Source organism: Marinobacter shengliensis, assembly GCF_003007715.1.
In the GTDB taxonomy this organism is placed as follows: domain Bacteria; phylum Pseudomonadota; class Gammaproteobacteria; order Pseudomonadales; family Oleiphilaceae; genus Marinobacter; species Marinobacter shengliensis.
On sequence record NZ_PXNO01000008.1, the window covers coordinates 57,672 to 100,073 of the forward strand.

Below are 42,402 nucleotides of genomic sequence, written 5' to 3' on the forward strand. Positions count from 1 at the left end.
TTATCGAGGCCAAACCGAACCAGAGTCCGGCCAGCCAGGTAACGATGCGCAAGGACGCTCTGAGTGTCTTCATCCGGAGCCTCTTTCACTGTATGTGTTTGCGACAGTGTAGCTTTTCAAAAGCCCGAGGGGGATGACAATCTGTTCAGCTGGCGGGTAAGCGCATGGGTTGTGACAGGGGGGCGCCATCAAAGAGCACGCCGTCACTCGCCAGTTGAATCCGGCCTTCACAGAACCAGCGAACCACGATCGGGTATAGCACGTGCTCCTGTTGCTGAACCCGCTCCGCCAGTGAGTCAGGCGTATCGTTTTCCTGCACGGCTACCTCGGCCTGGGCAATCACCGGCCCGCCGTCCAGTTCTTCCGTCACAAAGTGGATGGACACGCCATGCACTTTGTCGCCAGCTTCCAGTACTCTCTGGTGCGTGTTCAGGCCGGTATAAGCTGGCAGCAGGGACGGGTGAATGTTCAGCATCTTGCCGCGGAAGGCCCGAACAAAGTCTTCGGTCAGAATCCGCATGAAGCCTGCCAGCACAATCAGATCCGGGTTGTGGCGGCGGATCTCGGCCATCAGGGCGCCGTCGAATTCCTCACGGCTGCCATAGTCCTTGTGATTGATCACAAAGGTTTTGATATTCGCCTGGGCTGCCCGTTCCAGGGCAAAGGCACCGGGTTTGTTGCAGCCTACGGCCACAATGTCGCCCGGGAAGTCCCGGTCCCGCGAGGCGTCAATCAACGCCTGCAGGTTGGTGCCGCTGCCGGAGGCCAGTACCAGGATGGTCGGGAGTGGCGCGGGATCAGCCTTCATGCTGTGAGTAGTCCCGGTGCGTAGCGCACTTTCGGCTCATCATCGGCTGAGCTGGCCGCTTCAATGACGCCTACCTGCCATACTTTCTCGCCCATGGCATTCAGGGCATCCATGGCCAGCTCTTTCTGGTCGGCAGGAACGCAGACAATCATGCCGATACCGCAGTTAAAGGTGCGGTACATTTCCTCGCTGGCGACACCGCCGGAGTTTTGCAGCCATTGGAATACCGGTGGTAGTTCCCAGCTCTGGGTGTCGATGGCGGCAACTGTGCCAGCCGGCAGCACTCTGGGGATATTCTCAGGCAGGCCGCCGCCGGTGATGTGAGACAGGGCCCGCACGTCCACTTCACGAATCAGTTGCAGTATGTTCTTCACGTAAATGCGGGTGGGCGCCATCAGAGCGTCAGCCAGGGTGCTGTCGCCCATGGGCTGGCTCAGGTCGGCACCGCTGACTTCAATGATCTTGCGAATCAGTGAGTAGCCGTTGGAATGCGGGCCGGAGGAGCCCAGGGCCAGCATCACATCACCCGGCTGGGTGCGGCTGCCATCGATGACTTCAGTACGCTCTACAATGCCCACACAGAAACCGGCCAGGTCATAGTCTTCGCCTTCGTACATGCCCGGCATTTCGGCGGTTTCGCCACCCACCAGTGCACAGCCGGACAACTCGCAGCCCTTGCCGATGCCGTCCACGACCTGGGCGGCAATATCCACGTTCAGCTTGCCGGTAGCGTAATAATCCAGGAAAAACAGGGGCTCTGCGCCGCCTACGATCAAATCGTTCACGCACATGGCGACCAGATCAATGCCGATGCTGTCGTGCTTTTCGAGTTGCATGGCCAGGCGCAGTTTGGTGCCAACGCCGTCGGTGCCCGAGACCAGTACCGGCTCCCGGTAACCGGCCGGGATGGAGACCATGGCGCCGAAGCCGCCAAGCCCGCCGAGGACTTCGGGGCGGCGGGTACGGGCTGCCGTGTTCTTGATGCGGTTGACCAGATCGTTACCTGCGTCGATATCAACGCCGGCATCGCGATAGGTGAGGGAAGGCTTCTGTTCGCTCATGGAAATGTAACCGTTGGCCTGTGGGTCAGGCGGCGGATTTTAACAGGTGCGCACGGGCGCTCCAACCGGAATTCGGCAATGCGTGCAAATATTCAGGGTACATCATTGCCAACCTGCAACGGGGCCTTGCTACTCACGCCTGTGGTGATGGTGTATCCTGTGCGCCAATCATGGGAACGGCAGGGTGTTACATGACTGGAACGGAAAAAAATGACGTTCGGACTTTCCGGGCAATGACTCTGTGGCTGGTGATGGCCGGGGCATTGTCAATGCTGTTTGCCGGGACTGCGTCGGCAGTCACGGTGTCGGGATTGTATAATATTGAGGTAGCGGTCGACGGTACTGGCACGAATGATCTCCAGGCAGGTTATGCCGAGGGTTTGCGGCGGGTGATGGTCAGGGTTTCCGGTACGCGGGACGTACTGCAACTTGAGGGCATAAACGATGTGCTCAAAGATGCAGAATCCCTGCTGCTGTCCTACCAGGTGCGTCGTGAGAGTGGGGAGTCCAGGTTGCAGATGAGCTTTGGGGCGGTTGGCGTCAATCGCGCCCTGGCTTCAATTAATGCCCCGGTCTGGGGTGCAAATCGACCACTCACACTGGTTTGGGCTGCTATTGAAGACCGCGGTGAACGCAAGCTGCTGACTGCAGCAGCGGATGATGGCGAACAGGGTGACAGCGCCGTTGCTGATTGGCGCAGGGCGTTCCTGGCGGCAGCGGAAGAGCGCGGCTTACCCCTGGCCTTCCCGCCGCAGAGTGTCCAGGGAGACCGGGCGCTGCTGTCGGATCTCTGGGGCCAGTTTGTGGGCCGTATAAAGGAGGCATCGTCGGATCTGTCTCATGATGCCCTGGCATTGATGCGTATTAGTCGCTCTGGTGGTCAATGGCGCGCAGGCTGGGTATTCGACGGTATGAGCATGGATGCCTCGGAGCAATCGGTGACCGCGGCAGACCCGGAAGAACTGGCACGGCGTGCTGTTGGTCGCTGGGCCGATGCCTATGCCAGCCGCTACGCGGTTGCTGCCGGCGAGGTAGGTGAGGCGCCGCGAGTGGATATCGTGCTTGAGGGCGTCAATTCCTTAGCGGACTACGGCAATGTCGGAAAAGCACTGAACAGCTTTACGCCAGTGGTGTCTGTTGGTGCTTCCCGGGTGCGTAATGAGCGTATGACCGTTCAGGTGACCTTCACAGGGGAACTGGACCAGCTGAAAGAGTACATTGCGCTTGATCCCCGCTTTGTGGTCATGGACGGGCAGCCAGAGGAAACCGTACCGGCACCGCGCAGTGCGACCGCAGTAGCGCCAGTTGCCGAACCGAACGGTGCTGAGGAACCGGGCGAGGCCGGCGACCAGTACCCGGAGGGTGCCATGTTCGTTTACCAGCCGCTCGATGACGGCGACGAACAGGATGCCGAGCAGGCGTTCGAATCCCTGTATCAGGTGCTTTACTATCGCTGGCAGCCGGCTCCGGTTGTCCGTGGTGGCGGCAGCTAGGCGACGGCGGAGGTCTGCGCGTGACTTTGCAGCGTTGGCGATGGATTCCCAATGCCCTGACATTCCTGCGGATACTGCTCATTATTCCGTTCGCGTGGGCATTGCTGGAGGGGAATTATCGCCAGTCGCTGTTGATTTTCTTTCTTGCTGCCGCAACTGATGCTTTGGACGGCTTTCTGGCACGGCAGTTTAACTGGCGTTCCCGGCTTGGGGCCATTGCCGATCCGCTGGCTGATAAGGCATTGCTGATCACCGCTTACCTGATGCTGACCATCACCGGAATTATTCCGCTTTGGCTCTTCGCACTGGTGCTTGGCCGCGATCTGGTCATTGTCGGCGGTGCATTGATGTATCACTATGGTGTTGGCCGTTTTGAGATGGAGCCGAGTATTCCGGGCAAGATCAATACCTTTATTCAGATTCTCGTGGCGTTGGCGATTATCATTCTGATGGCAGACCTGCCAATGCAGCCCTGGGTAATGGACGTTGGCATATTGCTGGTTGCCTTGTCGGCCATATTCAGCGGCTGCCATTACATTCTGATTTGGGGTGCGCGCGCCTGGAGAGCCAAACGCTCATGACCACGTCACAGATGGTTCTCGGGGTGAAGCTCCGTGACGACGCCCGGTTTGATAACTTCCATGGCGATCGCAATCGAGATGCGGCGCTCCGGCTGGAGGCAGTTTGCACGCAGCCGGCCGGAGCACCTGTTGTGGTGATCTGCGGCGACTCCGACACCGGCAAAAGCCATTTGTTGCAAGCGGTCTGTCATTTTGCCGAGCAGCGGGGCCAGAGCGCTGTGTGCATCAGTATCGGTGAGTTGATGCCGTTTGGGCCTGAGGCGCTTGCGGGATTGGAAGGGCATGACGTGGTCTGCCTGGATGATCTTGACCTGATTGCGGGCGATGCGCACTGGGAGGAGGCCGTTTTCCATCTGTACAACCGGATTCTGGACCGCCAGGGGCTGTTGATGGTGACCCTGTCGGAGGTGCCGGCGGCGTTGCCGTTCGGTCTCGCTGACCTTGGTTCCCGGCTGGCACACGGCTTGCTGGTTCAGCTTGGTGTTTACCGGGATGAAGACCGGTCAAGAATTTTGATGGCCAGGGCCGAGCAGCGTGGTCTGGTGATGAGCGATGATGTGGCCGGATTTATCATGCGCCGGGCTCCACGCCGCCTTGGTCAACTGCTTGGGATTCTGGACACGCTGGATGAGAACTCCCTGCAGGCCCAGCGGAGATTGACCATTCCGTTCGTGAAGTCGGTAATGGGATGGTAGTGACGGATTTATAACCATAAAGGCCATTGGAGAGACGACATGAGACGGGTTGTATTCAATCAGAAAGGCGGTGTGGGTAAGTCCAGCATCACCTGTAACCTGGCGGCGATCAGCGCGGCCCGGGGCAAGCGCACCCTGGTGGTGGATCTGGATCCGCAAGGTAACTCAACACACTATCTGCTGGGTAAGCCGGCATCTGAACTGAAAGATACCGCAGCGGATCTTCTGGAGCAGACCGTTGCCTTCAGTATGTTCACCCGCCGCCCGGATGAGTTTGTGCATGCCTCATCTTTCAACAATCTGTTTGTTCTGCCGTCCAGCCCGGAGCTGGACTTCCTGGAGCGCAAACTCGAAGCCAAGCACAAGATCTACAAGCTCCGTGAATTTCTGAAAAAGCTCAGCGATTCTTTCGATGAGATCTACATCGATACCGCGCCCGCCCTGAATTTCTACACCCGCTCGGCCTTGATTGCGGCTCAGCGGTGTTTGATTCCTTTCGACTGTGATGATTTCTCACGCCAGGCGTTGTACAACATTCTTCATGAAATCAAAGAGCTGCAGGAAGATCACAATCAGGAGCTGGTGGTGGAGGGTATCATTGCCAACCAGTTCCAGCCGCGTGCCAGCCTGCCCAAACAGTTGGTGAAAGAACTCACGGAGGAGGGGTTGCCAGTGTTGCCGGTGCGGCTATCCAGCTCGGTGAAAATGAAAGAATCCCATCAAAGCCGGCAGCCGCTGATTCATATGGCACCCAAGCACGCATTGACCCGCCAGTTTGAAGACCTGTACCGGGTATTGCATGGTGAGTCGGTTGAACTTGAGCCCTTGGCCGACTGATCGGGTGACCATGAGTAATCGAGTGGACCAGGTAACCGACAGCCTGCTGAGAATCGAGATTGAGCTCCGGCGGATGGACGTCTGGGAGGCGAGCCCACCACCGGAGCATGCGTTCCGGAGCACCCAGCCGTTCTGTCTCGACACTATGGAGTTCACCCAGTGGCTGCAGTTTGTCTTCTTGCAGAAAATGAAAGCGCTGGTGGAGGCGGGGCAACCGTTACCCTCGGTATCTGGCATTGCGCCCATGGCGGAAGAGCATTTTCGGGGGCGGGCGCAGTCAGGCCAGCGCCTTGTTGAGGCGCTGGAAGAGATAGACCGGTTGTTGTCTGGTCGTTGAGTTCGACGCGAGGCGGTGGAATCAGTCCAGCCGCATGGAGAGGTCGATCGCTCTGACGTCTTTGGTCAGGGCGCCGATGGAGATGTAATCCACCCCGGTTTCCGCCACCGGTACCAGTGTCTGGGCATTGATGCCGCCGGAAGCTTCCAGTTTTGCCTTGCTGGCGGTAATTCGCACGGCTTCAACCATGTCCTCAAGCGAGAATTCATCCAGCATAATGATGTCGGCGCCCGCGCTCAGGGCCTGATTCAGCTCGTCCATCGATTCCGTTTCTACCTCCACCGGGCGGCCCGGTGCAATGCGTCGAGCTTCACTGATGGCGTTGGCAATCGAGCCGCATGCGGCAATGTGGTTTTCCTTGATCAGAAAGGCATCCCACAGACCCAGGCGATGATTGTGGCAATCCCCGCAGGTGACCGCGTATTTTTGCGCCAGTCGCATGCCAGGCAGGGTTTTCCGGGTATCCAGTAATCGTGCACCGGTGTGGGCGACCTTCGCCGCGTAGGCTGCGCAGGTGGTGGCAACGCCAGACAGTGTTTGCAGCCAGTTAAGGGCGGCTCGCTCTGCGGTCAAGAGTGATCGGGCCGGGCCAGCCATCCGGAAGATAACGTCATCGGCCGCCAGATCATCGCCGTCTTTGCAAAACCAGGTCAGTTCCACTGCCGGGTCTACCTGGCGGAATACTTCCTCAACCCAGGCTCGTCCTGACAGGCGTGCCGGTTCGCGAGTGATCACCCGGCCGGTTGCGGTTTTGTCCGCCGGAATCAGCATGGCGGTAATGTCGCCGTCACCAATGTCCTCGCGAAGGCTTTGGGCAACGGATTCAATTCGGGCCTGGCGGAGCAGTTCAGGGGCAATCATGTCGGGTTTCCGGCGGTCTGGGTGAGTTGAAATCTGCGAGCCCGGCAATTCTACTGCCAGCCTGCCGTTTCGCAAAATGCCCTGGCCAATAACTGCTAAAATGTGACGCAGGTCGTTGTTACACAAAAGGTGACAAATTCTGACACAAGGTGACGATGATCGGCCGTATCATGTCATTAATAGAAATTCCCAGCGATATTGCCGATCAACACCGGAGCATCTCCATGGCGCACGATAACAAGGTTGTCCATTTATCCGGCCAGAAACCGGTGGGCCGGTTTTCGCTTCCGCCTGCTCTTATACGGTTACGTGACGCATCCGGTCAGTCTCTGAAATCTGTGCTGGGGTCTTTCTTCGAGCAGGCAGACGACAGCCTGTTCGCCCTTGCGGATCGGGCTGGCTCTAATCAGGACCAGACAGCGTATTTCGATGCCATGCGGGAGCTCAGACTGCGCCGCAAATCCATGGCGGTCTCGATGCTTCAGTATGTCAGCCAGGCCTTCAATGACTTTGGACGCTTCAAACCCTCGCACTCCGGTTCTGCCCTTGAGGAAGTCGATCAGGATTCCCTGAGCCTTTTGGATCACTCCGAACTCGAGCAACAGGTCGCCATTGATAACCTGGTGACCAAGCTGCGCAATCGTTACCAGGAGCCGGTCCGGATGCTGGCCGCTCGCGTGCGCCACCTGATGCCCGAGATTCAGATGTCTGATGATCAGATGCCCCTTAGCCCCGAGGTTATCTGTGGCGGAATTGCCGAGGCCTGTTCTGACCTGGATATCGATATTCGTGCCAAGCTGGTTGTACTCAAGCTTTTTGAGCGCCTGCTGGTGGATAAGCTTGCAGCCCTGTATGACCAGGCCAATAAAACCCTGGTAGCCGAAGGCGTGTTGCCAGATATGCGCCGGGCACCTGTCGGCGGTTCGTCGCCCCAGCAGAAGAGGCCGGTGCCACAGGCTGGAGCCCCGGCTTTGTCGCCAGGGCAGGCAGGTGCCGAGCACGGGTCGAGTGGTGCTGCCAGTTTCCCCACGTTTTCGGAATTGAGTGCGCTGCTGCATCAGGGAGAGACATCGTCCGCCGCGGGCGGCCTGCCCGCGGGTGGCGTGACACTCGATACTGGCGGGTTGATGGCCCGGCTCAGTGATCTGCAAGGTTCTCTCACCCAGGTATCCGGGGCAGAAGTGGTGCCATTGCGCCAGCAGATTGTCTCGGTCCTGCAGGAGCCGGGCGGCAAGAAAGCGGCGTTGGGCCAGGTGGACGGCGATGTCGTCAATCTCGTCTCGATGCTGTTCGATTTCATACTGGAAGATCGGCAATTACATCCGGTGATGAAGGCGCTGATCGGGCGCTTGCAGATTCCGGTCCTGAAGGTTGCCCTGAGCGATCGTAATTTCTTCAATCGTGGCGGTCATCCGGTTCGCAAGTTGTTGAATGAACTCGCACTGTCGGCCATTGGCTGGTCCGAAAAGCGCCAGGGCATGCGGGACCCGCTCCGGGAAAAAATTGAAGAAGTGGTTGATCGTGTCCTGAATGAATTCACCGACAATGTCGAATTGTTCGAGGAGTTGCTCAAGGATTTCGGGCACTTTATGGATCTGGACCGGCGCCGTCGTGAGCTGGTTGAGCAGCGTCTTCGGGACGCTGAGGAAGGTCGGGCTCGCCAGGAACGTGCAAGCCAGGCGGCCACCAACCTCATTCAGGAAGAAACAGCCGGCCGTGAAATACCAGCTGCGGTGATGCAGATTCTCAGCGAGCCCTGGACTCGTTACCTGCAATGGGTGGTACTGCGTCAGGGCGAAGAAAGCGAGCAGTGGCAATCCGCCTGCGCGGTAACCGAGCGACTGATCTGGAGTGTGGACCCAAGGCCGGTATCGGATGAAACCCGCTCTGAGCTGCTTCGAGCAATACCGGAGGTGGTCGAGGACCTTCGCAGTGCTTTGCAGGAAATTTCCTGGGACCCGTTCTCAACCGACGCTGCCATTCGTGACCTGGAATTGGCTCATGTTGATGTTTTCCAGAAACTGGTAACAGCTCCGGTCAGTGATGTCGAGAAGGCGCCGGAAGACCCTGCCCTGGCCGAAGAGGAGCTGGATCAGCCGGAGCAAATGCTGGCGCCACCGGAACCTCAGGTGGATGCCGGTGCCCCAGAGGAAATCGCGCAATCTGAAACCGAACCGGTCGTGGCGGAGACCGTTCAAAGTGACGCGCAGCCGGCAACGGAAGCGCCGGTGGCTGCTGAAGAAGCGCCGTCTGCCTCGGTTGTTGCGGCGGAATGGTTGGCCCGGGCAGATCAGCTCAGGGTTGGCTCGTGGATCGAGATGGTGCGCGATGATACCCGTGTTCGCTGCAAACTGGCGGCCTTCATAAAGGCAACCGGCAAGTACATTTTTGTCAATCGCAGCGGCGCCAAGGTGGCAGAGTACCATCGGGATGATCTGGCGGTGGCGCTGCAGGACGGCGTTATTACGCTTCTGGACGACGGCCTGATTTTTGACCGGGCGCTGGAATCCATCATCGATAACCTTCGCCATAGTCGAAAGGATTGAAGGCGCGAATCCGCACCGTTCCATCCATAGCATCCACCGTCGCTTTGTGATTCAATCGATTGAACATCATAAAGCGACAGTGGATACGCCTTGCCAATCTCTGACCCTTTCAATCAAGACAACAAGCATAACAACGACTCCCTCTCCAGCCAGGCTGAACAGTTAAGGCTGACCGGCCGTTACCCTGGCAGCCGATGGGTGCCCTCGCCGAATTTTGGTGCAAGGCCTGAGGGCTCTGCCATTTCCCTGCTGGTGGTTCACAACATCAGCCTGCCTCCCGGGCAATTCGGGGGAACGGAGATTGAAGACTTTTTCTGCAACCGGCTTGACCCAGCCGCCCATCCCTATTTTGAATCCATCGTCGCCATGCAGGTCTCCGCTCATGCCCTGGTGCGTCGCGATGGTTCAGTGGTGCAGTTTGTCAGTTGTTTGGACCGGGCCTGGCATGCCGGCCGGTCCTGTTTTGACGGCCAGGAAGAGTGCAACGATTTCTCTATCGGTATCGAACTGGAGGGGGCAGACGATGTTCCCTATACGCCCGAACAGTACCGGACACTCGCAGACATGGCGCGGTTGACCATGATGGCCTGGCCCGAAATCAGCGCCGAGCGCATTACCGGCCACAGCGATATTGCGCCTGGCCGGAAAACTGACCCTGGTCCAGCGTTCGACTGGCGGTATTTTTCCCAGCTGTTGGCCCATGAGGAGATCGCCTGAATGGTGTTTGTCGTGTTTCTTTTGGCCTACCTTATTCGGCGTCAGCTGGATAGCCGGAACCGGCTTGATGGCGACGTGCTTTGGCGTGCCTGGTTTCACCGGGGCGCGAAAATTCAGGCCGGAAAGGAGGATGCCATTACCTCCGGGCTGATCTGGATTCTGCTGCCCGGACTGGTGTTGGTGGGCGTTGTGTGTTTGCTGGAATGGTATGGATTCAGGCTGGCGGCCTATCCGCTGGAGCTGATCGTGCTGGTGTTGCTGATGGGCGCGCCGGGTTGGCGGCATCAGTTACGTGACTATTCGGAAGCCTGGAGCCGGGGCGACATGCAGGCGGCCTGGCGACATATCCAGAACCGGTTGCCACCGGAAGAGCGGGGCGCCGCGCTGTCACCAGAGGCCATGCATCTGTCGTTATCCAAGGCTCTGGTGATCGGGGTTTTCGAGCGGTTCTTCCTGGTGGCTTTCTGGTATGTGGTGGGTGGAATAGGTGCTGCCCTGGTTGCCCGAGGCCTGGTGGCGTTGTCTGAGCAATGGCCGCAGCAAGCGGCCCGCGCCCGATTCCGGACTCTGGCCAACCTGGCCAGCTGGATTCCTGCTCGCCTACTGTCCTGCACGCTGGGGCTGGCCGGTGATCTCGCGGGCTGGTCGAAGGAGGCGAAGAAAGTCCTGCCCGGTTTTGGAAGAAAAACCTCGGAAGTCCTCATGATTTCCGCAAACGGGTCGTTAACCGGTTATGCGCTTGATCCAGCCCAGTTTGCGCGGTTGCACCCGGATGAGTGGACAAGTTTTGGCGGGCGTAGCCTGGCGGCCATACGGGGATTGTTGAACCGGAGCATGCTGGTGTGGATCTGCGTTGCCGCGTTGCTGGTCATTGCCGGGGTGGTCTGAGGAGTGTCATAAAACATTACAGAATAACACTTAAAGGTGATTAAGTTTTTCCGACCTTGGGCGATAATCAAACAAAGAATAAAGATTCAGTTATTAGAATCAGCGAGAGGGCGCCGTGAAATATTTGATCAATCCAGCTGTTAGCCTGATGAATCGGTTGCCCATGGTCTACAAGTTCAGCCTAATCAGCATCTTGTTCCTGGGCCCGATCATTGTCCTGTCGTGGTTGGTTATTTCCAGCCTCAATCAATCCGTTCAAACCATGACTCGCGGTATCGAGGGCCTTGCCGAACTTCGCAAGGTAGACCAGCTGTTGTCTTCGTCTATGGCTTACCGCGACTACCAGGCGCCGGGTGTGCTCAAGGATGAAGACGAACTCCTGGGCAGGGCAGGTGAGGCTGCCGAGAAGATTGATGGCCTGCTTTCAGACCTTGCTGGGCACAACCGCTCGTTCGATTCCTCTGGTTCCTGGAAGGATCAGGTTCTGGCCTTGCAGGCGGAGTGGGAGCAACTGAAGCAGGACGACAACTACCAGGGCAACATAGACCCACAGTTCAAGTATTACCACGAGTTTGTTCAGAAGGTGCTGGCCCTGTTGCCGGCTACGATTGAAATTTCGGGACTTGGACAAGACGCCTCGCGGGAAAATCTGTTGCTGCTTGGGCTGGTGCGTAATGCGCTGCCTGAGGCGAGGACCGTTGTTGGCAGGGCCCGATCTTACGGTATCTTTGCCCTGGTGGATGGCCAGGTGGGTTATAACCTGAGCGAGATTTTGAATGAAATCTATGACCAGCTGACCAACCGCAGCTCCCTGTTGTCGCCTGCCTTGTCGGTTGCGGTTGAAACCTCTCCCAAGCTGTCAAGCAGGGCCGGCGGCGCTGTGACGCGGGTCGATGAAAGCCTGATGGCGCTGCGCGAGCAACTGGACCTGAACATCATCACCCCGATGCGCCTGGAACAGCCCTGGCAGGAATTTGACGCCACCGTATCCTCCCAGCTGGACTACTACGATTCACTCAATGACAGCATTTTCAATGTGGTTTCTGGCAACCTTGAACAGCGACTGCAGCGGGAGACCGGCCAGCGCAGGTTGATTGTAGGGGCTCTGATCGGCGTGATGCTTCTTGTGGTGTACCTCTACATCGGCTTCTTTATGTCAGTAAGAACCGCCATCAACCGGTTCAGTGAGGCGGCTCGCAGCGTCGCCGCTGGTGATATGACGGCGCACATCCAGCTTAACAATCGTGATGAGCTGGGCGAGCTGACCACCGAATTCAATAATATGACGGACCGGATTGCCGAACTGATCCGCTCTGTCAGCGGGACCACGAATGATGTTGACAGTCAGGCGGTGAGGGTTAACGAGACTGCAGCAGCCAACAGTGAAGCGGTTGCCCGCCAGATGGAAGAGACCGGCCAGATAAACGAAGCCATGGGGCAGATGGTGGAGGCGGTCAACGAGGTGACTGAGAGTGCCCATCGGGTAGCGGACAGCGCCGGTAGCGCAGAGCGTGATACCGAGACGGGCCGACAGGTTGTGGCGGCTACCGTGCAAACTATTAACCGTCTTGCGGAAGAAATCGCTGGTGCGGTAGCGGTGATAAACAGGGTCAGTTCAGACAGCGACAACATCAGCCAGGTATTGGTCGAGATCAAGGCCATAGCCGAGCAGACCAACCTCTTGGCTCTGAACGCGGCCATTGAAGCGGCCCGGGCCGGTGAACAGGGTCGCGGTTTTGCGGTGGTGGCTGATGAGGTGCGTTCACTGTCTCAGCGCACCCACAAATCGACCGAAGAGATTGAAGGCATGATCTCCCGCCTGCAAGGTGGTGTTAAAGAAGCGGTCTCTGCCATGACCTCGAGCCACGATGCCACCGAGCAAACCGTTCAGAAATCCGGCGAGGTGACAGAAGCACTGGACCGCATTGCTTCAGGCATCTCCGAGATTGTGGATATGAGCCACCAGATTGCCCAGGCCGCAGAAGAGCAGTCTGCGGTGGCCAAGAACGTGAACGCCAACGTGGAGCGTATCGGCGAGTTGGGGCAGAGCACTGCTGCCAACGCTGAGGAGACCCTGGCGTCGTCCCGTCAGATGTCGGAATTGACGGCATCGCTTCAGCGGCTGGTAGAGGCGTTCAAGGTATAAGGCAGTTGCCTCTGATCAGAAAAATCCGGCCCTCAGAGGCCGGATTTTTTTTGTTCCCAGAGAATTTCCTGGCTGCCATCCCGGCGGGCCAGCACTCGGGCAATGACAAACAGCAGGTCAGACAGCCGGTTCAGGTAGTGACGGGACGCGGTATTGATGGAATCTTCGTGGCCCAGCGCTACCACCACGCGCTCCGCACGACGGCAAACGGCCCGGGCCAGATGGCATTGTGCGGCGGCAGGACAACCTCCGGGAAGAATGAAGTTCTTCAATGGCGGCAAGTCGGCATTATGCTCATCCAGGGTCTGTTCCAGCCAATCAATATGGTCGTCGCTGATCACCTTGCTGCCAGGGATGGCGAACTCGCCGCCAAGATCAAACAGGTGGTGCTGAATCCGCCGGAACGTCTCGATCAGGCTGTCACCGGCTGGTAGCGCTTCAATCAACACTCCGATGTGGCAGTTGAGTTCATCCGCCATGCCCATGGCTTCCACGCGCTGGGCATTTTTGGCGATGCGGTTGCCATCGGCCAGCCCGGTAGAGCCGTCGTCACCGGTGCGGGTGTAGATCTTAGACAGGCGGTTGCCCATGAATTGTACTCCCGTTGATAAATGATCAGTTCAGTTGTTGTACCCGTTCAGTGAGCATTTGGTTCACCGTTGTTGCAATGCCGTGCTGCTGGCCAAGCCTGGTCAGATAACCGTTGATGAAGTCGATTTCCGTGGGGCGCCCTGCCAGCACATCCGCGCGCATGGAGGAGGTGTTGGTGGCGGTTCTGCGGGCAACCGCCTCAATGCTTTCGCGCAGAGCTTCCGGAGTTTGTTGCGGTTGCCCGGCGGCAGCCAGCAGGCGGCTGATTTCCTCGCACAATGGGTTGATCCACTGTTGGTAATACGGCTGCTCTAGTATTGCGCCGTTGGGACAGTCCAGAATGGCGGTAAAGGCGTTGATGCCCGCGTTGATGACGACCTTCTGCCAGAGCCGGCCAAGTATGTCCTGTTCAGGGTGAACCTCAAGGCCGCTTTCGGCAAGTTGCTGGGCAACCCGGCCCACCAGGGGTTGCCCGGTAGGGTTTAAAGCACCAACCCAGGTAGCGCCGCAGCCTGCGTGAACGGTCAGGCCCGGTTCGGGCCGGTTGGCGCCTTCGGTGGTAGAAGCGGCTAGCACCGGGCGTTGCGGCCAGGTTTCTGAAACCTGCTGTTGGCTGCCCAGCCCATTCTGGAACAACACAATGGGTGTCGAACTGGCAATCGAGGGCAGGGCATCTTTGAGGGCTTCGAGGGTGTCTCCGGCTTTGGTGGTCACCAGTAACAATTCAGGCGACTGACCAGGCTGTAGCCAGGGAATGGTGACGCTAAGTGATTTGCCTTCGATAGCCTGAAAGCGGTAACAGACGGGATCGGGCATCTGGCCCGGGCGGGGCACAAACGCTACCTGCCCGGCAGGTAGCGTTGCGGCCCAGAGCCGGCCCATGGAGCCGGCGCCGAGGATGGCAATCATGGCCTTACATGGCCTCGATTTCAGCCCGTTGTGCACTGAGCCGCTGCAGGCTGCCCTGGGCATCCTTCAGTTTATCTTTTTCCTTCTCTACGACGTCGGCTGGGGCCTTGGCGGTGAACTTTTCGTTGTTCAGCTTGCCCTCCAGGCGGCCGATTTCCTTGTTCAGGCGCTCCAGTTCCTTGTCCAGGCGCTTGAGTTCGGCATCTTTGTCGATCAGGCCGGCCATGGGCACCAGCACTTCCATTTCGCCCACCAACTGGGTGGCGCTCATGGGAGCCTTGTCGCCCTCGAACCATTCCAGTTTCTCCAGCTTGGCCAGGGACATCAGGAACTGGCGGTTGGCGTTGAGGCGGCGCTCATCATCAGCATTGCCGCCTTTCAGCAGAACCGGAACCTGTTTGGCCGGAGAGATGTTCATTTCGCCACGGATGTTGCGCACGGCCAGAATAACGCCCTTGAGCCATTCGATATCGGCAGCGACTTCCGCATCCTGCTTGCTGGCATCTGGCTGCGGGTAGGGCTGCAGCATGATGCTGTCGCCCTGCTTGCCGGCGAGCGGGGCAATGCGCTGCCAGATTTCTTCGGTGATGAACGGCATCATCGGGTGTGCCAGGCGCAGTACAGCTTCCAGCACGCGAACCAGGGTACGGCGGGTGCCGCGCTTGGCCTCGACACTGGCGTTGTCGTCGCTCAGGGCCGGCTTGGACAGTTCCAGATACCAGTCGCAGTACTCGTTCCAGATGAACTCGTACAGGGCGTAGGCGGCCAGGTCAAAGCGGTACTGGTCCAGGTGGCGGATGACTTCCTGCTCGCAGTGCTGCAGTTCGCTGATGATCCAGCGGTCCGCCAGCGACAGCTCCACCGGCTCGTCGTTCACGCCGCAGTCTTCGCCTTCGGTGTTCATCAGCACGTAGCGGGCGGCGTTCCACAGCTTGTTACAGAAGTTGCGGTAGCCTTCCAGGCGCTTCATGTCCCAGTTGATGTCACGGCCGGTGGTGGCCATGGCCGCCAGGGTGAAGCGCAGGGCATCGGTACCGTGGGCGGCGATGCCTTCTGGGAATTCTTTCTCGGTGCGCTTGCCGATTTTCTCAGCCAGCTTCGGCTGCATCAGGTTGCCGGTGCGCTTCTCCAGCAGCTCGGGCAGGCTGATGCCGTCGATCATATCCAGCGGGTCGATCACGTTGCCCTTGGACTTGGACATCTTGTCGCCGTGCTCGTCCCGGATCAGGCCGGTTACATACACGGTATGGAAGGGTACCTGTGGGGTGCCGTCGTCGTTCTTCATGAAGTGCATGGTCATCATGATCATCCGGGCAACCCAGAAGAAGATGATGTCGAAACCGGTCACCAGCACGTCGGTGGGGTGGAAGGTTTTCAGGCGTTCGGTGATTTCCGGCCAGCCCAGGGTGCCGAAGGTCCACAGGGCGGAGCTGAACCAGGTGTCCAGTACATCGTCGTCCTGCTTGAGTTCCAGTGTGTCTGAAAGCTGGTGTTTGCTGCGCACCTCAGCCTCGCTCCGGCCTACGTAAATATTGCCATCGGCGTCATACCAGGCCGGAATCCGGTGGCCCCACCAGAGTTGACGGGAGATACACCAGTCCTGGATGTCGCGCATCCAGGCGAAGTACATGTTTTCGTACTGTTTGGGCACGAACTGGATGCGGCCGTCTTCCACCGCTTCAATAGCCGGTTTGGCGAGGGTTTTGGCATCGGCAAACCACTGGTCGGTCAGCATCGGTTCGATGACCAGGCCGGAGCGATCACCGCGGGGCACGCTCAGCACGTGGTCTTCGATTTTTTCGACCAGGCCCGCCAGTTCCATGTCGGCGATAATCTGCTTGCGGGCCGCTTCCCGGCTCAGGCCAGCATAGGCGGCCGGCAGGGCGCTGTTGATCTCGGAATTCTCGGTGCCGTCGGCATTGAAGACTTCGGCCACCTCGCGAATGTTGGCGTCTTGCGTCATGACGTTGATCATGGGCAGGTTGTTGCGCTTGCCCACGGCGTAGTCGTTGAAGTCGTGGGCTGGGGTGATCTTCACGCAGCCGGAGCCTTTTTCCGGGTCCGCGTGGTGGTCGGCCACGATGGGAATGCGGCGGTTTACCAACGGCAGTAGTACGTGCTGGCCAATCAGGTGCTGGTAGCGTTCGTCGTCCGGGTGGACGGCGACGGCGGTGTCGCCCAGCATGGTCTCGGGGCGAGTGGTGGCTACGATGACGTAGTCTTTGCCGTCCTGGGTTTTCTGGCCGTCTGCCAGCGGGTAGCGCAGGTGCCAGAAGTAGCCTTTCTCTTCCTTGTTCTCGACTTCAAGGTCGGAGATGGCAGTGTGCAGTTTCGGGTCCCAGTTCACCAGCCGTTTGCCGCGGTACACCAGGCCTTCGTCGTACAGGCGGATAAACACTTCCTGTACGGCTTTGTAGAAGCCGTCGTCCATGGTGAAGCGTTCGTTGTCCCAGTCGACGGAGTTGCCGAGGCGGCGGATCTGGCGGGTGATGGTGCCGCCGGAGTGTTCTTTCCAGTCCCAGATGCGCTTGATGAATTCATCCCGGCCCAGGTCGTGGCGGGTTTTGTCTTCTTCTGCGGCCAGTTTGCGCTCGACTACCATCTGGGTGGCGATGCCGGCGTGGTCGGTGCCGACGGTCCACAGTGCGTTACGGCCCTGCATGCGCTTGAAGCGGGTGAGGGTGTCCATGATGGTGTGCTGGAACGCATGGCCCATGTGCAGGCTGCCGGTCACGTTGGGTGGCGGGATGGCGATGCTGTAGGAGTCGCCTTCGCCGCTGGGGCGGAAATAGCCTTTGGATTCCCAGTTTTCGTACCACTGGCGCTCGATGTTTTCTGGCTGGTAGGTTTTTTCCATGGGATTATGCAGTGACCGTTTTGGTTGATTCACATAGGGAAATTCTGAGTGGGCCGATTATACATGGTCGCTTTGATTGCGGCGAACCTTCGAGGCTCGTCGGGGCTTCGGTTTCGGTAGCCTGCTAGATCGGTGCGGTGTGGGGTTGGGGACAGGCTTTCCAAAAAGCGCTCCTTGCGGCACATCCCTGTGGCGCTTGTCTCCGGCCATCCATGGCCTACGAAATTTTTGGAAAGCCTGTCCCCAACCCCACAGATATGACCTTGTGCTGTCCGCCCCTCAACTCTTTGCTTCAATCAGTTGCCAAATCTGCTTCTTGTCCGTGTAAGTCCGTGAGTGTCCGTGGCTAATAAAAATTAGCGCTTTCGCATGTCGTGTACCCGCGCTTCAATCCCCATCGCCCGCAGTTGCTTGTAGTGTCCCCGAGCCTGGTTCAATACAGCTGGGTCGTTGTGCGCCACTAGAGCCAGTCGGCGGTACTGGTCGGCATCGTCGGGCAGTGTTGAGGACAGGACGATAACGGTATCCCAGTCCACGGCGGCCGGTGGGTAGAGCAGGATGCCTACTGGGTCGGGGCAGGGGGTAGTTGGGTCTTGGGCGATGCTGTGGGGGATGAAGGCATCGGGGGCGATGTTCCACAGCAGGTCGTCGAGTTCTTGGGCCTGTTCTTCGGTGTCGCAGAGGATGCACACGCGGTCGCCCTGCTGCCAGGCTTTGTCCACGAGTTTGGCTGCGTGGAGGTTGCGGGCGGCTGGGGTGTTCTGGGCGAGGATGTGGAACCAGTAGCGCTGGTTCTGGTCGTCCCGGCCGGAGGGGCCGGCAGCTGGGCTGCCGGGTTCCGGTGGGTTTGGCTGGTTATCCTGCATGGGTCATCAGGTAGTCGACAAGCAGGGGGACCGGGCGGCCGGTGGCGCCTTTGGCTTTGCCGGAGTTCCAGGCGGTGCCGGCGATGTCCAGGTGGGCCCAGCGGTAGTCTTTGGCGAAGCGGCTCAGGAAGCAGGCCGCGGTGATGGTACCAGCGGGGCGGCCGCCGATGTTAGCCATGTCGGCGAAGTTGCTGTCGAGCTGGCTCTGGTATTCGTCCCACAGCGGCAGGCGCCAGGCGCGGTCGCCGGTGCGTTCGCCAGCGGCCAGCAGTTCGTGTGCCAGTTCGTCGTTATTGGACAGCAGGCCGGTGGCCTGGTTACCCAAAGCAATGATACAGGCGCCGGTGAGGGTGGCCATGTCGACCACGGCTTCCGGGTCGAATTTTTTCACGTAGGTGAGGGCGTCGCACAGCACCAGGCGGCCTTCGGCGTCGGTGTTGAGGATTTCAACGGTCATGCCGCTCAGGGTGGTGACAATGTCGCCGGGGCGGGAGGCGCCGCCGTCAGGCATGTTTTCGGCAGCGGCGATTACGGCAACCACGTTGATCTTGGGTTTGGTTTCGGCCAGCACTTTCATGGTGCCGAACACGCTGGCAGAACCGCCCATGTCGTATTTCATTTCATCCATGCCTTCGCCGGGCTTGAGGCTGATGCCGCCGGTATCGAAGGTGATGCCCTTACCCACCAATACATAGGGTTTGTCTTTGGCTTTGCCGCCCCGGTATTCCATCACGATCAGGCGCGGGGGCTGTTTGGAGCCTTTGCCCACCGCAAGGATGGTGTTCATGCCCAGCTTTTCCATCTGCTTTTCATCAAGCACTTCGGTCTTGATGCAGTCGTATTCCTTGGCCATGTTCTTGGCCTGCTCGGCGAGCCAGACCGGGTGGCAGATGTTGGGCGGGGTGTTGCCCAGATCTTTGGTGTAATTCATGCCGCGCCCGGTAGCCAGGCCTTGGTTGAAGGCGTCTTTCAAGGCTTTGGCGGAACCGGAAGCCTGCACCACCACCTTCTTGAGTTTACGGGCAGCTGGCTTTTCACTCTTGAATTCGGTGAAGGTGTAGAGCTGGTCTTCCAGAACACGCCCGATCAGGTTCAGGCGGGCTTCTTCGGAGCTGACGGCGTCCTCACCCTGCAGGCTGGTGTCGGCCAGGCAGATCAGTGCGCTCTTGGACGGGCCGTCTTTCAGGGCGCCCATCATGGCGATCAGTGCCTTGCGAAAGTTGGCTGGCGTGCGGTCGCTGTCTTTGCCGGTGCCGACCACAACCACGCGCTGCCATGGTTGATCGACCAGGGGCAGGGTGTTTACAGACGCGTTCTTGCCAGTCAGGTCGCCCGCTTTTTCAAGTTGCTTGATCAGCCCTCCCAGTGCTTCGTCTGCTGCTTTTGTGGTTTCCGGCCACTCGCCCTTCTCAGGCACCGCGATAACCAGGCAATCGGTTTTGGTGGCGGTGATGGCTTTGCTGCTCAGGCTGAAATTCATGGCAACTCCCGTTGTCAGGTTGTGCTTTGTTGAATGTGGTAGGCGTTGTTCATCCGATGCCCATAGGATTGGGGCAAAAGCTCGATTAATCAAGCGGCAGGCTTGTATCGTTACGATGGCTTTATCGTATCAGGCTTATACTGTCATTCATCGCCAAGGTTACATAGAATACCCGCAGTTTCCGTTATCGACCATCTCACGCTTCGGCGCTGCCAGAGAGACTGATTTGAACATCGTTTTCCGTTACCTCATTCGCCAGATCATGGTCAGCATGGTTGCCGTTTCCGGCATCCTGTTGCTGGTGTTTATGAGTGGTCGCTTTATCAAGTACCTGGGCAATGCCGCAGAAGGCGAGATTCCCGCCGGCGTTCTGTTTTCCATCATGGCCTACCGCTTTCCGGGATTCCTGGAGCTGATTCTGCCTCTGGGGCTGTTTATCGGCATCCTGCTGGCCTACGGGCGGATGTACCTTGAAAGTGAAATGACGGTGTTGTTTGCCTGCGGTGTCAGCGACAGGCAGTTGCTGGCGAAAACCCTGATTGGCTGTGTACCGGTGATGCTGGTTGTGGCCAGCATGAGCCTGTATGTGTCGCCGTGGGGTATGAAGCAGGTGGAGGCTATCTTCAACGAAGCGCGCACCGCCACAGAGTTCGAGATGCTGGCGCCGGGGCGATTTCAGGATTTTACGTCTGGTAGCCGGGTTACCTACACCGAGGCCCTGAGCGAAGATAAGCGGCAGCTCCAGGGAGTATTCATCGCCGAGTATGATCGTAACGGGCAAGGCGTGACTCTGATCACCGCCGAGTCTGGTTCCCAGTTGATCGATCAGGAAACCGGTAGCCGGTTCCTGATTCTGGAGAACGGTGGGCGGTTTCAGGGGCAACCTGGCAGGCTTGATTACAATGTTACCCGGTTCGAAGCCTATGGCCTTAAGATCATGGGTGGAGAAGCCGGTAACCGGGAGCTCGAGGAGGGCATCAGCACCAGGGCGCTCTGGCAATCGGATAAGCCGGAGGACCGGGCTCTGCTACATTGGCGTTTCTCGCTACCGTTGATTGTGCCGATCGTGACCCTGCTGGCGGTCCGTCTTAGTCGGGTTAACCCGCGCCAGGGCCGTTTCTTCCATCTACTACCGGCGATGCTGGTTTACATCACCTACCTCGGGTTGCTGATTGTAGCGCGGGATGCCCTGGCGGATGGCAAGGTGCCGGAGTGGATAGGCATGTTGTGGGTGCATGTGATTTTCCTGGCGCTGGGGCTTTGGTTGCAGTTTGGCCCTGCCTGGCTTTATAAGCGGCGCCTGGAAAAGGAGGCCCGTGCCCATGCGTAGAATCGATGGTTACGTCATGCGCACCGTGGGCGGTGCGATGTTCCTGGTGATGATGGTGGTGCTGTCACTGGATGTGATTTTCGCCTTTATTGCCGAGCTGGACGACACCCGCAACGATTACCAGACCCTGCAGGCGCTCTGGTATGTATTTCTGACCTTGCCAAGGCGAATATACGATTATCTGCCGCTGGGTGCTTTCATGGGGTGCCTGGTAGGGCTAGGTGCCATGGCCAGCTCTTCGGAGCTGACGGTTATCCGGGCTGCCGGTGTTTCCATTCGCCGGATTGTCTGGTCGGCGATGAAGCCGGCCCTGGTGGTTGTTTTGTTGGGGCTGGCCATCGGTGAATACGTTGCGCCGACCACGGAGCGCATGGCGCAGAGCGACAAAGCGGTGGCCCTGGGGGCGAGCAGGAATGTTGCGTCGGCCCACGGTGTCTGGCACCGGGAGGGGAACACGTTCATGCACCTGAATGCTGTTCAGCCAAACGGCGTATTGCATGGCGTATCTTTGTTCCGTTTTGGAGACGACCGGGAGCTGGAAGTGTCCAGCTTTGCTGAAAGAGCGATTTTCCAGGGTGATCACTGGCTGCTGGAGAAGGTGGTGTCCACTCGCATTGAGGACGAACGCACCCTGCGCAATGAGCATGCCGCCTTGCGCTGGGAGACCGGGCTGTCACCGGAAGTGCTGAGTGTGTTGATCGTCAAACCAGAAAATCTTTCCATGGCCGGCCTGTACACTTATGCCACCTATCTGGGAGAGCAGGGGTTGACGGCTGCCCGTTATTGGCTTGCGTTCTGGAAAAAGGCGTTGATGCCGCTGGGTACGGCGGTGATGGTGTTGGTGGCCATTTCCTTCATCTTCGGCCCGTTGCGCTCTGTGACCATGGGGTTCCGCGTGTTCACCGGCCTGCTGGTGGGCCTGTTGTTCAAGTACATGCAGGATTTGTTGGGGCCCATGAGCATGGTATACGGGTTTAATCCGCTCTTGGCGGTACTGGTGCCGATTCTGGTGAACGCTTTGGTGGGGGCCGTGTTGATGCGGCGGGCCGGCTGAGATGGCCGGCCCGGGCGCATTACTTTTTGTTTTTGGCGGTTTTTGATTTGTCTGGTGCGGGCACGGCCACAACGACGCTGTTGGATGCGCGATCGGTCAGCGACAAACCGTTGATCGGGTAGAACAGGGCGATCACAGCGGGCACCGTGAGCAGGAGCGTTAGGGAGCCTACGTAGTAGGCGGCGATCATGGTCAACACGATGACTGCCGCAGCGCTGCCATAACGGAGCAAGGCCTGGGTCCAACTGACGGACGTGCCATCCAGGTTCTCGATTCGAATGCGCCACACCTGCATGCCCAGGGTTTGGCCGATACGGGTCCAGAAATAGGCGAAGAACAGGTAGAGCACCAGGAACAGGGTGAAGGTGAGGCCCGGGCCGCCCTCGAGTTCGCCTGCCTCGGCCATCTGTTCGTACTGTTCCCAGCCGGTTATCCAGCCTGCAATCATGGTGTAAGCCCAGGTGGCTACCAGCAGCACGGCGATACTGATCAATCCATCGTAGATAATGGCCAGGGCTCGCTTCAGTGCGGTGGCTGGCGGTAAAAGTTCCTCGGCGTTATGAAAGCGTCGGGGCATGGAATCTCCTGTGAGGTTTCACGTTTTTCCTGTTCTCGGCGTGTGCTAGAGTAGCGGATTTGCACACGCATGTAAGTATTCGTATTTCAATCGCGGACTTGCCGGCTATTCCGGCGGGTTTCAGGCAAGGTGTTAAAGGTCGAAAGGTATCAAAGGTCTATGAAAACCGCAGAGTTGCGACAGGCGTTTCTGGAATATTTCAAGCAGCAGGGTCACACCATTGTGCCGAGCAGTTCACTGGTGCCGGCAGACGATCCTACACTGCTGTTTACCAACGCTGGCATGAACCAATTCAAGGATGCCTTCCTTGGCCGGGAAGAACGCGACTACACCCGGGCGACCTCATCCCAGAAGTGTGTGCGCGCCGGTGGTAAACACAACGACCTGGAAAACGTTGGCTACACCGCCCGCCACCACACGTTCTTCGAAATGCTGGGTAACTTCAGCTTTGGCGATTACTTCAAGCGTGAGGCCATCAATTTTGCCTGGACCTTCCTGACCGGTGAGCAGCACCTGAACCTGCCCCAGGAAAAGCTCTGGGTAACCGTGTACGCGGAAGACGACGAAGCCTTTGATATCTGGAACAAAGAGGTTGGCGTTCCGGCTGAACGGATTATTCGCATCGGCGACAACAAAGGCGGCCGCTACGCTTCCGATAACTTCTGGCAGATGGGCGACACCGGCCCCTGCGGCCCCTGTACCGAGATTTTCTACGACCACGGCCCGGATGTGGCTGGCGGACCTCCCGGCAGCCCGGAAGAAGACGGCGACCGCTACATCGAGATCTGGAACGTGGTGTTCATGCAGTATAACCGCACCGCCGATGGCGAGATGCTGAACCTGCCCAAGCCTTCCGTGGATACCGGCATGGGGCTGGAGCGGATTGCGGCTGTGCTGCAGGGCGTTCACAGCAACTATGAAATTGACCTGTTCCAGGATCTGCTGAAGGCCGCATCCGAAATTCTGGGCGGTGCGGCGACCACCGAAGCGTCGCTGCGGGTGGTGGCAGACCACATTCGCTCCTGCGCTTTCCTGATTGCCGATGGTGTGATGCCGTCAAACGAAGGCCGCGGCTTTGTACTGCGCCGGATCATCCGCCGTGCAGCCCGTCACGGTAACAAGCTGGGCGCAACCCAGCCGTTTTTCTACAAACTGACCGGCGCCCTGGTGGAATTGATGGGCGAGGCCTACCCACAACTGGTCAGCAGCCGCAAACAGATCGAAAAGGTGCTGTTGCAGGAAGAAGAGCAATTCGCCAAGACCCTGGACAAGGGTTTGCGCCTGCTGGAGCAGGACATCGCCGAACTGAAGGGTACGGAAATTCCTGGTGAAACCGTATTTACCCTGTACGACACCTACGGCTTCCCGGTAGACCTGACCAACGACATCGCCCGTGAGCGTGGCCTGACCCTGGACTACGAAGGCTACGAAAAGGCCATGGACGCCCAGCGTGACCGTGCCCGCGCGGCCAGCAAGTTCGGCATCGATTACAACGCCGCCGGCATCACCATTGACGGTAAGACCGAGTTCACCGGCTACGACCATATTGACGGCCATGAGCGCATCCGTACGGTTCTGGTCAACGGTGAAGAGAAAACCGCCGAGGCTGGGGACGAGTGTGTGGTGGTGCTGGAGCGCACGCCGTTCTACGCGGAATCCGGCGGCCAGGTGGGTGATACCGGCCTGCTGACCTGGAGCGGTGGTCGCTTCCAGGTAACCGATACCCGCAAGGAAGGCGACAACCACCTGCACGTGGGCACATTGGTAGAAGGCGAGTTGTTCCCAGGCCTGGAAGTGGATGCCCGGATTGATCACGCCCGCCGTGAGCGTACCAAGCGCAACCATTCCGCCACGCACCTGCTGCACGCAGCACTGCGCAAGGTTCTGGGCGAACATGTCACCCAGAAAGGCTCGCTGGTAGATCCGGACAAACTGCGCTTCGATTTCTCCCATTTTGAAGCGGTCACCCCGGAACAGTTGAAAGAGATCGAGCGTCAGGTAAACGAACAGGTTCTGGAGAATACCCCGGTTCAGGTGGACGTGACCGACATGGAGTCTGCCAAAGAGAAAGGCGCCATGGCCCTGTTCGGTGAGAAGTACGGTGATGTGGTGCGTGTGTTGAGCATGGGCACCGATAGTTATTCCGTCGAGCTTTGTGGTGGTACTCACGTGTCTCGCACCGGTGATATTGGTCTGTTCAGGATAACCTCGGAAAGCGGTATCTCCTCCGGTGTTCGCCGTATTGAGGCGGTGACCGGGTTTGGTGCGCTGGAATGGCTGGACGCCACTGAACGAACCCTGCGCGAAACGGCGCGCCTGGTTAAAGGCACCCGTGAGACCGTAGTGGACAAGGTTCAGCAGGTCCTCGACCGCAACCGCCAGCTTGAAAAAGACGTGGATGCACTGAAAGCCAAGCTCGCCAGTTCCGCAGGCAGTGATCTTGCCGGAAATGCTGTAGAGGTGGCCGGGCTAAAAGTCGTCGCGGCAGAGCTGGAAGGTGCTGACCGCAAGGCACTGATGGAAACCGCCGACCAGTTGAAGAATAAGCTGGGCGAAGGTGTGGTGGTTCTGGCCACTGTAGACGACGGCAAGGTTACCCTGGTTGCCGGGGTTACCAAGTCTGCCACTGGTCGTATTAAAGCTGGCGATCTGATGAAGCATCTGGCGGCGCAAGTGGACGGTAAAGGTGGTGGCCGCCCGGATATGGCCCAGGGTGGCGGTAACGATCCGTCCAAGCTGGCGGATGCCCTGGCAGGTGTTCCGGCCTGGGTTGAACAAAATATCGGTTAAGCAACTGTTTTTGGACGCGGGCGGAGGTTTATAATTCCGCCCGCTTTATTTGATGGGCGGGCAATCGGTGTTCCGCTTTGAGTCCCCGGTTCGGAGTTTGGCAAAACATGGCTCTGTTGGTTCAGAAATTTGGTGGTACGTCCGTTGGTACAACCGAGCGGATTGAGGCAGTGGCTGACAAAGTGTGTCAGTTCCGTAAAGACGGGCACGATGTGGTGGTTGTGGTCTCGGCCATGAGCGGAGAAACCAACCGGCTGATCGCCCTGGCCAACAACATTATGGAAGATCCGGTACCCCGGGAAATGGACGTACTGGTGTCTACCGGTGAGCAGGTGACCATCGCGTTGTTGTCTATGGCGCTGCAGAAGCGTGGCTGTGATGCCCGGTCTTACACCGGCTCACAGGTGCGCATCCTGACGGATAGCAGTCACACCAAGGCGCGGATCAAGCAGATTGATGAGCAGCGCATGCGCGAAGATCTGGAAGCCGGCCGGGTAGTGGTTGTTGCGGGCTTCCAGGGTATTGATGAGCACGGCAACATCACTACGCTCGGTCGCGGGGGTTCAGACACCACCGCGGTGGCACTGGCGGCTGCCCTGAAGGCTGACGAGTGTCAGATCTACACGGATGTGGACGGTGTTTATACAACCGACCCGCGGGTGGTAGACAGTGCTCGCCGGCTCGATCGAATTACATTTGAAGAAATGCTCGAGATGGCCAGCCTGGGCTCGAAAGTGCTCCAGATTCGCGCCGTCGAATTTGCAGGTAAATACAATGTTCCATTAAGAGTGCTTTCCAGCTTCCAGGAAGGTGAAGGCACCCTGATTACTTTTGAGGATGAGAACGCCATGGAACAACCGGTTGTTTCCGGCATTGCTTTCAATCGTGACGAAGCCAAACTGACCATTTCCGGTGTGCCCGACACTCCGGGTAGCGCCCTGCGGATTCTGAAGCCGGTCAGCGATGCCAATATTGAAGTGGACATGATTGTGCAGAACGTGGGCGAAGATAATAAAACCGCGTTCACCTTCACGGTCCACCGTAACGACTTCAAACGGGCCCAGGAAGTTCTGCGTGGTATCTCCAGCGAAATTGGCGCTGGCGAAGTGGGTGGCGACAGCAAGATTGCAAAAGTGAGCATTGTGGGCGTAGGCATGCGCTCGCACGCTGGCGTGGCAACTAAAATGTTTGAGGCGCTGTCCAAAGAAGGTATTAATATTCAGATGATCTCCACCTCGGAAATCAAGATTTCGGTGGTGATCGATGAGAAGTATCTCGAGCTGGCGGTTCGTGCACTACACAGTGCATTTGAGCTGGATCAGGCCGGGGTGGACGAGGGCGCTTAACAGCAGGATGCTCGAAAGCGCACCTTTTTGAGTCATTGATAATAGCTATCGAGATGCGAAGGGGTATAAGTATTATTGCGTCTTTAGTATGATCGGTGATCTCTTTATAAAAGCTATAAGTACAACATTCTGTTGTCGGAACAGGTTGGTTTGGAATAGGGAGAAAGGGATATGTTGATTTTGACCCGCCGTGTTGGCGAAACTCTGATGATCGGCGACGAGATTACCGTTACCGTTCTGGGAGTGAAGGGGAACCAGGTACGTATCGGTGTTAACGCGCCCAAAGACGTCGCGGTTCACCGTGAAGAAATCTATCAGCGGATTCAGTCCGAAAAAGGCTCAGACGAGCCGGAACCGGGCAATCGTTGATCGATAAAAAGCCGCTCACGGGAAACCTGAGCGGCTTTTTTGATGGTGGGAAAAATCGAGTAGAAAAAACTCGTGTCAACCCTATGAAAACAGAAAAATTATGGTAGTATACGCCCCGTTCTCAAGGAGAGGTGGGTGAGTGGCTGAAACCAGTTCCCTGCTAAGGAACCGTACGAGCAATCGTACCGAGGGTTCGAATCCCTCCCTCTCCGCCATTTCCTTTTGGGGAAACGAGAACAGGTTGAAGCAGCATTCAACCAATGCGAAAGATGCGCGGCTGTAGCTCAGCTGGATAGAGTACCTGGCTACGAACCAGGCGGTCGGAGGTTCGAATCCTCCCAGCCGCGCCACTATCGCAAACCTGTTTTAAGCGGCTGTAGCTCAGCTGGATAGAGTACCTGGCTACGAACCAGGCGGTCGGAGGTTCGAATCCTCCCAGCCGCGCCAAATAAAGATCAGAACGCCTCAGCTTGTATACCTCACAAGTTGGGGCGTTTTGCTTTCACCACATTAAATCATCCGGAATCTCATACCCCGCGTAAGGGTCGTCCTCTCCGGCATCATCCTGCTTGCGATCGTGCATCGAAATCACGGCGGTTTCGTCTCGCTCCATAATCTTGCGGGCTACTTTGTCCGGGACCACTTCGTAGTTGTCGCCAATTGCCACAATCGCAAGCCGGCCACGGGAGAGCTGGTCAACCATGGTGTCATCCACCAGAATTTTCTTGATCTTCTTTCCGTCGACAAACTGGTAAGACGTTTCGCCCCGGCTGCGGTCCAGCCGGTTGGTTTCAATCAGTTGCCGAATCTGAGCCTGAATGGCTTTCTTTTCCGCCTCCTTTTGCCGTTCCAGATTCAGCTGGCGGTCACGCTCGGCCTTTTCAAGGCGGGCCTGGCGAGCGCGTTCCTCGGCTTCATTCACCTGGACTGCACCTTTGGGTTGCTGCTTGCGTTGCTTGCGTTTTTCGTTTCGTATGCTTTTGGCTTTCTTTTCGTCGGCCAGTCCGGCCTTGAGTAGTTGTTCCTGCAAAGACGCCATCAGTGACTCCGTGGATTCGTGATAAACTGCATATTATGAACCTCTAGTATACGCCGACGTTATTCCCGCAATAACCCACAAACATTTACCTCGTGGATTTTTCTATGTCTTCTTTTAAAGAGCTGGGGCTTTCTCAGGCCATGCAGGCAAATCTGCAGCGGTTGGGTTTTGAGCAGCCGACAGGCATACAGGTCAAGGCATTGCCACCAGCGCTGGCCGGCAAGGATGTGATTGCCATGGCGCAGACCGGCAGTGGCAAGACGGCTGCATTCGGCATTCCGCTGGTGGAACGACTGAAACCAAAACAATTTGCGGTGCAGGCGCTGGTGTTATGCCCGACCCGGGAACTGGCTGATCAGGTGGCCAAGGCTCTGAGAGAGCTGGCGCGGGCACAAGACAACGTGAAAGTACTCACGCTTTGTGGGGGTGTTCCCATAGGGCCCCAGATCGGCTCGCTCAGTCATGGCGCCCATATCGTGGTAGGCACGCCGGGCAGGGTTGATGACCACCTGCGCAAGGGTACGCTGACCCTGGACCGCGTGAACACGCTGGTGTTGGACGAAGCAGACCGAATGCTGGATATGGGGTTTGAAGAGGTGGTGTTGTCCATTCTTGAGCAAACGCCGGCCGCCCGACAAACCCTCCTGTTTTCCGCAACCTGGCCAGAACCGATCCGGGCCATGAGCGAGCGCTTCCAGGTTGAGCCGGTGGACGTCAGGATCGAGGCAGAAGACGCTACCAGCAGTATTTCTGAGGTGTTCTACGAAATATCGCCAGACCAGAAAGTTCGCGCAGTTGCAGCCCTGTTGTCTCATTATCAGCCGGTGTCGTCTCTGGTTTTCTGTACAACCAAGCGGGACTGCGACGAGCTGGCGCAGGAGCTTGAGGCGCTCGGTTTTGCGGCTATGTCACTGCATGGGGATCTCGAGCAGAAAGACAGGGATAGCACATTGGTCAAATTCGCCAATCAGAGCTGCACGGTCATGGTCGCCACCGACGTGGCTGCTCGTGGTCTGGATATCAAAGCGTTGCCCCTGGTGATCAATGCCGAGCCTGCCCGCGACCCGGAAGTACACACCCATCGCATTGGCCGTACCGGGCGTGCCGGTGAACAGGGACACGCGATTACGCTGTGTGCGCCCAGCCAGGGCCATAAAGTCTCGCGGCTTGAATCAGCCCGGGGTGCGTCTGTTGTCTGGGGCGATTCCGAAAGCCTGCTGGCGCAAACGTTACGCCCGGTTCGCCCGGCCATGAAAACCCTGTGCCTGGCCGGTGGTCGAAAAGACAAAGTGCGCCCTGGCGACGTGTTGGGCGCTTTGACCGGGGATGCGGGTATTCCGGGTACGGCAGTGGGAAAAATAGATCTGTTCGATTTCCAGTGTTTTGTGGCCGTTGATGAAGCCTGGGCAGATAAAGCTTTGGCTCGGCTTGAGAAAGGAAAGGTCAAAGGCCGCAAAATCAGGGTTCGTTATGCTTGATTCCAGTTGTTGAAGACCGGTCGGGTGAGTGTCAGATCAGGCCAGGAAGCTCGGAAAGTCCCTATAGAAATGTTTACTTCAGGTTGCTCCTGGTCAATGAAAACGGTAAATTACGCAGGATTTTGCCTCCCGATTTGTTTATTTCAGCCATTAGACTTTGGTCTGACGGCTGAAAGCGGCGAAACGGGGAAATCACACAAATCAATACAGGTAGCTATTCGATATGAATGAGCTGATGTCACAAGCCGTCGAGTTGATGATTGCTGGTATGGGCTTTGTGTTCGCATTCCTGATTATTCTGGTATTCGCGACACTGCTCATGTCCAAACTCATTGGACGGTTTGCGCCGCCAGAGCCGGCAACCCCGGCCAAAACGCCACGTGCCAAGCCGAAGGCGCCCGCGTCGGTTGATCCTGACACCGCCGAGGCCATCAAGAAGGCGATTGCACAATACCGGGCACGCCACAAGAAGTGACCCGTTGCACGATTAGAACCTTTTAACAGAAGGCTGACACGATGACTGATACCAAGAAACCGCTGGGGATTACGGACGTAATTCTGCGTGACGCCCACCAATCCCTGCTTGCCACCCGTATGCGGCTTGATGACATGCTGCCCATTGCCGAGAAACTCGACAAAGTCGGTTTCTGGTCTCTGGAATCCTGGGGTGGTGCTACCTTTGATTCCTGTATCCGTTACCTGGGCGAAGACCCATGGGAGCGCATCCGCGAGCTGAAAAAAGCCATGCCCAACACCCAACAGCAGATGCTGTTGCGTGGTCAGAACCTGTTGGGCTATCGCCATTACGCGGATGATGTGGTTGACCGTTTCTGTGAGCGTGCCGCCGAGAATGGCGTTGACGTTTTCCGTATCTTCGATGCGATGAACGACCCTCGCAACATGGACCGGGCCATCAAGGCGGTACGTAAGACCGGCAAGCATGCCCAGGGTACCATCGCCTATACCACCAGCCCGGTGCACACCATCGACATGTGGGTTGAGCTGGCGAAAGAAGTCGCCGATATGGGTGCTGATTCCATCGCGATCAAAGACATGGCGGGCATTCTCAAGCCTTACGTAGCGTATGAGCTGGTCAGTCGTCTGAAGAAAGAACTGGATATCCCGATCCACATGCAGTGCCACGCCACCACTGGCATGTCTACCGCCACCGCCATCAAGGCTGCGGAAGCCGGTATTGATAACGTGGACACGGCTATCTCCTCCATGAGTATGACCTACGGCCACTCGCCCACCGAGGCAGTTGTGGCCATTCTGGAAGGTACTGACCGTGACACCGGCCTGGACCTGAACCTGCTGGAAGAAATTGCCGCTTACTTCCGTGAAGTGCGTAAGAAGTACGCGAAGTTTGAAGGCAGCCTGCGTGGAACCGATTCCCGCATCCTGATTGCCCAGGTACCGGGCGGCATGCTGACCAACATGGAAAACCAGTTGCGTGAGCAGAACGCCAGCGACAAGTTTGATCAGGTTCTGGAAGAAATTCCCAAGGTTCGCGAAGACCTGGGCTTCATCCCGCTGGTGACCCCGACCTCTCAGATTGTCGGTACCCAGGCGGTACTGAATGTTCTGACCGGCGAGCGTTACAAGTCCATTTCCAAGGAAACGGCTGCGATCCTGAAGGGTGAGTACGGCGCAGCGCCGGCACCCATGAACAAAGAATTGCAGGATCGTGTTCTGGATGGCAAGGAAGTGATGACCTGCCGCCCGGCGGATGTGCTTGAACCGGAAATGGACAAGCTGACCGCTGAGCTGAAGGACATCGCCAAAGAGAAGGGCATCAAGCTGGCCGAGCAGGAAGTTGACGACGTTCTGACCTACGCCCTGTTCCCGCAGATTGGCCTGAAGTTCCTGGAAAACCGTGGTAACCCGGATGCGTTTGAGCCGGTACCGAGTGCCGACGACGTTGCCCCCGCCAAGAAGGCCGCTGGCCCTGAGACTTACACCGTGGAAGTGAACGGCAAGAAGTACGTGGTTGCTGTTAACGAAGGTGGTGAGATCAGCCAGATTGAAGGCCAGGGTGGTGCCTCTGCGCCTGCCGCTGCTGCAGCTCCGGCGGCCGGTGAGGGCGAGCCTGTGGTGGCGCCTCTGGGCGGTAACATCTGGAAGGTTCACGTTTCTCCGGGTGATACCGTGGAAGAGGGCGATGTGCTGATTATCCTCGAAGCCATGAAAATGGAAACCGAGGTGCGCGCACCCAAGGCCGGTACCATCGGTGAAGTCTTCATCAAGGAGGGGGACGCCGTCTCCGTTGATGATGAAATGCTGACAATCGCATAAGGGCCAGCATTCCATGGAAAAGTTATTGACGTTGTGGACAGGTAGTGGCCTGTTCAACATAGAGCCGGGCCAGGTGGTGATGATCATCGTTGGCCTTGTGCTTCTCTATCTTGCGATCAACAAGAAGTTTGAGCCACTGCTGCTTGTACCCATTGGGTTCGGTGGCATTCTGGCGAATATTCCGGAGGCAGGGCTTGCCCTGTCTGCGGCCGAGAACGCCATCCATTTCGCGAAGCCGGAAGTGTATGCGGCTTTGGCGAGCACACTAGATGTAGCCTATCAGGCTGGCCAGACAGTTACCCCTGAGGTAAAGGCGGCCTTCAAGGAAGCCTATGAGTCGGCTGGCTACGGCACGGTGAGTGCCGCGGATTCCATCGCTCAGAGCCTTGGTTACAGCCACGGCATGCTGCACAGCTTCTACATGGTGATTATCGGTTCTACCGTTGGCCCGCTGCTGATCTTTATGGGCGTTGGCGCGATGACCGATTTTGGCCCGCTGCTGGCTAACCCCAAGACGCTGTTGCTTGGTGCCGCCGCTCAGTTCGGTATCTTCGGTACCGTGATTGGTGCGGCGCTGCTGGACTGGACCGGTGTTCTCGAGTTCACCATCCTTGAAGCAGCCGCCATCGGTATTATCGGTGGTGCGGATGGCCCGACGTCTATTTACGTATCAAGCGTTCTGGCTCCGCATCTGCTGGGTGCCATCGCGGTGTCTGCTTACGCCTACATGGCGCTGGTGCCGATGATCCAGCCGCCGATCATGAAGGCTTTGACCACCCAGAAAGAGCGTGCGATCAAAATGTCGCAGCTGCGCCCGGTGAGCAAGAAAGAGAAGATCATCTTCCCGATCGTGGTACTGATCGCGGTGGTTCTGTTCCTGCCGGATGCGGCTCCGCTGCTGGGTATGTTCTGCTTCGGTAACCTGATGCGTGAGTGTGGCGTGGTTGAGCGTTTGAGCGACACGGCCCAGAACGCGCTGATCAACATTGTGACCATCTTCCTGGGGCTGTCTGTTGGCGCCAAGCTGGTGGCGGACAAGTTCCTGGATGGTCAGACTCTGGGTATCCTGGTGCTGGGTATGGTGGCCTTCGCGGTTGGTACAGCGGCCGGTATCTTGATGGCCAAGCTGATGAATAAGGTGACCAAGGAAGCGATCAACCCGTTGATTGGTTCTGCCGGGGTGTCTGCGGTGCCGATGGCGGCGCGGGTGTCCAACAAGGTTGGCCTGGAGGCGAACCCGCAGAACTTCCTGCTGATGCACGCGATGGGCCCGAATGTGGCTGGTGTTATCGGCTCTGCGGTTGCAGCGGGTGTGATGATCAAGCTGCTTGGCTGATTGTTGTTCACTGCTGTATTGAGAGAACCCTGCTTCGGCGGGGTTTTCTTTTTTGTAGCCTGCTAGTTTGGTGCTGGCAGCAGGGTGGCAGGGCTTTCCAAAAAACGCTCCTTCGGCACATCCATGTGGCGCTTGGGCTCCGCCATCCATGGCTCCGCACATTTTTGGAAAGCCCCGCCACCCTGCTGCTTCTGAGCTCCGAGTTGTCAGCCTTAAGAGTGCGGAAAAGTTTGCATTGTGGTGGTCGTTCCCAGCTGTTCAATGAAAATCTCTGGAACTGACCGGTAACGCGTTAATCAGGTGGCTCAGGTCAGACAGCTTTCCGGCCATGATATGAACGATATCTCCCTCCTTTTCGATAATCCCCTTTACGTGTAACAACCGGGCGGTGAGTAACGGTTTTCGTTGGCGGCGGGCGGTGTCTAGCCAGACGACGACGTTGATGTTGCCGGTTTCGTCTTCGAGGGTGACGAAGGTGACGCCAGAGGCGGTGCCGGGGCGTTGGCGGCCGGTGACGAGGCCGGCGACTTGTACGGGGATGCCGGGGCGGGTGGTTTTGAGTTGGTCGGCGGTGAGGCAGTAGCGCAGGTGGCCTTGTTCGCGGAGCAGGGCGAGGGGGTGCCTTTGTAGGGTTAAGCCCTGGCTGCTGTAGTCGGCCAGTACGTTCTGGCCTTCGGTGGGTTCGGGGAGCAGGTGGCAGGGCTCCGGGGTGTAATCGGCCATGGTTTCGTTGGCGAAGAGTTCTGCCGGTTCTTCGTGTTCGAGTAACTGCCAGTAAGCCTGGTGGCGGTTGCTGGTGAAGCCGGGCATGGCGTTGGCGCCGGCGAGGAGTTCCATGTCGCGCTGGTTGAGGCCCGCGCGGGTGCGCAGTTCGGCGGCGCTTTGGTAGCCGTTTGCGGGGCGGTTCTGGTGAATGCGTTCGGCACCGCTGGAGGACAGGCCCTGTATGATTCTGAGGCCGAGGCGCAGGTGTTTTTCCTTACCTTGCAGGGTGTGTTCCCAGGCGCTGTGATTCACATCCGGTGGCAGCACGGTTACCTGGTGGCGCTGGGCATCCTGTACCAACTGGCTGGGGGAGTAGAACCCCATGGGCTGGCTGTTGAGCAGGGCGCAGTAGAAGGCGGCCGGGTGGTGGCGTTTGATCCAGGCGGAGACGTACACCAGCAAGGCGAAGCTGGCGGCGTGGGATTCCGGGAAGCCGTAGCCGCCGAAACCGCAGATTTGCTGGTATAAGCGTTCGGCGAAGTCCGGATCGTGGCCCCGTTCCAGCATGCCGCTGATCAGTTTGTCCCGGAACGGGGTGAGGTCGCCGTGGGATTTCCAGGCGGCCATGGCGCGGCGCAGTTTATCGGCTTCGCCGGCACTGAAGCCTGCCGCCACCATGGCCAGTTTGATGACCTGTTCCTGGAAGATCGGCACACCCAGGGTACGTTCCAGTACCTGGCGGACGGCGTCGTTCGGGTAGTCCACCGCTTCCAGGCCGTGTTTTCGGCGCAGGTAAGGGTGCACCATGTCGCCCTGAATAGGGCCGGGGCGGACGATGGCCACTTCAATCACCAGGTCATACCAGGTTTCCGGTTTCAGACGCGGGAGCATGTTGATCTGGGCCCGGGATTCCACCTGGAACACGCCGATGCTGTCGCCTTTTTGTAGCATGGCGTAGGTGGCCGGATCTTCCTGGGGCACATCCTGGATGGTGAAGGTTTGGCCCTTTTCCTCGCTGATTAAGGCCAGCGCCTTGCGGATGGCGGTGAGCATGCCCAGGGCCAGTACATCCACCTTCATCAATCCCAGGCTTTCCAGGTCGTCTTTGTCCCACTGGATTACGGTGCGGCCTTCCATGGCAGCATTTTCTACCGGCACCAGTTCAGCCAATGGCCCGGCACTGATCACAAACCCGCCCACATGCTGGGACAGGTGCCGGGGGAAGCCCAGTATTGTGTTGACCAGGGTAAAGAACTGGTCTGCCACTTTCGGGTTTCGGGTGAGCCCTTTATCCAGAATTTGCTGGCGCCAGTTGGTGGCCTTGTCGCGCCAGTCGATGCCATCGAGCAGCTTTTCCACCAGTGCGGCGTCGAACCCCAGGGCCTTGCCGACATCGCGGATGGCGCTGCGGGGGCGATAGCGGATAACCGTTGCCGCCAGTGCCGCCCGTTCCCGGCCATAACGTTGATAGATGTACTGGATGACTTCTTCCCGGCGCTGGTGTTCGAAGTCCACATCGATATCCGGTGGCTCGTCCCGGTCTTTCGAGATGAAACGTTCGAACAGCAGCTCCACCTTGGCGGGGTTCACTTCGGTGATGCCCAGGCAGTAACAGACGGCCGAGTTGGCGGCCGATCCTCGCCCCTGGCACAAGATACCGCGGCTGCGAGCAAAGGCCACGATGTCGTGGATGGTGAGGAAGTAATGCTCGTAGTTGAGCTCCGAGATCAAACCCAGCTCTTTGCGGATTAATGCCTGCACCTTCATGGGTGTGCCCCTGGGGTAGCGGCGGCGTTCGCCGTCCCGGGTCAGGCGTTTTAGGTAGGCCGCCGGGGTTTCGCCCTTCGGTACAAGGTCAGGCGGGTATTCATAGCGCAGGCTGCCGGGCTCGAAACGGCAGCTGTTGGCAATGTTGACGGTTTCCTGAAGCCAGGCCTGGGGGAACAGGCGTTGCAGTACCGGGAGCGGACGCAGGTAACGCTCGCCGTTTTGGAACAGGCAGTGGCCAGCGTTTTCGACCGTGGAGTGATGGCGCAGTGCCGTGAGTACATCTTGCAGGGGCTGGCGCTCCCTGGCGTGCATGTGTACTTCGCCGGTTGCGGCAATGGCAAGTTTGAGCTGATCGGCCAGCTTGCGTACACGAGCCAGCTGTTGCTCTTCGCCCGCTTCCAGGGTGCGGGTAGCGCCAATGCGCAGGCGTTGCTCAAACAACCGTTGCAACCATTCGCCACAAACCTCGGCTTGCTCGTAGCTGGCAGCCGACGATGCCGGTGGTAGCCACAGGCAGAGGCAGTTATCCAGCTCTTGGGTTTCGATATCCCGGGTAAACAGCTGATATTGGCCTTTCTCTGCCCGGCGCCGGCCGGTGGTGATCAACTGGCACAGCTGGCCGTAGCCCTTGCGGGACTGGGCCAGCAGTATAAAGCTGGGAGCTGCACCACCGGGGGGCGCATCTTCCAGTTCAAACCAGCTACCGGTAATCAGCTTTACCGGGCTGCCTTTCAGGGCAGCCCAGGCTCTGGGAATGCCGGCAACGGAGCAGGCATCAGTGATGGCGATAGCGTTGTAGCCCAGCTCCAGGGCACGCTCGGCCAGCTCGTGGGGGTGTGAGGCCCCGGTCAGGAAGGTGAAATTGCTGAAGCAGAATAACTCTGCGTAGCCGGTAGCCATCAGCCAAACCATCCGTGTATGAACCAGCCACCCTGAACATCCCGGAACACCCAGGCCAGTTCGCCGCCCGGCAACTGGGCGATGTAGTAATCCCGGTGAACCCGCTGGCCATCCCACCAGCCACCGCTGATGCGCTCCGGGCCGGAATGCCAGGTTTCCGGGGGCTGAGCCAGAGGCCGGGGAGCCTTCAGGAGCCACAAGGGACGCCGTGGCAGTGTCACTGAAGCCTGTGGCCGGAGTTTACCGGGTTTGCCCGGATTGTTGGCAGACCAGGCACATTCGGGCCGGTGATCAGCCCTGGCCGCAAGCCGTTTCAGGGACTGTTCGCCCAGGCGAGCTTGCAGGCGGCTGATCAGTGTGTGCCAGGCTTCGTCCAGGTCTTCCGTTTCGCCCAACAGGTCCCGGCCTAACGGGGCTTCCCGGCCGGTGAAGCGTTTGACTGCCAGAATCAGGCCGGTGACCGGTGCGCTCAAGGGGGGGTGGTCCAGCTTCAGGCGTATCAGTTTCAGAAACATCTCGGCCCGGTGTTCCGGCCCGGTAGTGCGAATGCGTAAACGGGTGGCTTGCTGATGCCGGTGCTGCAGAATCAGTAACAGGGTATCCGTGTCTTGCTGGCGCCAGCACAGGTCTTCCTCCAGTTCTGACAGAATCCGCTGTAGTGAGAACAGCAGCCCCTCGGTGTGCTCCACTTCGTGAATGAAGTCGGCTTTTTGCCGGAAACTGTGGGGTGGTTGCCAGGGGGCTTTTGGGTCTGGCCGGGTGCCCTGGATTTTCTGGACCATGGCCAGCAGTTCTGGTGACAGTCGCCGGGCCAGCTCTGTGGGGGGCAGGGCAAACACCTCTGCCAGGGTGTTCAGCCCCAGGCGTTGTAAGCGGGTGCAGGACTTTTCATCAAACCCTGCGGCCGGCAAGGGCAGGCTTCCCACCGATGCAAGAATGTGGTGTTTGTCTGCCGTGCATTCCCCTTTGCCGGCCCGGGCCAGTAACTGTGCGGCCTGGGGCGTATGGCCAATGGCGACCCAGGCGGTCAGTTTACGTTCGGCCAGCGCTTGCTCCACGGTTTGCCAGATAGAAGGCAAACCGCCATACAGTTTCTGCAGGCTGCTGACTTCTGCCCAGATACCGTCTGGCGGTGAGAGGGTAATGTGTGCTGCATAGCGGTATAGCCAGCGCGCCTGGTCTTCCAACAGCCAGGCTTCCTGCCTGGCTTCGGTACGCATGATGCTCAGTTCTGGTGCCAGGCCCAGGGCAGTCTTCAGGCGCATACCGGCTTCAATACCAAAATCCCTGGCGTTTGGGCAGGCCTGAACCACGGTATGCCCGGCGCCATCCACAATCGCCAGGGCTCCTGTGGATGGCTGATTCCGGTGGATGTGGTCCAGCAGCAAATGCGGGAAGTGCAGGTAAAGCCAGAGCATACAGCTTACCCTTGTGAACGGGGCCACGGCCCCTGAACCACACGGGATGAATCCTGAGTGGTGATGTCTGCCCGGTGCCCTAACGCCAGGGAACAACGTTGGCCAGGCCAGCTGCCACGGCGCTTGATGATGTTTACTTTGAGGTCCTGATGATCCCCTGGCACCAGTTCCAGGCGCAAAGCCGCAGGTGAGTTTTGATCCGCCTGCCGGCGGCTACGGAACAGCACACACACATTGCCGCCGGCTTCTGATGCCAGCTGTAGCCGCCGGATATCCCGGCTGGCAAGCTTGCCAGGCCAGGCGAGCACCAGCCCGGTTACCGGTGAGCGAAGGCAGTTCTCAAGTGTCCACAGGAAATCGCCCTGATCGTCTGTGTTGATCACCACCAGATGGTCCAGATTCACGCCTTCCCGGGCCAGGGCAGGGGCATAGGGCGTGTGCGGCGGGTTCAGCCAGAAAACGGTCTTGCCCTGCTCAGACAAGCGCTGCATTAATGGCAAAACAAGGTGCAACTCACCAATGCCGAGGGCATCCAGCAGGCATTCGCTCAACGCGCCCCGGGGCCAACCAAGGCCACCCAGTTGGTTGTCCAGAACCTGATAGCCTGTCGGCTCTGCTGGCTGCGTAGTTTTTCTGTGCTTGTGGCCCTGCCATACGCGGGCATCCTGCAGAAGACTGCTGAGAAGGTCACTCATGGGGAAATCTCTGAATACTGTTTATATATACAGTATTATTGTGGAGGCGGAATTTCAACTATCCACTTGATAAAACCGCTCACGCCACCCACGCTGGACACAGTAACCAGGAGAGGAGAAACAGCCATGACAAAACTGAGCCAACACGCCTGTGAAGCCTGCCGTTCAGACGCACCGAAAGTGACCGGCCAGGAGAAGCAGGAACTGCTGAGCGTGATCCCAGACTGGGAAGATGTGATGGTAGACGGCGAGGAGCAGCTACGCAGGGTCTTCACCTTCAAGAACTTCGTGGAAGCGCAAGCCTTCACCAACAAAGTGGCGGACCTGGCCGAAGCCGAAAACCATCACCCCGCGATTCTGCTGGAGTGGGGCAAAGCCACCGTGCGCTGGTGGACTCACAAAATCGGCGGTTTGCACAAAAATGATTTCATTATGGCCGCCAGAACAGACGAGCTTTATTAAAAAGCCTCGTCCACCGGGCTGCGCACACCAAAGCCGCCTTTACGGACAACATGGGTGTAGATTTCGGTGGTACGGACATCGGAATGGCCGAGTAGCTTCTGGATGGTGCGAATGTCGTAGCCGGCTTCAAGCAGCCTGGTTGCAAAGCTGTGACGCAGGACGTGACTGTTTGCCTGCTTGTAGATGCCGGCTTCTCGAATGGCCGCCCCAATGGCTCTTTGAACACTGCGATCCAACAGATGGTGTCGACGCAGGGTATTGCTGCGTGGGTCTTTAGATAGCTTGCCAGCTGGAAACAGGTATTGCCAGGCTGGCTCCTTGGCCGCCTCCGGAAACTTGCGATTTAGTGCAGAGGGCATGTAAACCTCACCATGACCACTGGCCAAATCTTGCTTGTGCTGTACAAGGCAGAGCTCGATCTGTAATTCCAGTGGTTTTAGCAATGACTCCGGGAGCAGGGTTGTTCTGTCCTTATTGCCTTTGCCGCTGCGAACCATAATCTGCTGCATGCCAAAATCAATATCTTTTACTCGAAGCCTCAACACTTCGTTAATCCGGAGTCCTGAGCCATACATCAGGCGTGCTACCAGTTGGGAGGCACCTTCTAGATGGCTTATCACAGCTTTGGCTTCGTCGTGCGTAAACACCGTTGGCAGACGACGAGGTTTTCTTGCTAGTTCAAAAGACAACTCATCCAGAGGTTGTTGAAGGAATTCACGAAAGAGAAATACGATGGCATTCAGCGCTGTTCGCTGTGTACTAATACTGCTGTTGCGCTGAACCGCGAGATGAGAGAGAAATTGTTCCACTTCTTTTGTGGCGCAGGTGGAGGGGTGTTGCATGCCATGAAACCGGATAAACCGTTTGATCCAGTGGCAATAGGTTTGTTCGGTTTTGTAGGCCAAGTTCCGGCTTCGAATCAAAGAGCGAAGCTGATCCATGAAGCGGGTTGGGTTCTCTGGTAGCTTTGGTGGTACATCCAGAATCATGCTTATAGCCTCCATGCTGTTTGGATATACAGTATTCTAGGTTTTGATTGGTGTAATTGCACGATGAGACGTGGAGCTATACGACATCTGTCGCAAAATTTCGTGTTTTTTATATGATGGTCTTACAAAGCACTGAAAAATATGGAAGAGTTGGTATCGGTGAAATGCAGATAAGCGAACAAGCTCCTTGCGGAATCAGCGACATTTGACGCATATTTCCCGGCTGGCATTGCTAGTGCCAGATAACTCATTGTTGAAAAAAGAGAAATCTAAGTGGGTGTTTGGGGTTGCTTGGAATAAGCGTATTTTGCATAGATGTCTTTTGTCGTTGAATTAGCTGTTATCTGGTTGGTTTCGCGTAATTTTTATTGGGCTTGTGCCCATTGATTTTGCTCTGGCGCTAAGGTCGCAGGTAAGTCCGTCACCGGCATTTTCAGCAACAACGATGTTCGTCGCCTGGGGCAATCCGCCGATAACCTGGTTGTGATCTGCTAGTCTGAAGTTCAGGTTCGTTCACCGCGTCATTTGCGGTGTTTTCAATCACAGTGCATCGGCGGTTGCTGGTGCTAGGTCAGCGCAGTAGGCCGTCGAGTTGTTAGCCAGGGATTGGTCTTCGCAATTACCCCCAGCTAACCATGCGCGTCAGTACGCGGCCGAAGGCCGCCGGACGCCCTTGACAGGGCGCCGCTGCGCTTTGCGTGTGTGCCGGGCATGGCACAGAACTAGGGAGGTGAAAGTCCTCCTGCCAGGTGTTCGCAGAGCCGAAGGCTAGGAGAAGGGCAAGGGCGTCATCGCGAGGTGGGGTCTGAAGGAAGCCCAATCCAAAGCGGCGGGGCGACGAACAGGAACCCGATACGAGGTGTGGTACACCCGGGGCGAGCGGGCACGTGACCGCGAAGCCCTCCTTCTGCGACTGGGGTGTGCTTTATAAATCGGGCGTCTACGCCGTGAAAGCTCTGTGCCTTACCCCGGGAGGTCTGCCACGTGTGGACGGACCCACTGAGAGACGAGCGATCGCCTCTGATCGCGTGGCAGAAATCAGCCGAGGGCATAGTAGGTTCGCCCGTGAACCGAAGGCCCGAACAGAGACAGGAGTCGAGTGTCCGTGCAGGGAAACGGGATGGCATCCGCAAAGCAGCTTGTGCTGCCCCTGGTGAAACCAGGGGATGAACCCGTTGCCGGAAATCGGGAGAACTCGCACTCCGTTCAACCCTCACCGTGGATGGCGCGTGTATTGAGCAGGGACAACCTCAATCGCGCCCTGAAACAGGTTCGACGTAACAAGGGAGCGCCGGGCATCGACGGCATGACCGTGGATGAACTACCGGATTATCTGCGCCAACATTGGCCCGAGATCCGGCAGCAACTGCTCCAGCAGACCTACCGACCCAAGCCGGTCCGGCGGGTCACCATCCCCAAAGCCAACGGCGGTTCTCGCCCTCTGGGTATCCCGACGGTGCTGGATCGCTTCATCCAGCAGGCAATCGCTCAGGTGATCCAGCAGGACTGGGAACCCCGCTTCCACCCACACAGCTATGGCTTCCGCCCGGGGCGTTCTGCCCATCAGGCAGTCCGATACGGACAGCACTGTGCTCGGGAAGGCCGTAACTGGGTAGTGGACCTGGACCTGGAAGCCTTCTTCGACCGGGTAAATCACGATCGCCTGATGGCACGGCTGAAACGGCATACGCCGGACAGGCCGCTGCTCAGGCTGATCAACTGGTATCTGAAGGCAGGCGTTCAGATCGGCAACCGCAAAGCCCCGACACCCGAGGGCGTGCCACAAGGCGGGCCACTGTCTCCGGTACTGGCGAATGTGGTGCTGGACGAACTGGACTGGGAGCTGGAACGGCGCAACCTGAAATTTGCCCGCTACGCGGATGACTGCCAGATCTACGTTGGCAGTCGCCGTGCAGGCGAGCGGGTGATGGTGAGTCTGACGCGCTTTATCGAGGACTCGCTGAGGCTCACAGTGAATACACGAAAGAGCGCGGTGGACCGGCCCTGGAAGCGAAGCTTCCTGGGCTTCACCCTCAGCCGGAAAGGGCAGCGACTGAAGGTGGCAGACAAAGCCATCAGCAAGCTGAAAACCCAGATCCGGATACTGAGCCGCCGAACACGGGGCCACTCACTGGCCCAGGTGATCGCAGATCTGAAAGAGACCCTGCTTGGTTGG

The 42,402-nt window shown here is 58.1% G+C and carries 35 protein-coding genes and 3 tRNA genes (1 of these 38 cut by a window edge); 23 read left to right on the plus strand and 15 right to left on the minus strand.

Annotated elements, in window-relative coordinates:
* The 3 genes from C7H10_RS02965 to purM form a co-directional block, all read right to left on the minus strand.
* A protein-coding gene (locus C7H10_RS02965) for a DUF3108 domain-containing protein (protein ID WP_106693702.1) crosses the window boundary here: on the minus strand, window positions 1–73 show its start. It extends 677 nt beyond the left edge of the window; 73 of the gene's 750 nt are visible here — the first part of the coding sequence; it begins with the start codon at window positions 71–73; its stop codon lies beyond the left edge, outside the window.
* A 72-nt stretch (window positions 74–145) separates the two neighbouring features.
* Window positions 146–808, minus strand: coding sequence for a phosphoribosylglycinamide formyltransferase (gene purN, locus C7H10_RS02970; protein ID WP_061332682.1), 663 nt, complete (start codon window positions 806–808; stop codon window positions 146–148).
* Window positions 805–1,869: a phosphoribosylformylglycinamidine cyclo-ligase gene (gene purM / locus C7H10_RS02975; protein ID WP_106693703.1), complete on the minus strand. Its 1,065-nt coding sequence runs from the start codon at window positions 1,867–1,869 to the stop codon at window positions 805–807. The genes purN and purM overlap by 4 nt, the downstream gene beginning before the upstream one ends.
* A gap of 191 nt (window positions 1,870–2,060) precedes the next feature.
* Here purM and C7H10_RS02980 point away from each other — a divergent pair, with 191 nt between their 5' ends.
* Genes C7H10_RS02980 through C7H10_RS03000 form a run of 5 tightly spaced genes read left to right on the plus strand, consistent with a single transcriptional unit; the run spans window position 2,061 to window position 5,812 of the window.
* Window positions 2,061–3,362: a DUF2066 domain-containing protein gene (locus tag C7H10_RS02980; RefSeq protein ID WP_244178166.1), complete on the plus strand. Its 1,302-nt coding sequence runs from the start codon at window positions 2,061–2,063 to the stop codon at window positions 3,360–3,362.
* Between the two features lie 20 nt (window positions 3,363–3,382).
* A complete protein-coding gene (locus tag C7H10_RS02985; protein WP_061332685.1) occupies window positions 3,383–3,943 on the plus strand; it encodes a CDP-alcohol phosphatidyltransferase family protein in 561 nt (186 codons plus the stop codon).
* On the plus strand, window positions 3,940–4,638 hold the full coding sequence (gene hda, locus C7H10_RS02990) for a DnaA regulatory inactivator Hda (RefSeq protein ID WP_061332686.1): 699 nt from the start codon (window positions 3,940–3,942) through the stop codon (window positions 4,636–4,638). Before C7H10_RS02985 ends, hda begins: the two co-directional genes overlap by 4 nt.
* A 39-nt stretch (window positions 4,639–4,677) precedes the next feature.
* Window positions 4,678–5,475, plus strand: a complete 798-nt coding sequence (locus C7H10_RS02995) for a ParA family protein (RefSeq protein WP_061332687.1) — start codon at window positions 4,678–4,680, stop codon at window positions 5,473–5,475.
* A gap of 10 nt (window positions 5,476–5,485) precedes the next feature.
* Complete coding sequence (locus C7H10_RS03000) at window positions 5,486–5,812, plus strand: YqcC family protein (RefSeq protein WP_106693705.1); 327 nt, start codon at window positions 5,486–5,488, stop codon at window positions 5,810–5,812.
* Window positions 5,813–5,833: 21 nt separating this feature from the next.
* Here the strand turns inward: C7H10_RS03000 and nadC are convergent, their stop codons facing one another.
* Window positions 5,834–6,673 (minus strand): carboxylating nicotinate-nucleotide diphosphorylase, encoded by an 840-nt coding sequence (nadC, locus tag C7H10_RS03005; RefSeq protein ID WP_106693706.1) that lies wholly within the window; start codon window positions 6,671–6,673, stop codon window positions 5,834–5,836.
* 224 nt (window positions 6,674–6,897) lie between these two features.
* Between nadC and C7H10_RS03010 the strand changes: the two genes are divergently transcribed.
* The 4 genes from C7H10_RS03010 to C7H10_RS03025 all read left to right on the plus strand — a co-directional run bounded on the left by C7H10_RS03010 (window position 6,898) and on the right by C7H10_RS03025 (window position 12,970).
* Complete coding sequence (locus C7H10_RS03010; protein WP_106693724.1) at window positions 6,898–9,219, plus strand: DUF1631 domain-containing protein; 2,322 nt, start codon at window positions 6,898–6,900, stop codon at window positions 9,217–9,219.
* Between the two features lie 90 nt (window positions 9,220–9,309).
* Window positions 9,310–9,936: a 1,6-anhydro-N-acetylmuramyl-L-alanine amidase AmpD gene (gene ampD, locus C7H10_RS03015; RefSeq protein ID WP_425269108.1), complete on the plus strand. Its 627-nt coding sequence runs from the start codon at window positions 9,310–9,312 to the stop codon at window positions 9,934–9,936.
* Entirely contained in the window at window positions 9,937–10,824 is an 888-nt protein-coding gene (gene ampE / locus C7H10_RS03020; protein ID WP_061332690.1) for a regulatory signaling modulator protein AmpE, read from the plus strand. It abuts the gene before it with no gap.
* Between the two features lie 115 nt (window positions 10,825–10,939).
* Window positions 10,940–12,970, plus strand: a complete 2,031-nt coding sequence (locus tag C7H10_RS03025; protein WP_106693707.1) for a methyl-accepting chemotaxis protein — start codon at window positions 10,940–10,942, stop codon at window positions 12,968–12,970.
* A gap of 32 nt (window positions 12,971–13,002) precedes the next feature.
* Here C7H10_RS03025 and C7H10_RS03030 read toward each other — a convergent pair whose 3' ends face one another.
* From C7H10_RS03030 to C7H10_RS03050, 5 genes are all read right to left on the minus strand, one after another.
* Window positions 13,003–13,560, minus strand: a complete 558-nt coding sequence (locus tag C7H10_RS03030) for a cob(I)yrinic acid a,c-diamide adenosyltransferase (protein ID WP_106693708.1) — start codon at window positions 13,558–13,560, stop codon at window positions 13,003–13,005.
* A gap of 25 nt (window positions 13,561–13,585) precedes the next feature.
* Entirely contained in the window at window positions 13,586–14,470 is an 885-nt protein-coding gene (locus C7H10_RS03035; RefSeq protein WP_106693709.1) for a ketopantoate reductase family protein, read from the minus strand.
* Window positions 14,471–14,474: 4 nt separating this feature from the next.
* A complete protein-coding gene (locus C7H10_RS03040; RefSeq protein ID WP_106693710.1) occupies window positions 14,475–17,327 on the minus strand; it encodes a valine--tRNA ligase in 2,853 nt (950 codons plus the stop codon).
* Between the two features lie 356 nt (window positions 17,328–17,683).
* A complete protein-coding gene (locus C7H10_RS03045; RefSeq protein ID WP_106693711.1) occupies window positions 17,684–18,193 on the minus strand; it encodes a DNA polymerase III subunit chi in 510 nt (169 codons plus the stop codon).
* Window positions 18,183–19,673, minus strand: a complete 1,491-nt coding sequence (locus C7H10_RS03050) for a leucyl aminopeptidase (RefSeq protein ID WP_106693712.1) — start codon at window positions 19,671–19,673, stop codon at window positions 18,183–18,185. The genes C7H10_RS03045 and C7H10_RS03050 overlap by 11 nt, the downstream gene beginning before the upstream one ends.
* 226 nt (window positions 19,674–19,899) lie before the next feature.
* On the opposite strand from C7H10_RS03050, the gene lptF reads away from it, so the two are divergent.
* On the plus strand, window positions 19,900–21,003 hold the full coding sequence (lptF, locus tag C7H10_RS03055) for an LPS export ABC transporter permease LptF (RefSeq protein WP_244178167.1): 1,104 nt from the start codon (window positions 19,900–19,902) through the stop codon (window positions 21,001–21,003).
* Window positions 20,996–22,057 carry an LPS export ABC transporter permease LptG gene (lptG, locus tag C7H10_RS03060; RefSeq protein ID WP_106693714.1) on the plus strand — a complete coding sequence of 354 codons (1,062 nt, stop codon included), beginning with the start codon at window positions 20,996–20,998 and terminating at the stop codon, window positions 22,055–22,057. Before lptF ends, lptG begins: the two co-directional genes overlap by 8 nt.
* A 19-nt stretch (window positions 22,058–22,076) precedes the next feature.
* On the opposite strand, the gene C7H10_RS03065 is transcribed toward lptG, so the two are convergent.
* The gene (locus C7H10_RS03065) at window positions 22,077–22,634 is read right to left on the minus strand and encodes an RDD family protein (RefSeq protein WP_058090304.1); all 558 of its coding nucleotides are present in this window, start codon (window positions 22,632–22,634) and stop codon (window positions 22,077–22,079) included.
* Window positions 22,635–22,793: 159 nt separating this feature from the next.
* On the opposite strand from C7H10_RS03065, the gene alaS reads away from it, so the two are divergent.
* The 6 genes from alaS (at window position 22,794) to C7H10_RS03095 (ending at window position 27,586) form a co-directional block, all read left to right on the plus strand.
* The gene (gene alaS, locus C7H10_RS03070) at window positions 22,794–25,424 is read left to right on the plus strand and encodes an alanine--tRNA ligase (protein WP_106693715.1); all 2,631 of its coding nucleotides are present in this window, start codon (window positions 22,794–22,796) and stop codon (window positions 25,422–25,424) included.
* Window positions 25,425–25,531: 107 nt separating this feature from the next.
* A complete protein-coding gene (locus C7H10_RS03075; RefSeq protein ID WP_072677054.1) occupies window positions 25,532–26,770 on the plus strand; it encodes an aspartate kinase in 1,239 nt (412 codons plus the stop codon).
* Between the two features lie 171 nt (window positions 26,771–26,941).
* Window positions 26,942–27,139, plus strand: coding sequence for a carbon storage regulator CsrA (gene csrA / locus C7H10_RS03080; RefSeq protein WP_022989559.1), 198 nt, complete (start codon window positions 26,942–26,944; stop codon window positions 27,137–27,139).
* 125 nt (window positions 27,140–27,264) lie between these two features.
* Window positions 27,265–27,354, plus strand: a tRNA-Ser gene (locus tag C7H10_RS03085).
* A 58-nt stretch (window positions 27,355–27,412) separates the two neighbouring features.
* Window positions 27,413–27,489: transfer RNA gene (locus tag C7H10_RS03090), tRNA-Arg, on the plus strand.
* A 20-nt stretch (window positions 27,490–27,509) separates the two neighbouring features.
* A tRNA-Arg gene (locus C7H10_RS03095) sits at window positions 27,510–27,586 on the plus strand.
* 55 nt (window positions 27,587–27,641) lie between these two features.
* Here C7H10_RS03095 and C7H10_RS03100 read toward each other — a convergent pair.
* Complete coding sequence (locus C7H10_RS03100) at window positions 27,642–28,178, minus strand: DUF2058 domain-containing protein (protein WP_061332700.1); 537 nt, start codon at window positions 28,176–28,178, stop codon at window positions 27,642–27,644.
* Window positions 28,179–28,282: 104 nt separating this feature from the next.
* Here C7H10_RS03100 and dbpA point away from each other — a divergent pair, with 104 nt between their 5' ends.
* The 4 genes from dbpA (at window position 28,283) to C7H10_RS03120 (ending at window position 33,287) form a co-directional block, all read left to right on the plus strand.
* Window positions 28,283–29,656, plus strand: coding sequence for an ATP-dependent RNA helicase DbpA (dbpA, locus tag C7H10_RS03105; RefSeq protein ID WP_106693716.1), 1,374 nt, complete (start codon window positions 28,283–28,285; stop codon window positions 29,654–29,656).
* Window positions 29,657–29,879: 223 nt separating this feature from the next.
* Window positions 29,880–30,131: an OadG family protein gene (locus C7H10_RS03110; RefSeq protein WP_058090298.1), complete on the plus strand. Its 252-nt coding sequence runs from the start codon at window positions 29,880–29,882 to the stop codon at window positions 30,129–30,131.
* A gap of 41 nt (window positions 30,132–30,172) precedes the next feature.
* Window positions 30,173–31,951, plus strand: coding sequence for a sodium-extruding oxaloacetate decarboxylase subunit alpha (oadA, locus tag C7H10_RS03115; protein ID WP_106693717.1), 1,779 nt, complete (start codon window positions 30,173–30,175; stop codon window positions 31,949–31,951).
* Window positions 31,952–31,964: 13 nt separating this feature from the next.
* Window positions 31,965–33,287: a sodium ion-translocating decarboxylase subunit beta gene (locus tag C7H10_RS03120; RefSeq protein WP_106693718.1), complete on the plus strand. Its 1,323-nt coding sequence runs from the start codon at window positions 31,965–31,967 to the stop codon at window positions 33,285–33,287.
* A gap of 258 nt (window positions 33,288–33,545) precedes the next feature.
* Here C7H10_RS03120 and C7H10_RS03125 read toward each other — a convergent pair whose 3' ends face one another.
* From C7H10_RS03125 to imuA, 3 genes are read right to left on the minus strand one after another with little or no spacing between them, the layout of a single operon-like run.
* Window positions 33,546–36,662 carry an error-prone DNA polymerase gene (locus tag C7H10_RS03125; protein WP_106693719.1) on the minus strand — a complete coding sequence of 1,039 codons (3,117 nt, stop codon included), beginning with the start codon at window positions 36,660–36,662 and terminating at the stop codon, window positions 33,546–33,548.
* Entirely contained in the window at window positions 36,662–38,080 is a 1,419-nt protein-coding gene (locus C7H10_RS03130) for a Y-family DNA polymerase (protein WP_106693720.1), read from the minus strand. Before C7H10_RS03130 ends, C7H10_RS03125 begins: the two co-directional genes overlap by 1 nt.
* 5 nt (window positions 38,081–38,085) lie before the next feature.
* A complete protein-coding gene (gene imuA, locus C7H10_RS03135; RefSeq protein ID WP_061332707.1) occupies window positions 38,086–38,775 on the minus strand; it encodes a translesion DNA synthesis-associated protein ImuA in 690 nt (229 codons plus the stop codon).
* 126 nt (window positions 38,776–38,901) lie between these two features.
* Between imuA and C7H10_RS03140 the strand changes: the two genes are divergently transcribed.
* Entirely contained in the window at window positions 38,902–39,237 is a 336-nt protein-coding gene (locus C7H10_RS03140; protein WP_061332708.1) for a 4a-hydroxytetrahydrobiopterin dehydratase, read from the plus strand.
* On the opposite strand, the gene C7H10_RS03145 is transcribed toward C7H10_RS03140, so the two are convergent.
* Entirely contained in the window at window positions 39,234–40,226 is a 993-nt protein-coding gene (locus tag C7H10_RS03145) for an integron integrase (protein WP_106693721.1), read from the minus strand. The two genes, C7H10_RS03140 and C7H10_RS03145, sit on opposite strands and share 4 nt — an antisense overlap.
* A gap of 1,120 nt (window positions 40,227–41,346) precedes the next feature.
* Between C7H10_RS03145 and ltrA the strand changes: the two genes are divergently transcribed.
* A partial coding sequence (gene ltrA / locus C7H10_RS03150; RefSeq protein ID WP_106693722.1) for a group II intron reverse transcriptase/maturase occupies window positions 41,347–42,402 on the plus strand: 1,056 nt, incomplete at its 3' end.

What these genes read in the sequence shown, in the direction of transcription:
- ampE (WP_061332690.1), top strand. Translation starts at nt 9,937, where the DNA reads ATGGTGTTTGTCGTGTTTCTTTTGGCCTACCTTATTCGGCGTCAGCTG.
- purM (WP_106693703.1), bottom strand. Translation starts at nt 1,869, where the DNA reads ATGAGCGAACAGAAGCCTTCCCTCACCTATCGCGATGCCGGCGTTGAT.
- C7H10_RS03130 (WP_106693720.1), bottom strand. Translation starts at nt 38,080, where the DNA reads ATGCTCTGGCTTTACCTGCACTTCCCGCATTTGCTGCTGGACCACATC.
- csrA (WP_022989559.1), top strand. Translation starts at nt 26,942, where the DNA reads ATGTTGATTTTGACCCGCCGTGTTGGCGAAACTCTGATGATCGGCGAC.
- C7H10_RS03075 (WP_072677054.1), top strand. Translation starts at nt 25,532, where the DNA reads ATGGCTCTGTTGGTTCAGAAATTTGGTGGTACGTCCGTTGGTACAACC.
- C7H10_RS03045 (WP_106693711.1), bottom strand. Translation starts at nt 18,193, where the DNA reads ATGCAGGATAACCAGCCAAACCCACCGGAACCCGGCAGCCCAGCTGCC.
- C7H10_RS03140 (WP_061332708.1), top strand. Translation starts at nt 38,902, where the DNA reads ATGACAAAACTGAGCCAACACGCCTGTGAAGCCTGCCGTTCAGACGCA.
- dbpA (WP_106693716.1), top strand. Translation starts at nt 28,283, where the DNA reads ATGTCTTCTTTTAAAGAGCTGGGGCTTTCTCAGGCCATGCAGGCAAAT.
- purN (WP_061332682.1), bottom strand. Translation starts at nt 808, where the DNA reads ATGAAGGCTGATCCCGCGCCACTCCCGACCATCCTGGTACTGGCCTCC.
- C7H10_RS03065 (WP_058090304.1), bottom strand. Translation starts at nt 22,634, where the DNA reads ATGCCCCGACGCTTTCATAACGCCGAGGAACTTTTACCGCCAGCCACC.
- imuA (WP_061332707.1), bottom strand. Translation starts at nt 38,775, where the DNA reads ATGAGTGACCTTCTCAGCAGTCTTCTGCAGGATGCCCGCGTATGGCAG.
- C7H10_RS03100 (WP_061332700.1), bottom strand. Translation starts at nt 28,178, where the DNA reads ATGGCGTCTTTGCAGGAACAACTACTCAAGGCCGGACTGGCCGACGAA.
- C7H10_RS02995 (WP_061332687.1), top strand. Translation starts at nt 4,678, where the DNA reads ATGAGACGGGTTGTATTCAATCAGAAAGGCGGTGTGGGTAAGTCCAGC.
- lptG (WP_106693714.1), top strand. Translation starts at nt 20,996, where the DNA reads ATGCGTAGAATCGATGGTTACGTCATGCGCACCGTGGGCGGTGCGATG.
- C7H10_RS03000 (WP_106693705.1), top strand. Translation starts at nt 5,486, where the DNA reads ATGAGTAATCGAGTGGACCAGGTAACCGACAGCCTGCTGAGAATCGAG.
- C7H10_RS03110 (WP_058090298.1), top strand. Translation starts at nt 29,880, where the DNA reads ATGAATGAGCTGATGTCACAAGCCGTCGAGTTGATGATTGCTGGTATG.
- nadC (WP_106693706.1), bottom strand. Translation starts at nt 6,673, where the DNA reads ATGATTGCCCCTGAACTGCTCCGCCAGGCCCGAATTGAATCCGTTGCC.
- C7H10_RS02980 (WP_244178166.1), top strand. Translation starts at nt 2,061, where the DNA reads ATGACTGGAACGGAAAAAAATGACGTTCGGACTTTCCGGGCAATGACT.
- hda (WP_061332686.1), top strand. Translation starts at nt 3,940, where the DNA reads ATGACCACGTCACAGATGGTTCTCGGGGTGAAGCTCCGTGACGACGCC.
- C7H10_RS03030 (WP_106693708.1), bottom strand. Translation starts at nt 13,560, where the DNA reads ATGGGCAACCGCCTGTCTAAGATCTACACCCGCACCGGTGACGACGGC.
- alaS (WP_106693715.1), top strand. Translation starts at nt 22,794, where the DNA reads ATGAAAACCGCAGAGTTGCGACAGGCGTTTCTGGAATATTTCAAGCAG.
- C7H10_RS03145 (WP_106693721.1), bottom strand. Translation starts at nt 40,226, where the DNA reads ATGATTCTGGATGTACCACCAAAGCTACCAGAGAACCCAACCCGCTTC.
- oadA (WP_106693717.1), top strand. Translation starts at nt 30,173, where the DNA reads ATGACTGATACCAAGAAACCGCTGGGGATTACGGACGTAATTCTGCGT.
- C7H10_RS03040 (WP_106693710.1), bottom strand. Translation starts at nt 17,327, where the DNA reads ATGGAAAAAACCTACCAGCCAGAAAACATCGAGCGCCAGTGGTACGAA.
- C7H10_RS03125 (WP_106693719.1), bottom strand. Translation starts at nt 36,662, where the DNA reads ATGGCTACCGGCTACGCAGAGTTATTCTGCTTCAGCAATTTCACCTTC.
- C7H10_RS03010 (WP_106693724.1), top strand. Translation starts at nt 6,898, where the DNA reads ATGGCGCACGATAACAAGGTTGTCCATTTATCCGGCCAGAAACCGGTG.
- C7H10_RS03035 (WP_106693709.1), bottom strand. Translation starts at nt 14,470, where the DNA reads ATGATTGCCATCCTCGGCGCCGGCTCCATGGGCCGGCTCTGGGCCGCA.
- C7H10_RS03120 (WP_106693718.1), top strand. Translation starts at nt 31,965, where the DNA reads ATGGAAAAGTTATTGACGTTGTGGACAGGTAGTGGCCTGTTCAACATA.
- C7H10_RS03050 (WP_106693712.1), bottom strand. Translation starts at nt 19,673, where the DNA reads ATGAATTTCAGCCTGAGCAGCAAAGCCATCACCGCCACCAAAACCGAT.